This is a genomic window from Trichocoleus sp. FACHB-40 (genome assembly GCF_014695915.1).
Taxonomy (GTDB): Bacteria; Cyanobacteriota; Cyanobacteriia; order Cyanobacteriales; family FACHB-T130; genus Funiculus; species Funiculus sociatus.
Map to the genome: position 1 here is coordinate 1 of NZ_JACJPF010000056.1, position 57,671 is coordinate 57,671.

The window sequence follows — 57,671 nt, forward strand, 5'->3', positions numbered from 1 at the left end:
TGTAGAGTCGGCAGTAAAACAAATTGATAGAAGGTTGAAAATTTCAGGAGCGCAGTGGTTGATGAAAAATGTTAATCAAATGCTTAAGCTTCGGTGCGCCTACCTTAACGGATTAATATCCGTTTGATGCTCAAAAGCGCAAAACCGGGATGCTCCCCTGATATCTCACATATCCATGATTTGTCTTAATTACAATAGTTCTTATAACGCTCCAACTAATTTAACCTCTTTAAAACTATAAATTTATTTAAAATAATTGCCTGTTGCTGTCGAAAGGCGCAAATTTAGTATTAAGTTATTATTTATGCAGATACTTGAATATCAGGAAAAGTTTGTGCCAGTTTCAGCATTGACCTATGCGGGCAATATCAGGAAATTTAAAATAAAAAAAGTAGATAAGTCACGCGCCCTACCTACTTAAGTAATTTTATAAAGAAGGATAAATCAATTCATATCAAGCCCAATTGATTACCCGTGATAAAAGAACCCAGCCTTGCCATTCCCTGCCCGCTCTTTCTAGAGGGGTTCCGGGTTCCTCTTAGTTATAGGTAATTAACCGGAAATGATATCATCCCTGATTCTTCATCCTTCCGCTCCGGGTTGTAATTCCTCCAGAATTGTGAATATCACATGATTCAGAGCTAAATCCCCAATAGAAACTGCCTGCTTATTAACTCTCTCACCCCCACTCATCAAACTTTCAAACGTGATACCTTTGCCAATCTCAGCGTGATACCAAGAAAGACCCATAAAAAACCTTGATGGATAAGGGCCTTTATCGACAACATCATCAGGATTTGATTCCATCGGCAACCAACCAAAACCAGGCAAATAAAACTCCATCCAGACATGATTAAAGTCCGGTTGCAACGGCACATTCTTTAATTCAGGATGGGGAGGACATTTGTAGCGCCCAACAGTGCGACAAGCAATCCCATTGAGTCGTGACAGTGCCAGTAAAACACCTAGATATTCGCCGCAGGAACCAACACCCCTTTCTAAAGCAACATCTGGGGGATCAATGTGAGGTTTAATGCCGTAGGAGAGAGCATCGTAAGTAAAGTTGCGAATTTTGTAAATTTTCCGCAGTAGATTAGTTTCAGTGCCAATTGCCTCCTTAGCAGCACTGCGGATAATATCTGTGTCCATTGCCAAGTCGTCATCATCCACCAGATATTTATTCTGCAATGGCGACAGATCCGGGAGCTTTTCGGCATCTCTGGGTGTGAGGCGATATTTGATGCTCCAGACTTCTAGTAAAGCTTTCCAACCGAATATATGCCGATCGCCTGTTTTCAAACTGTCAAATTTGAACACAGCCACGCGCTGTCCGTCCTGAATTTCCTCAGTGAAAGGCAATCCCACCCATTCAATTGTCCTTACCTTCTGCCGATGAGTTTCCGAAGGCAAAGCAATTCGCCATTCGACATCTGTTAACTCCACATTGTCGAGGGGGGAAAGTTCCTCAACATAGGACATCTCAATCAAATAGCCATTAGAGAGGGCATAGCCTTCAGCTTCGTTGTAGTGAAAATACAGCGGGTGGATAAACGTGCGATCGCGATATGCTAATTCAAAATTGGGGTCAGCGTTCGGATTATCGCGGATATATGGTTCCTCACCCGCATAAGCAACATAAAGAATATCTTGCCCAGTTTCCGGTTCAGTGTGAAAAGCCAACCCCGTCGGACGCTCAAAAGGAGTCAGTACACTGAATTTAATTTGCCCCGTAGCCCGATCTAAGCAGTAAACCGTCTGTTCAATATCATCGGAAACCCAAAGTTCCTCATCCTTAACCGTAATGTTTTCTACCCCAACCCCAGGTGCCGGAAACCGGGCAATCTGTTTACCTGTCTCCCGGCTAAAAACTAGAATATAGCCAGACTTCCGAGAAGTAATGTAAACCGTCGATTCTGCAACAGCAATACCATTAGCAGGGTAGGACAACGTAACAAATTGTTCCGGTGTCAAATCAGTTGTTGCGATCGCATTAAGTGCATCTGTACAAAAGAAAACACTATCGTCCTGTGTACACCAAAGAGTGTCTTCCCAAAGGGCCAAGCCAGTCACACCCAGAAAATCTGGCAGATGATTAGCATTTAAGATAGTTGTGTTGTCGCTCTTGGGGTCAATTTGTAGAAGATATCCGCTAAAAGCGTCAATAGCGATCAGCGCATCTTTCCGAAAAGCCATGCCATGCAAAGCGGAGGCTCCAATCGGTCTAACTGTCCGCCGCCAAGGATTCTGTTTGACTTGTAACGCTGAATTAGGAATCATCTTAAATCTCAGTGAAGATAATGTAGGAGTGGACACCAAGCCGAGTCTGAGCGATTTTGCCTCATCGGAGTTTATTTACCTCCGATGATGGATTCAAGGCCAATCTAAAATTGGTTTGACCCTAAGAAAGCAGCCCAAGTTACCATAATTGCAACCAAGACAATTCCTCTGTGCGAACCTGAGTAATATCTTATTGGTCTGTGTCAATTGGGAACTCAGGCGACCCTCAGGGCATCATACATAAATGATGACCCAGCTAATTTTGAGATGGCTTAATTGCGCCTAAATCCCTCCTAATGGGGATTCTTGTAACAAGCGTAAAGATTACAAGTCGATGTTTGAAAAGAAAAAGATATTTTCTTTAGATGGTTTGATATAATTATGGACACGCAATCAGACCGCCTTGCTGCTCCAAAGCAACATCAATCTAGCGATAGATTGTTAAACAGACCTTTCCAACGTCAGGGAGTGCAGGTTCAGCAGCCAAAACTACCTGGAGTGCTAGACTCTTCAGGTATCAAAGTAGAGAGAGTTTTTGCATCGACACCGGACACTGCGCTAGAGAAAAAATTAGGGGATTATGACAATACGCCCCGACAGGGACATAAACCACGCAGGCAACTTGGAAACAGTTTCAATTTGTTAAACGGACTCGTTGAAGCGAACATCCCACGGCTAAAGCCTTGGAAAGTGTCAACAGAAAACAATTCTATTATGGCTCAGATTAAACGCTACTCAAGCATTACAACCTTAGTTGTTTCCTTCTCGCTGGGACTGGCTCTGAACGTTCCCGCACAGGCACAACTACAATCACAATCTTCCTCGCTCAGTCGCAGCCTTCCGGATAGTTGGGGATACACGCCGCCAGAGCGTGGCAACCCTGACGGCAGAGAACAGGGTGCAACACGCGGCAACGGAGGTTGCATGGTCAATAATAGTAATAATTTTGTCGGGAATAATAGTAAGCAACTCACCGCCTTGATCCCCAAAAGATCAGGTGATGGGTCAGTGGGCGTGGGTCTGACATCAGCCGACTATCCAAGTTTCTTTTGGTATATGCCACCAACAACCGCCAAAGAGGTGGAGTTTGTGCTGAAAGAAAAAGACGAAGACGGCAAAGAGGTTTACAAAAATAGATTTGCCATCAAAGGCACTCCTGGCATTTTGAGCTTGCAACTGCCTGCTTCCGCCGATGTTCCACCCTTACGGCAGGACGAGCAATATTACTGGGAAGTGAACGTAATTTGTAATGCTAAAGACCGCGAACAAGATATAGCGGTCTGGGGGTGGATAAAGCGCGTCGCCGTAGACCCAGAGCTTAGTAATAAACTCCAGCAGGCAAGTTTACAGGAGCGCGTTGCTCTGTATGCAAAAGCTAACTTTTGGTATGAGACGCTGGAAACATTGATGGATCTACGCCGCTTGCGTCCCAACGATCGTAATTTGGAGTATGCTTGGGAAAAATTGCTCAAATCAGCAGTCTTAGACCCGGTTGCTAAAGAGCCTCTGACTCAGGGCGCACCTAGTCCGAATTAACATAAAATCGCCTCTGTAAGAAAGTTATGAGTTATGGGTTACGAGGCCAAAGGAGCTTTTAACTCTTAACTCCTAACTTTTTCCCAACTCCCGAAAGCGATCGCTCTCAAACTGGAAAACTAAATACATAACAGCTTCAACTATTTCAGAGTGCTATACCCGCCCTTCCTAACACGCATCGGCTCTTCAATTGTCAAATAACTGCCTTTTACAGATAGTATTTTCTAGCCGCAAAAGACAGCGCCACAATGGAAAGCAATACCATATCGATTTGTTGAAGCTCCCTACAGGCTAGGGTTTCACGAGCCAAAATCTCAAATGGTATTAGGGGTTTACCCCTAAATATTCAAAACTCAAAATTATCACAGAACAATTCTGTTATGGCCTGGATGAAGTCCCCTCTTGTAAGAAAATCCATAGCCTTATCTATGGAACTGGTGCTACTGACGGGTTTCTCAACGTTGTTAGGCACACTGGAGCCAAAAAGCGCCCACGCAATCCCACAGCGCTTGTTAGTTGCTGATTACGAACCTCCAGTCAACATTAGCGCACCAGGACGACGGGAAGGAGGAGGAACGCGTGGCGGGAACTGTCCCATAGCAAAAAAGCCACTAACTGCGCTTATCCCCGCTAACAACATTGGGTTTACAGTCGCTCAAAATCCAGTTTTATTATTTTATCTGCCGGCAATGCCTCCCCAAGCCAAGCCCCTGCCAGTGGAGTTTGTGCTAAGGGATGGAAACGAGAAAGAGATTTATGCAACAACTTTTATGATGCCTAGAAAGTCAGGTATTGTCAGCGTCAGCGTCCCAGTGTCAGCTGATGTACCACCCCTAGAAGTTGGAAAGAATTATCATTGGTTCTTATCGATACTGTGCAATCCGCTAGAGCGATCGCCTAATATTTTTGTAGAAGGGTGGATTCGGCGTGTGCCACTCAACGCCACGCTGAATAATAATTTAAAGCAAGCCACACTCAAGGATCGCCCGGATATTTATGCAGAATCGGGCATTTGGTTCGACGCTTTGAATACTCTAGCAGCTTTGCGCCAGTCAAACCCGAAAGATTCAGCCGTATCATCTGAATGGGCAAAACTCTTGAAGGCAGTTGGGCTGGAACACATGGCAACTGAGCCTCTAGTTCCCATTAGCCCGATACCGAGTAACAACGCGACGCTTTCCCAGCCATCGCCGAAAAATTAGTAGCCCAAGGCATTGCCACTGATGACACCACCCAGGATATTCTAAATAGCGGGGCTGAAAAGAAAATTCAATTTTTTGATTTAGAATTAAAAATCCCCCCAAACCCCTCTAAAAGTCAAAAGGTGCTCATGTAAAAGGCAAAATAATTCTTAACTTTTGCTTTTTCCCTTTTATGGAATTAGATCCCCCCAAACCCTTCGATGGAGAAGGGCAAGGGGGGATCTCTGCGTAACACATCAAAAGGAAAATAGTATTAGCTGAGTAAAACTGGGTGAAGTTGTGGAATAGATTTGTGCGTGAAGCGTTAGCGATCGCTACTACATAGTACCGTCAGTTATATCTAAACACTTAACTGGTGGCACAGGCATCCAGCCTGACACAACTTATGCCATAAAATCTCTCTGGCAAAGGTGCTAAATAATACAATTCATTTATTTTTTGCTTAAACTACCATTGCTACTGCCATAAAGCTATCAGTACATTTGAGCAACGGAGTAAGAAGCAATGAAAAGACAATTGAAATTTAGCGAGGAAAATCCAGTTGAGATGACAAAAACATGGTATTTGTACAAGTTTTTAGCGGATTAAACGTGTGGGGAAGATAGTTGCCATGCAATCAAGGTTTAAAGTGTTGTGGTGTGGAGTGTTAATTGAGGACGCGATCGCCCTTGGTGTATGCGTATCAACGCTGTTGGGGTGTGTTGCTACCAGCAGTGCGAATGCTGCGACCATAGAAGCACCAGTGCTAGATGGATTAAATTTACAAAGCGAATGGGAGACGATGCAGACGATCCCAAGCGCCGAGATGGACAAAGACCAAGATCCCGATTCATTGTTGATCCCTGATTCTTCTTTAGAGGGTTCTCAACAGAGGCTGGTGCAAGCGCCGCAGATACCACCATCTATTCAGCTTCCGCCCCAGCCCGATCCTAATCGCGATCGCTTCCCGCAACCTGTACCTACCCCAGAACCCCTGCCCCAAGAGTCACCGCCACCTGTACTGACGCCAACACCAACCCCGACACCCACTACAGCGCCCTCCTCAGACAGTCTTCAAGTTAACAAAATTCAAGTCATCGGCAGCACCATCTTTGATCAAGATGAACTGAACGCCATCACCCAAAAATTTGAGGGGCGCGTTGTCACCCTAGAAGAACTCAGAAACGTTGCCGATGCCATCACTCAGCTGTACCTAAACCAAGGCTACATTACCTCAAGAGCAATTCTTGTAGACCAAGCCGTTACCGATGGTGTCGTCCAAATTCGCGTCATCGAAGGCACCCTAGAAGAAATTAGGGTAGAAGGAACGCGCCGCTTGAATCCAAATTACATCCGTTCCAGGGTGCGCCTGGGGGCTGGTAGACCTCTCAATACAGGCAAGCTGGAAGACCAATTAAGGCTTTTGCGTATCGATCCCCTATTTAAAAACATAGAAGCCAGCCTCCGGGCTGGAAGTGGGGTTGGTCAAAGTATTCTCGTGGTGCGCGTCACCGAAGCCAACCCCTTAGAAGCCAGCTTAGGCGTTGACAACTACTCGCCTCCCAGTGTCGGTTCAGAAAGATTGGGAGTCAACCTGCGTTATCGCAACGTAACTGGGCTTGGGGATGAAATCGCTGGCTCTTATTACCATACGACGACTAGTGGCGCTGATATTTTCGACTTCAGCTATCGAATACCACTCAACGCTATGAACGGTACCCTGCAACTGAGAGCAGCACCTAATCGCAACAAAGTTACCCAACGTCCCTTTGATGTGTTTGACATTCGGGGGGAGACGGAAGTTTACGAAATTAGTTATCGACAGCCGTTAATCCGCTCACCGCGAGAAGAATTTGCCCTTTCTTTAGGCTTTACTTATCAGGATGGTCAGACGTTCACCTTTGCGGGGCCGACTCCTTTCGGATTTGGGCCAGACGAAAATGGTGTCAGCCGCACCAGCGTGGTTAAGTTTGGACAAGATTATCTACGTCGGGATGTCAGGGGTGCATGGGCGTTGCGATCGCTCTTTAGTCTGGGCACCGGATTATTCGATGCTACTGTGAATGAAGATCCGGTTCCCGATGGTCGTTTCTTGAGCTGGCTGGGCCAAATCCAGCGAGTACAAGTCCTGAATAACGATAACTTTTTAATTCTTCAGGCAGATGTCCAGCTATCGACCAGTGGTTTGTTACCCTCCCAACAATTTGTAATTGGCGGCGGTCAATCGCTGCGCGGCTACAGGCAAAATGTCCGTGCTGCTGACAATGGCGTGAGATTTTCTATTGAAGACCGGATTACCGTCCAGCGAGACGAAGCCGGAGCCGCTATCATGCAGGTTGCCCCTTTTATAGATTTGGGGTGGGTGTGGAATGTGGATGATAACCCCAACCCATTACCTGATGAAAGATTTTTAGCAGGTGTCGGCTTAGGGTTAATCTGGCAACCGATACCCAAGCTGAATATTAGGCTAGACTACGGCATTCCCTTAGTTAATATTGATGACCGAGGCGAAAATGCTCAAGATCAGGGTTTTTATTTCAGCGTTAACTATCAACTTTGATACACTTTCTCGTTCCCAGCGTCTAACTGGGAACGAGAAAGTCAATGTTTAACTCCTCGGTTGGCGTATCATAGCCATTGAGCGAATTCTTCGGTAAAGCGATCGCTTAAAATTGCTTCTCTTATTTTCTCGGTAAAGCGAATTAGTTCGGTGATGTTGTGAATTGAGAGTAAGGTGTAACCCAAGATTTCACGCGATCGCACTAAATGACACAAGTAAGCGCGGGTGAAGTTATGACAAGTGTAGCAGGGACAACTGGCATCAAGGGGTGTAAAATCTTCTCGGTACTGAGCGTTTTTCAAATTCCAACGTTCACCCCCTACCACAACAGTCCCGTGACGCGCCCAACGGGTGGGAATCACGCAGTCAAACAAATCTATACCGGATGCGATCGCTCTTGCCATTTCCCGATAAGTCCCCACACCCATCAGGTAACGCGGCTTTTCTGGTGGTAGCACTGGCGCAGTCACCTCTACAATCTGGTGGATCAGTTCCGCTGGTTCCCCCACACTCACGCCGCCAATCGCGTATCCCCGCAAATCTAACGCTGCTAACGACTCAGCCGCACGGACGCGCAAATCTAAATAGACACCACCCTGAACAATTCCAAACAAAGCTTGCTCATCTGGACGTTGGTGAGCCTTTATACAGCGCTCCAGCCAGCGGTAAGTCCGTTCTGTTGCTGCCTCCACATCTGAGCGTTCAGCTGGGTAAGGAGGACACTCATCAAATGCCATGATGACATCCGCTCCTAGAGTGTTCTGAATCTGGATTGAACGCTCCGGCGTTAGGTTAATCATCCGCCCATCGCGGGGCGACCGAAATATTACACCCTCTTCAGTAATTTTACGTAGCTGGCTTAAACTAAACACTTGGAAGCCGCCAGAATCTGTCAGCATTGGCTTCTTCCAGCCCATAAACCGATGCAGCCCCCCAGCACCCGCCACAATCCCTTCCCCTGGTTGCAGGTGGAGGTGATAGGTATTCGATAGCACCATCTGAGCGCCTGTTGCTTCTAACTGGGCGGCTGTTATACCTTTGACAGTCGCTAGAGTTCCCACAGGCATAAATTTAGGAGTTTCCACCAAACCATGAGGTGTGGAAAAAATTCCCGCCCGTGCTTTGGAATGGCTACAACGCGCCTGACATTTAAAAGAAAATCCCACTTACTTATACCAAATCGCGTTCTAACTTGTCACAATAATTTATCATTTGTCAGGCATTGGACAAATGACAAAAATGGTATCTCCGGAAAGCAAAATGGTATTAGCCAGTACCACTAGCAAAAGTTTTTAATCCTTAGTTTTTAGTTCATTGTTACGAACTAATGACTAACGACTGACAATCAAACTTATTAGTTATTAGATTGTTGCTAATAACTAATGACTAATCACTAATGGCTAACAACTACTTAGAATGAGCAATCATCGTCATCAAATTGGACATCCCACTTAGCAGACAGCACTTGCGTTACCATCGCTTCTAAGGCGGCGGCATTTATGCTAGGAGTGGCTTGCTCTAAGAGTGGGTTAGAAAGCGGTATCAAACGTAATTGACGATGGTCTTGAATCAAGTCAAAATAAGATTCCTGATCTGGGGACTGGTGCAGTTGCAGATAATCAAAACTGTAGACATTGAGATAAATTGCCTGGTTGGCAATCATCGTAGACCGTTGATCGTCAGCAAATACATCCAGCACATACCCTTCTCCCTGGCTCTGAACGTTGCCATCAAGACTATGAATGTAGCGGACGCGGCCTAAATCAGCCAGCAGTCGCCGCATATCTTGCTTATTAACGACAATGCCGAAGTCAATTATACAGGGAGCTGGTAGCTTGGGCGGAGATTGGTCGTGACTCATCATGGGAAACAGCCTTTAGTTCAAACCAGCCCGATCTTGTCTGGTCGTAGTAGATGCTTTCCTACTTGGGGAAGCAGGTAGCTAAATAATCTAACGCCATAGGCGCTATGCGCGAGATCGAACTGCTACGAGACAATCTTAGCCCAACATTTATCGTCTGCTCCTACGCTAATCTACTGAATTTGTATTCGGAAAGTAAGAAGTGTCTTTTGTATCTTTTGTGATTCAAGTTTCTTCGTTTTGGCGATCGCTACTGGGGGCGATCGCGTTCTATACTTGTATACCCCTTCCTGCGGGCTGGACATTGGAATTTCAGCGCATTGCCCGCCATGCTCCGCTAGTAGGCTTATTAATTGGGGCGCTTCTGTCGCTTTGCGATGTCTGTTGGCAACAGCTGGGCGTACCCGTACTGACTCGTTCAGCCTTAGTGGTAGTGATGGGGATTGCCATCACCGGAGGTTTACACTTAGATGGGGCAATGGATACCGCTGATGGGCTGGCAGTGCAAGATCCGTCACGGCGTTTAGAGGTGATGACGGATAGTGCGACTGGTGCCTTTGGCGCGATCGCAGCCATCGCACTGATACTTTTAAAAACAGCAGCCCTGACAGATATTGAATCTAACCGCTGGCTAGCGCTGATGGCAGTAGCGGGATGGGGTCGGTGGGGGCAAGTGGTAGCGATCGCTCGTTATCCCTATCTCAAACCTAGTGGCAAAGGTGCTTTTCATAAAGAGTTTATTCGCGCCCCCCAGGATATCTTGCTGGGATTGGTGTTACTAGTGCTTTTAAGCGGATTACAGCTAATTGTGTCACCCACTCGCCCTCTATTGGCGGTAATCATGGCAGTCGCAGGATGCCTTATCGCGCTTTTAACTGGTGCTTGGTTTCACCAGCAGCTGGGCGGACACACAGGAGATACCTACGGCGCAGTCGTAGAATGGACAGAAGCTTTGTTACTGTGCCTAATCACCACAATCTAACGATTTTAGATTTTAACCTGAAGGAGTTTGTAACTCATAAGCAACCCAAGCAATACAAAATCCTGGCATCCAAAATCGTTAGATAGGCTTCAGGCGCGTTATCTTCAGCTTAAAAGACCCGCCGCCCGTTTCTCCAAAAGCCCGAACCCGAATAATGTAGGAACCAGTCTCGCTAATTCGGGAAAACAGCACAGAATTTGTGCTGCCGTCTGGACCGTCATCGTTTTCCGCTACAGTGGAACCATCAGCAGCCATCAGCGTAACAATCGAGTCAAAGTTATCTGAGGTCAAGTCAATAGCCACCTGATCTCCAGCATTCAACTTCACCAAGTAGTCACGGGCAAAGCCTCCCTCACCAGTAGGAATATCCTTTTCTGTAAGCGTGTCGGCAACTTCGTTGTTTGTTAGTACAGGAATCGGATTATATACTTTATTTTGCGCTCTGGCTGATACAGCGCCAAGACACAGAACAAGCATTGCAGGAACAATTGGGGTGTGGTGCCATCTAATTGCTTTCATCGTTGGTCATAATGCTTCCCGCTAGACATCCATCCCTTTTCGGGGTTGGCAGGAAAGCGGGGCGGGGTGTACCGCTTCCCAAACAAAGAATGTTTTTACGTTTTAATTTATGCAGGACATCTGGACAAAAGCTCTGTCGCTTACTTTATAAGTAGTTTGGTTCGAGGGTCAGCAACCAGAAACACTTGCATAAGCTATTACTTTGTGGGTTTTACCACAAGGCTAGGGTTTTTTCCAGAGTGGTGAGGTTTGCCCAACGAGAGCTAGTTAACCAGCTTATACCTTAAAGGGGATGGGTTATTGACCAAACTCCTGTTGACTAGGGTTAAGCCCGTCCATTATAAGAGGCGGCGGTGAAACTTAGTCGTTTCCTATCCCCATTAATTTGCCTTTACGGGCAAAACGATACAGTAAACCGTTGCAGATTAAAAGTATCAATTTAGACTGGTAAACATTTTAAACGGCAGCTAGATAATATCTAAAACACTACTTATAGTGTAGTCATGGCACAATTGCATCAGGTGTGCAGATACTTCTTTGGAAGCTAGCGTAGAAAAATTAATAACTAGAGCAAGGGCGTGTTTCCTGTCAGAATCGGCACCATGAAATTAGCTAAAAAAAGAATTAAGTTGTGGCTGGTAGCACTAAAAGGAACTGGGGGCTGGGGGCTGAAAGAAAAGTCTCGCCCTACGCCTATACTCCAATCCCCAATTGGTGGTAAAAAAAGCTGGGAATTTCGGTTTTCCCTGTCTTCGCTAAATATTCAGGGAAGCAAAGCTAAAAGTTTGGCAGCTTTGTTTTTTGCCCTGATTCCCGCATCAGCAGCAGCACAGTCAATAGTTCCGGCAGTTGATGGTACCGGAACTATTGTGACACCTGAGGGGAACCGCTTCGATATCGATGGCGGCACTAGATCGAGCGATCGCGCCAATCTTTTCCACAGTTTTACCCAGTTTGGGCTTAGTCAAGACCAGATTGCCAACTTTCTCTCTAGCCCATCTATTGAGAATATTCTGGTGAGAGTAGTAGGAGGCGATCGCTCGGCAATCAACGGCTTAATTCAGGTTAGCGGCAATTCCAACCTCTTTTTAATGAACCCTGCTGGTATCATCTTTGGCGCAGGAGCCAGCTTGAATATACCAGGAAGCTTCACCGCTACCACTGCGAATGCGATTGGTTTTCCAGACGCGATGAATCCCGCCTCTATAAGATGGTTTAATGCCACCGGATCTAATAACTATGCCGCTTTGGTGGGGACTCCCCGCACCTTTGCCTTCACGACTCCTCAGACACCCGGAGCCATTGTCAATTTGGCGCAGCTAGCTGTTCAACAAAATCTTAGCCTGATTGGTGGCACCGTTGTCTCACTGGGTAGTCTGACGGCACCAGGCGATGATATCGCGATCGCATCTGTAGGAGGCGAGAGTATGGTTCGTATCTCTCAGCCGGGAAGTCCGCTAAGCTTGGAAGTTACTCCCCTCCCCGCCTCTGTTCCTCGCTCCCCCTCTGCTTCCCTCCCCCTTTTCCTACCCCAGTTGCTAACTGGTGGGGGCATCGGTAATGCTACCGAATTAACTGTTAACAGCGCTGGAGAGGTGAAACTTGTTGGTTCTGGCATCCGGGTGAATGCTGGTGATGTTGTGGTGCGGGATGTTGTGGGACAAGCAGTACAACCTGATTTTGTGCCGCCTTTAGTGAGTGGTTTTGTCAATTTGTCTGCAACTGGCAGCATTACAGTATTAGGAAAAATTGATACTTCTACCACTTTCGCTGATAATGCTGCTGGTTCGGTAACTATGTCCGCTTTTAGCGATATTAATATTCTGAATTCGCCTGGAGGCGGAATTTTTACTAATTCTGATTCGGGTGATGGTGGCGATGTTAATATTGTAAGTCAAACAGGTTCAATTAATATTGCAGGAACGATAAACTCGTCGTCAAATATTGCTGATGGCGGAGCAATTAGTCTGACGGCTCTTGACCAAAATAGTAACAATCTGCCTAATAGTATGGCAGGAAGAATTAATATTACCGGAGCGATAAACTCATCTGCAAATTTGGGCGATGGAGGCGCGATCGCGATAAAAGCTCGCAACCAAATCAATGCTGATGTTATCAACTCTAGTTCGGCTTTTGGTAATGGTGGATCGGTGTTCCTCGATCCGGTTGGGGATATCCAAGTTACCTCTATCAATGCCCAAGGCGGAACTAACGGCACGGGGGGAAATGTTGATATTACGACAGAGCAATTTTTCCGGGCTGGGGGTAGTTTTTTAGACCAAAATGGTGTGTTAGCAAGTATTTCTAATGCCGGAGGTGTTGGGGGAGGTGCGATCGCTATCCGGCACGGCGGCGGTTCCAGGTTAGTTCCCTTTTTAGTGGGAAATCCCGCCGCTAACGGCACATTGGGGGCAGTTACTAATGGGCAATCCCCAATTACTACCTTTCAATCTTTTCCAGGTAGGGGTGGGCAAGGAAATATTCAATTTGTTACCCCTACTCCAAATCAAACACTAAACCAAACAGAATTGGTTGGTGACAACGATGAAGAGGAAAAATTACAACTACCGCAGAATGTTCCAAACATTGAAATTGATGCCCTAGTCACTGAAAGAGAAGACAACTATACTCGCGAATTTGCCGAATATTTGGGAATAAAAGATGTTCCTACTCGTGTCAATTCTCTACTAGATACCCGTCAAACTCTAGAGAGAGTTGAAAGAGAAACAGGCGTAAGGGCAGCGATTATTTATATTTCTTTTGCTACCCCAGATATTCCACCCGAAGGGGAGATAGAGAAAGGGGAAGAAAAGGGGGATTTGCTTGTCATCAATTCCCAATCATCAACACAAAATTCGAGTGATGAGCTTGAAGTGGTGCTGGTAACAGCACAGGGAACACCAATTCGCAAGCAGCTTTCTGGAATTACGCGATCGCAAGTTATCAAAGCCGCCGATCAATTTCGCAGCGAAGTTATCAAAATCAAACGAACTCCCACCTACCTTTCCTCAGCCCAACAACTCTATAAATGGATCATCGCCCCCCTGCAAGCCGACTTGCAAGCTAGAGGCATTCAGAATATTGTCTTCGTGCCAGACACCGGGTTGCGATCTATTCCCTTGGCTGCCCTGCATGATGGTGAACAGTTTCTGGTGGAGCAATACAGCGTCAGCTTGATGCCCAGTCTCAGCCTCAGCAACACCGAACACCGCGACATAGCAAACGCGCAAGTCTTGGCAATGGGGGCATCAAAATTTACTGACCAAAAGCCACTTCCCGCTGTACCAGTAGAATTATTGGCCATTACGCCTCAGCTGTGGCCTGGTAAATCCTTCCTCAACACCGGCTTCACTCTGAAAAATCTCAACACCCAGCGCCGCCTACAACCTTATAGAATCGTTCACTTAGCAACCCATGCGGAATTTCAGCCAGGTAATCCTAGCAACTCATACATCCAATTGTGGGACAGTAAGCTGTCGTTGAACCAGCTGCCGCAGGTGGGCTGGAATGACCCTCCGGTAGATTTGCTGGTACTAAGTGCCTGCCGCACAGCGTTAGGTGATGAACAGGCAGAGATGGGCTTTGCTGGGTTGGCGGTGCAAGCTGGGGTGAAGTCGGCACTAGCAAGCTTGTGGTATGTGTCAGATCAGGGAAGCTTGGGACTAATGGCCCAGTTTTACGAAGAATTGAGAAAAGCTCCCGTGAAGGCGGAGGCGCTAAGACAGGCGCAAATAGCAATGATCAAGGGGCAAATACGCATCCAAAATGGTAAATTGCTTACTCCTGATGGTGAGATACCGTTAACGCCGGAACTAGCCAAGTTGGGAAATCAAAGTTTGTCTGATCCTTATTATTGGGCAGCTTTCACGATGATTGGAAATCCTTGGTAAACAAAAAGGCAAAAAAATAAAAAATCGAATAATTTTTTATTTTTTAACACAAGAAATTGTTCTCAACTTGTATTCCTCCAATCAATAAAAAGTTAGGCAGTATGCCACAGGTAATGGCAGCCAATTTTTTGGGAGAAGTTTATCAATTAAACCTTTAATAAAAGGTGAAATTACTTATTGTCAAAATTTTTAACAAATTATCTGCCACAGTTGCGGCATAAAAATATTAGCTTATATTGTGTATCCGACCATTTTTAACAGAATGTTAAACGCCATAATCGGGACAAGTTGGCATATAAATCCCAGAGATTTCAAAAGCTTAACCATATCTGGCTATCATTATATGTTTACCACTACCAGGATAAAGGCTTTCATCTCCGCAGATGGCAGGGTTGGGCAAGGCCTGTCCGGGTGAAGAACTAAAAGCAAAGGCAAGAGGCGATCGCTTCCGATAAAATTTGCTTCTAACCATCCAAAACCAGGAAGATGTAAGCTAGATCGTGTTAAGATCCATGTCAATTCTGAAAACTGTGTTGGAAAGGTAAATTTAAATATGGAAGCAGCACTGCTATTGGCAAAACTGCCTGAAGCTTACTCCTTCTTTGATCCGTTGGTAGACGTTCTCCCGATCATCCCCGTGTTCTTCTTATTGCTTGCTTTCGTTTGGCAAGCTGCTGTAGGGTTCCGTTAAACCCCAAATTCCCCTTTATAAAAATAAAGGATGTAGGGCGCAGCTCTACATCCTTTATTTTTGTTTAACCGCCCATCCCCATTGCCTTGCCAAAAGCGGGACGCTCTGAAAGACGCTTGATATAGTCCACAACGGCTGGATATTCGCTCAAGTCCAGCTTTAGCATTATTGGGATGTAAGCCAAAATTGACCCAACTGCTACATCGGCTACACTGAATTCGTCTCCCATTAAGAACGGTTGCCGCTCTAAGATGTCATTGAGCGGTTGCATCAACTTGGGCATCTCCTGTTCCCGGCTGGCTTCCACAAAAATTCCTGGCCCTAGTGTGGCATTGCTAAACATCGCCCACTGAGTAATTTTTGCTTTTTCTTCTAGGGAAGATGGCATCTTGCCGTACTTTTCGGCTAAATACAGCAGAATTGCCCCCGACTCCCAAAGCTGAAAATCCCCATCCACAATCGCCGGGACTTTCCCCATAGGATTAATCGCGAGATAATCTGGTTGTCGATGAGCGCCTGCTTGCATATCCAGCATGACAAATTCATAAGGAATGCCAAGTTCTTCCAGATACCACTTGACAATTGACGCGCGACTAAACGCTCCTCCGTAGAGCTTCAACATGATAGTTAAACCTTAAAGAACTTTGTGAGTATGGGAGTGTTGTTTTACGTTGTCTTCCTTGCGGACAACGCGCTGAGCATTCAGTACCCGCTTGCGTTCTATGGAATAGTTAAAGTCGGTGCGGGTTGTTCCTACAGGGATATGAGACTGGGCTTCTGGGTGGGTTTTATAAGTGCGGGCAGATGCGATCGCGCGAAAAGCAAACTCATCACTAAACTGCGCCTCTTCTGGAAAATCAGCGGGCTGGGTGAGTGTATTATCCTCTGTGAGGACAGCGCCCATCGTGGTAGCGATCGCCATCTGGTATGAGGTGGGAATTCCTTTGAGAATCGCTTCTAGGGCGGCTGAGGGGATGGGTTCAATTACTTTGACTTCACGAACTTCGCCATCTTCCTTGTAGAAGCAAGTGGCTAAGCCAAGCAGCAGGTAGTCATCTTCGCATAGATCCGGGGCGTTGGGATAGAAAGTTGCAGTTGTCATAAAGTTGTTTTCCTTAAAGATTCAAAACACCAACACAGCTTGATCATCGCTTGCATTCTACCAGATGGGGTTAGAGGGGAAGAGGATAGGCAAGGGATATATGTACCACAGAACCAATTCCCAGTCACCTCCTCCCCAATCCCTCTATATGCCAATCGCTTAAGCTTCACATAATAAACGGTTTCTCTGGACAGATAAAAAGCGATCGCTTTGTTTGTCTGTAGAGGTTTCAGTAATGCTGTGGATTGGGGCTGTAGGTATTTAAAGGACATCCAAGCCTAATTGGATTGTCTGGGTGTCAATCGACCGCTTGCCAGACGCTTTACTTAAGTGACACAGAAGCAAGGCAGCGACTTAAAGCAAGGCGATAAAGTGATTCCAGATAAGTCCAAGATACCTTTGAAAATGATATGAACGTTCGCGCAATCCACTGTCAAGACCAAGCAAGACACCAACACAGTTATCCGATCTCATCGACTGGCGCAACTCCAAGACGTTTACTTCGAGTCAAATCTGTATCAGTCGGACACGCGATAGAGTCGGATGGTTCGCTGCGCTCTCAGGCAAAGGAAAAAGCACAACAAGGCGATTACGAGAGTGCGCTCGCTATCCTGACAACTTTAATTGAGCGCAACCCCATGAGTGCAGCCCAATACAATAACCGAGGGCTAATTTATTTTCAGAGCGGTCAAAAGGAAAAAGCGATCGCTGATTACAACAGAGCTTTGGAACTAGATCCCTACCTGGACAGCGCCTACAACAATCGCGCCAACTACTACGCTTCGGTGGGACAGATGGCAGAAGCGATCGCTGACTATGAGATGACCCTGGATCTCAACCCCGGCAATGTTCGCGCTTGGATTAACCAAGGTATCACCTTTCGGGATTTGGGATTGTACGACTTGGCGCTAGAGAATTTTGACCTAGTAATGGGACTAGGACAGCTGGAAGGTAACATTTATGCAGAACGCGGTCGCACCTACGAACTGAGGGGTGACTGGAACTGCGCGATCGCGGACTACCAGAAGGCTCTGGCGTTGCTTTCCCGATCCGGTGCAGCTGGACGCTTGCGCCTGGTCGTCGAAACTTGGATGATACAGTTGCTGAAACCTGCGATCGCCTGAAGAACAATTAAAAATTAAAAAATAAAAATTAAAAATTAGGCATTGCCCTTTTTTAATTTGCCATTTTCAATTCTTCTTCTTCAGTCGTGCTGCTATCCATCAAGACCACTTGACGCTGAGAGGGGTCTACACGATGGCTTTGCTCCTGCATAACGCTCTTGGCTTGCTGCGGGTCAAAATAACGCCTGAAGTTATCACTCAAGCGGTTGACACGTTTTTCTGTGCGTTTCACTTCCTCTTGAATGTCCGAGAGCTTTGCTTGCTGGGACATATGATAAGGCAACAGTTGCGCCAGCGCGGAGATCGCCGCCGATGAAAGCACTATATTTACAGTTAACTTAGCCGTGGTTTCCACGAGCGTCCCCCGATTGGGATGGCGTCGCTGTTGTCGCTGCGTCCGGGGAACCGCCCGTTGTGGTACCGATTGCAGAGGAGGTCTTGTGGGTTCAATTGCATTCATAAGCGACAGGGAATAGGGGCTGGGGAATAGGGGACTGGGGAATAGGGACTGGGGATTGGGGACTGGGGATTGGGGACTGGGGACAAAGAGGACAACGTTTTTCCCCACTGCTCCCAAGTCTTTCCCTGCTCCCCTATTCCCATCTGTTCCCAGTCCCTAGTACAACCAGTCCCTAATCGCTACTTGTACAGTTCCGTTGATAAGCGGATTGCCAGGATGCCGGGAATCAAGGCGGCAACTAAAGCAATAAAGACTTGGGTATCTGATATAGACATTGTTTACAAACTCCTTTTTCAGGTTTATAGTTCAACAATTTCGGCTAAATCATGCCTACTATAACTATCTTGTAACAAGATGCAACACACAAGCCTAAAAATTTTAACCCATATGTTTGCACAGCATCGTTGATTTCGTCTAAACTTTCCCGACAAAGGTTAAGCTTAATTAAGATAGCAATCATTTTGGCACGTTTTAGCCTTGAAATTATTGCTTTTAATTTGATATTTCCAGTTTAAACAGGCGTTAATGCTAGACCACATCCTGAACTCTCCGCTCAATGTAGGAATTGAAGCTCCCCTGGTACTGCTAGTTCTGGTGGCGTTAGAGGCGGTGCTGTCAGCAGACAATGCGATCGCTTTAGCAGCTATTGCACAAGGCTTAGAAGATAGCACTCTCCAACGTCGCGCTCTCAACTTCGGATTAGCAGTTGCCTACATCCTCAGAATCACCTTGATTCTGACAGCAACCTGGGTCGTTCAGTTCTGGCAGTTTGAGCTACTAGGTGCAATGTATCTGCTTTGGCTGGTGTTCCAATACTTTAGTTCCGATGAGGGGGAAGAAGGGGAAAATCATGGGCCTCGTTTTACTTCCCTTTGGCAGGCAATTCCGATAATAGCCTTTACGGATCTAGCTTTTTCCCTCGATAGCGTAACGACAGCGATCGCTGTTTCCAAAGATACCGTGCTTGTTATCGCCGGAGGTACGATTGGGGTGATTACGCTTCGGTTCATGGCGGGATTATTCATCCGCTGGCTAGATGAATTTGTGCATCTTGAGGATGCTGGCTACATTACAGTAGCGTTGGTGGGATTGCGACTGCTATTGAGAGCCTTTAACCTGGAGTCTTATGCACCAGACTGGTTAATGATCTCCTGTATTGCGATCATATTTACCTGGGGATTTTCCCAGCGAACTCCCACGGAAACTCAAAAATAAAAAGGAAAAAAATTATGGCTAATGGTTAATTACCATTAGCCATTAGTTATTTACTCGTACAGCCAAGATGTCAAACTTGGTTTCCAGCTGACGAGTTCTTCATCTTTAAACCAGAGGCTTATCTCCCGCTGTGCTGTCTCGATAGCATCAGAACCGTGGATGAGGTTGCGACCAATGCTAACTCCATAATCACCGCGAATCGTACCCAGTTCTGCTGTCAGCGGGTTGGTAGCACCGATAATTTTTCTTGCTGATGCTACAACTCCCTCACCTTCCCATACCGTCGCTACCACTGGACTAGAGGTGATAAACTCGACCAGACCAGCAAAAAAGGGTCTTTCCCGGTGAACGTCATAGTGCTGTTCTGCCAGTTCGCGGCTAACACTCATTAGCTTTAACCCAACGAGAGTGAAACCTTTGCTTTCAAAACGGCGGATGACCTCACCTACAAGGTTGCGCTGTACGCCATCCGGCTTAACCATGACAAATGTCCGTTCCAAGTTTATCTCCTTTGAATTTCACAAACTGATACAAAACTTAGATTAGACTAGAAGGCTTTTAAACGCAAAGGACAACCGAGGATAGCTTTTTCTTGGCGTACCTTGGCGAAAACCTTTTTCATTCCCAGTTAGAGACTGGGAATGAAGATTTTGTTAGCCAAGCACTGCTTCGCCTCACACAATTGTGAACTTTTTTTAATTTTTAGTAAGAGGCAGAGCTTCTTGTGTATCGTTCCCAGGCTCTAGCTTGCAAGGAGATTGGTTTAGGTATGTCGTTCTAGCGCCAGTTGAACTAACTGATCGACCAATTCCGGGAAAGAAATACCACTTGCTGCCCATAGTTGGGGATACATACTCGTCGCTGTGAAGCCTGGGAAGGTGTTGATTTCGTTAATTAGAATTTCGCCTGTGGCTTCGACATAGAAAAAGTCTACCCGTGCTAAACCAGCAGCATCAATGGCGGCAAAAGCTTTCAGAGCCAGGTCTTGAATTTGAGTAGCGATCGCATCTGGTAAGGGTGCGGGGATCAGCAAATCTGCTTCTCCCTGAGTATACTTAGTTTCGTAGTCGTAAAAATCACTTTGAAAGGTAATTTCTCCCACGACAGAAGCTTTGGGATTGTCGTTGCCTAAAACAGCACATTCTACTTCTCGCGCCACAACACCAGCTTCTACAATCAGGCGACGGTCGTAGCTGGCGGCGTTATCCAAGGCAGTTTCTAACTCAGTACGCGATCGCACTTTGCTAATTCCCACCGATGAGCCTAAATTTGCCGGCTTCACAAAACACGGATAGCCCAGAGTTCCTTCAATTTCTTCGCAGAGTTTCGGGAAAACACAAGGATTAGACCACACCTGCGACCGATTGACAGCAATATAATTCACCTGGGGTATTCCCGCATGGGCAAAAGCCATTTTCATAGCAATTTTGTCCATCCCGATCGCGGAACCTAAAACCCCACTTCCCACAAAGGGAACCTGCATTAATTTCAGCATTCCCTGAACCGTGCCATCTTCCCCATTAGGGCCGTGTAGGATGGGGAACCAGACATCTATCTCAGCAGCTTGGGAGGGAGATTGCCAACGGTTGAGTTGTTGCGTGTTGGCGGTTGATATTTCGCTACTGGCGATTGCAGATGGGGAATCAGGAGTTGAAGTTTCTAATTGTAGGGGTGTTCCTGATTCTAAAACTTGTTGCGCCAATTCCCCGGCTTGCCACTGTCCATCTTTGCGGATGTAGAAAGGCAAGATTTCGTACTTTCCGGTATTTTGGTCTGCACTTAGAGCTTGCGCGATCGCTCGTGCTGATGAGAGCGAAACCTCATGTTCTCCGGAACAACCGCCAAACAGCAACCCAACCCGCAATTTTTTCATTTTTTTCTCCTTGGCACTCCTCAGAGCCGATAGCCTATCATAGCTGGACGGCTACAACGACCTCCAGCTGTTTAAAACCTAATTAGCAAGATTCATAGCACCAATCGGGAAGAATGCGATCGCTAGTTGCCTTCAAGAACGCACTACCACTTTCCAAGGATGTTGGATACTTGCAGCTTCTTCTGGCTCCAGAACAGCAATCCGCCATCCTTTACCCCAAGGCCGCGCCAAGACAACTTTATCAGGATTTGCTGCTTTGACCTTTTGCGCCGCCGTCGTCGTCAGTTCGCCGACTGCGATCTGTTCAACTGCGGAAGGTACAGTTGTGACTGGAGCCTTAACTGGTTCTGCTGCGGGGACTGGTGGAGTGACAGCAGCTTGAAGGGTGGGTTTTGCAGCCGTGATTGGTGTCGTAGGGGTTAGAGTCTGAAGAGTGGTTTTTTTACTCTTTAGCTGAAGCGGTTCCTGTTTAGGAAGCAGGAATTGACGAGTGCTAACACCGAGTAAGTAAGTAAAGCGACAAGCTAACCAACCGACGCTACCAGCCGCAATTGCCGACCAATACACCAATATCAGGGTGTTGTATAAGGCGTAAGCTAAGCGAGGGGGAAGATAAACCGCTTCTTGTAAGTCCCGTCGCAGGAGTGGGAGGCGGGAGTTTACTTCGAGTTTCCACAATGTAACAAATGTTTTCATCTGATTAACTTTTTTCTTTGACCATATTGCCCTTTAGCTGGAAACCGTAATCCTGGCAAATTAGCCCTAAGTCTTCAAAACAGATGCAAAACTGCTTCCTGCTCTGACCCCGGACGTGGAAAATAGGCAAATGTCTTCCTCTGGTCAAGAGTAATATTTTCCGCCAGGTGAAGTGTATTTATACATTTATTGTAAGAATGCCCAACGACTAAAGTTGCGGCTCTACAAACTTAGCCCGACGCAACGCGAGTCTAATATTTATCCTCCCGTTGCGTGGGCTTGGCTCATAGAGCATTGAGGTTAAGGCGCTGTGGGAGTAAATTTTACTCTCTGGCTAGGATAGGCGGCTAACAGCAAGCGACTGATAGCGCCTCACCTGTCAAACTAAAAGGGCGAACTTGGGTAATTTTCACCGGCACTATTTTACCCTTGAGTTCGTTAATATCACCTGTGAAAAAGGTAAGGCGATTGCCGCGCGTGCGTCCCATTACCTGAGTTGGGTCTTTGGGATTTTGGTCTTCTACCAGCACTTCTTCGATGCGTCCAAAGTAGCGCTGCGACGCTTGAGCCGCTTTTACATTAACCAAGTGATTGAGACGTTGCAAGCGATCGCTCTTGACTTCCTCACTCAGCTGATTTTCCCACAACGCGGCGGGCGTACCCGGACGCGGGGAATAAGCAGCAGTATTCAGAAGGTCAAAGCGAATATCCTCAACTAGCCGCAACGTATTCTCAAACTGTTCCTCTGTTTCCCCAGGAAAACCGACAATCGCATCAGCGCTTATCGCCGCATCCGGCATATATCGCCGAATGGTATCAATAATACGGCGATATTTCTCCTGGGTGTAACCCCGCGACATTGCCTTGAGAATGTCGTTATCCCCAGACTGGAAGGGAATATGGAAAAGTTCGCACACCTTGGGCAATTCCGCACAAGCGCGAATCAAGCGTTCTGTGAAATAACGCGGATGGCTGGTAGCAAAACGGAGGCGTTCAATCCCCGGCACATCATGCACATAGTAAAGCAAATCTGTCAAGGTGTGCTGATGACGACCTTCGGCTGTCGCCCCAGGCAAATCCCGCCCATAAGCATCAATATTTTGACCCAGCAGGGTCACTTCCTTGTACCCCTGACGGCCTAATTCCTCCATTTCGGCGCGAATCGCCTCTGGAGTCCGAGATTGCTCAACCCCCCGGACATTAGGAACGACGCAGTAAGTACAGCGCTCATTGCAGCCATAAATAACATTCACCCAAGCCGTCACCTTGCTGTCGCGGCGCGGTTTGGTAATGTCTTCCATAATGTGGACTTCTTCTGTCGCCACCACCTGATTCCCGTCAAAGACTTGTTGAAGCAAATCTTCAAGGCGGTTGGCGTGTTGTGGCCCCATAACTAAGTCTAGTTCTGGCACCCGCCGCAGCAATTGCTCTCCCTCCTGCTGAGCAACACAACCAGCAACTATCAGGGTCAAATCAGGTTGCTCTTGCTTGCGCTTTGCCTGTCTACCCAGGTAGGAATAAACCTTTTGTTCGGCATTATCCCGAATCGTGCAGGTGTTGTAGAGGATCAGACTGGCATCGTTGGGGTCTTCTGACCACTCAAAGCCCATATTTTCCAATATGCCAGCCATGCGCTCTGAGTCGGCTTTGTTCATCTGGCAGCCGAAGGTGGTGATGTGATAGCGGCGGGGAGAAGTGGTCATGGATGGCTCAAACAAATCCGTGGAAATGGGAACTTTATATCTCTTTGTATATCTTACCTATCCAGAGAATCCAGGTTGGTCGCCCGCAGCCTATTTAAACACAAAACTTTAGCGAAGCCAATTTGTATATAGCAATCCAGGGGTTCAGATACCCGACTTATGTAAGTCGGGTATCTCGGCTTCACGAATCATTTAGGAATGCTATAGCTGGCAATGTCTACCCTACTTTAGCTGCCTGTGCTACTAGCGAAGATATTTAATGCTCTAGCTAAAGCATCGCGGCCTCAAAGCAAAAATATAGGATTTTTTATTCTGATAAAAAAATACGGTAAGCCGAACTGTCAAGTGTTTATTCTACGCATTAAAAAATAATTTTTGACATTTCGGAACCCCATCAGGCAAACGATTTCAGGATTTTATCCTGATAGTGCATCAAAGAGTCCGAATCAGGCAATAGAAGCTCTGACGAGACATCTACTATGCGCCTTTACAGTTCCATCTTATTCTCAAGTTTGTTAGTTACTGGCTTAGCGGTAAACTTACATGCAGTTGAAAAACACTCTGAAAATCTGCAACAAACGTCTTCGGTTCAACAACAGTTGTCCGCTCACGAGCCTAGCCAGGACAGCGCCCATCGAGGTAGCGGACGAAAAGGACTAGGTAGTGTCGCGATGGCTGAAAAGAGTTTTTAAACTCTTGGCTAGACATAGAAATAAGTCTCGAATAATTAGGCTCCAAGGGGTATTTATTTCTATTTTTAGAGAGCCGAAGTAGGGCGGTCGGATTTTTGATTTTGGATTTTAGATTTTGAAACTCTTGCCATCGGTTGTTTTAGGGAGCCATGCGTAGCCAATCTTTTTTGTAATGGTATCTGAAATATAAGTTGGTTTTGTTAACAAGAAGCTTATTTAATTAAATTAAATGAGCTTCTTATTTTATTCTTTTTGCTTTTGTATTAGCGTTTCTCAGTTGGGCGGAGTATATCGTAATTCTGACCTTCGCGCGACCTTGGTAGGGACATGGCAATGCCATGTCCCCTACAGATGATGTATTGCACTCAACCCTAGAATTGCTAAATAGCAGTTATGAATGATTCGTGAAGGCGAGATACCCGACTTCTGTAAGAAGTCGGGTATCTTAACCCCTGGCTCACAACTCAAATAGGATTGCTATAGGCGCTTTTTTTGTTCAGAACATAGGTAATGGGATTAGGAGTTATGAGTTTTAAATTAATAACTCGTTGGCTCCTAATTTAAGCGGGTTTCCAGGTACCGTGAAACCCCATAGGAACAACGCTGGGCAATGCTAAACGACAAACGGGTTGATCGTCTAAGCGATCGCTATCCATAACCCAGACTTCGCTAGTATCAGAATTGCCATCGTATACCACAGTTAACACCCAACCCTGTGCAGGATTCAAGGCATCAGTCACATAGATGGGTTCGGTGGGATAGCGATTTTCGCCCAAATCAGTTTCTGTGAGATTACCAGTTTGGTTGTCGAAACGTGCGATCGCGCCCAGAATTTCTTTACCAATATCCGCCCCTTCCCGAAATACTGATAGATAGGTATGAGGCGAAGCTTTCCCCACGTATTGCTGAGGAACTAGCGGAAATTCGCCGGGTCGGTTTAACAATTCTTGCACAGAAATTGCTTTGCCCGTTTGCGGATTTAATCGTACTTGGTGCAGCGTTGGTTTAGCAGGTGTGTAAGTTTCGCCACTCGCTATTTCCTTGAGATACTGATTCGTCTGAAAATCTTTATAGCGTGCAAAATCTACAACAACCATCCCATCAGCATCAACATAACCATTACTAAAATGCCACTGATACCAAGGATCGGTTTCGCTGCGACTCACCACAGATAAGGTGTCGCGATCAACGACTAAAATCTGAGTACCTACTTTAGGTTGCCACTCTAGCGAATCGCTATAGCTACTTATTCCCGCCAACACTGGGAGGGCTTTTAATCGCACTGGGGGAATAAAAAACACCAGATATTGCCCTGCCAAGACAAAATCATGCACTAAGGGGATACCATCAAGTTGAACTTCCCCTTTTTGCAGAATCTTGCCAGTAGAGTCGCTTTTATAGATATTCAGCTTGCCGTTCATTCCAGCGGCGATACCAAAGTTAAAAATTTCGCCTGTTTGAGGATCACGCTTGGGGTGAGCAGAATAAGGCGTGCCCGCATCCAATGCAGCTAAATCATCCAATCCCGAAGTTTCCAAAGTTTGTAGGTCGAGGGCATGAGGATGCCCACCTTCCCAAAGTGCTAACAGTTTATCAGGCAGTGCCAGGACTGAGGTATTGGCGGCGTTTTTGATGGGTTTGAGCCATTGATTCCAGACTGGTCCTGGTGCGGTCATGCCATAGTTGCCATAGAGGAATTTACCCGCCGCCGTTTCCTCTTTGTATCCTTTTGTTTGCACGTAGCGATAGAGTCCGGTAGCGCCGTCATCTGTGAAATGCACTCGCAAAATTGCCCCATCGCCATCAAACCAGTGTCCCACCCGACCCGAAGGTTGGCGTTCTAAGCGTCCGGGGCCATTGCGATATAGCGTACCCCGCAAACCTGCCGGTATTTTGCCCGAAAGCAGTGGTAAAGGGGTGAGGGGAAATTCAGCAGCGGGTTTGGCGATCGCTTTCGCCCAAGCTTTCTGTGTTGATGGTTTAGTGGCGGTTGTCATTGTTGAGCGATATTAAGCACGTTCTCTCTTTATTTTGAACAATTTTGTGGGAGTGCTGCTATCTGTAGAAAGTGCGATCGCTAATAAACTTTCTTGTAGGGTAGGCGGGACACCTACCAAAACAAAACTTTTTTATTGACAATTTGCCATCTGTGTGGATCTCAAAATTAAAGGCGTTGGCACTCTCGCTAAGTAGCAAAGCTCTAAAATTAGTTGGATTATTGTTGCAATTTCGTTACAATGCGTCTTCTGGAGATGCGATCGCGGTTTCCTATTATTAGAGGGAAATTGCGATCGCGATCGCAAAAAAAAATAGGTTTTATGAAAAAACTGATTAAAGGTCTGCGCCAGTTCCAAAGCGGCTACTTCAGCACGCACCATGAGTTGTTTGAGCAACTCGCTCACGGTCAGAAACCGAGAGCGCTATTTATCACCTGCTCAGATTCGCGTATCGACCCGAATTTGATTACTCAAGCTGGTGTCGGCGAACTATTTATTATTCGCAATGCTGGTAACATGATTCCGCCCTTTGGCGCAACCAATGGCGGCGAAGGCGCAGCGGTTGAATACGCCGTTCATGCTTTAGGTATCGAGCAAATTGTTGTCTGCGGTCATTCCCACTGCGGCGCAATGAAGGGACTGTTAAAATTGGACAAATTAGCTGAAGAAATGCCGCTAGTTTACGAATGGTTAAAGCACGCAGAAGCAACTCGGCGGCTGGTTAAAGATAACTACACAAACCTCGCTGGAGAAGAACTTCTGGACGCCACCATTGCTGAGAACGTGCTAACCCAAATCGAAAATCTGCGGACTTATCCAGTAATTCGCTCCAAACTTCACCGAAAACAGCTATCTCTCCACGCTTGGGTCTATCAGATTGAAACAGGGGAGGTTTTGGAGTACGATCCTGTTCTTCACGAGTTCGCGGCACCCTACAGTGAACTTCCCTCCTATGATGATCAGCCTGTAGCATCTAATACTGAACGAATTCCATCCATGCGGTTATCTTCTGAGCAAGCAGAAAGAATTTACAGAGGTTCTGCCGCGCGATGAAGGTGCGGGTTATAAACCTTTTATCTGCTGGTATCTGCAATTTCAATTATTAGGAACCAGCAGCATTCTTTCCTCTATCTCTTCCCACGTTTTGGGCGACACCCGCACCGCTGCTTGTTTGCACTGGATTATGAGGTAATTGGCATAGAAATAATTGTCGAATGCCTTTACTTCTTCCTCAGTTAAATTGACCATTTCTAAGTTGAGATTAAAAGCATTGATTAAGGTTTGCAAGAGACGCTGGGCAAATTCCTTACGCACTTCCAAGGGTTGTTTATCGTCAGGAATTTTAGCTTTTAGCGCTTCCAGTCGGGCAATCAGCACACTAAAGTTTACATCCTTAAAGATTTTTAGTTGCTCAAGTTTACGGGCATTGTCGATAGCTTGGACGATGGCCTTGGCGAAGGCGTTGGCGATGGCGAAGGCGATGGCGATGGCGTCGGCGTTGGCGATGGCGTAGGCGTTGGGATTGGCGTCGGCGAAGGCGATGGCGATGGCGATGGCGTTGGGATTGACGATGGCGAAGACTTTGACATTGGCGAAGGCGATGGCATTGGCATTGGCGTAGGCGAAGGCGATGGCGATGGCGTTGGCGATCGCCCTTTTACCCACTGGCTTAATATCACTTGCCGATCCCGCCGTTACCTGTTCTGCCCATTCTAATAAAGCTTTTAATTTAGGAGTGTTGATGTACTTTTGTGCCTCTTTTTCCATCAGTAACAGCAATTCATCTGCACCACCACGCATCAACCCAGCTACTAGTAAAAACACTTCTTTCCAGCGTTGATCTGTGAGGTGTTTGGTAACTAACTTCTCAATTTGCCGATGGTCGTCAATGTACTGTGCAGTTAGATATTCTTGTAGTGTCAGATGGGAGAAAGAAAATACATCCTCTGCGCGCTCTACCAAGATACCTTGTTGAATAGCAATCGCCTTCAGAACTGCTTCGCCGTCTAAATGTTGAGGTGCATTTAGATTACTTGCCAAAAATGTTTTGATTTGCTCAACAACCTCTCGCTGAGAGAAAAATAATCGATCTGCCTCAAAACCTTTGTAGGCAATCTCAGATAGAAGTATCTCTTCTAATTCTGTATGCAGTCCTTGATAGATTTCATCTCGCAGAATTCGCTTTTCTGAGGCCCATTCTTCTAATAATATCCGCAGTGCCTTCCGGTACAAAATACTGCGATTATCTGGAAAGCTTTGGGAACGATCATAGACCAGACAGAGAAATGTCAGCAATAACGGCGTATGGGCTAACTCTTTAGCCGCTTTATGTTCTGGTTTTTGCAGAATTTCCCAGCATTTATTAGCGGTTCCCGCCTGTTTATCTGCCTCTGATTGAAACCAGTTACAAATAAACTGCTCAATCTGGGTATCATCAAAATCTGCCATTGTTACATCGCTAAAGCGACGAAATCCACTGCGATAGGCAGCAGTGCGACAGGAGGCAATGAAGCGGTTTTTATCGTATTTGTCAACAAAGTTCTGGATTTGACCGATAGCCTGATTTAAGTTCTTTGTTGGCACTTCATCCAGCCCATCCAGCAAAATTAGTAATTTACCTTGTTCTAATAATTTCTCTGTGGATTTTTCAGGTGAAGGGAAACCACAAGTGTGAAACTCATCAGTGATGACTTTCTCAATATTGATGTCACCAGCGTTAAAGCTTTTGAGTTCGATGAAAACAGGGATACAGGAGTGCTTAAATTTTCCCTTGTTACTCTTGAGTGCTTCCAGCCCCATCCGCCGCAAAAATGTAGATTTTCCCGCTCCTGGCCCACCTAATACCATGAGATATTGCTTTTCGTTAGCAACTTTTAGTCCTTCTTGCTTTGGGCAATCTTTAGACTGATAACTGCGTCTTTGAGCTTGGCGGTAAGCTTCTTCTAAGTTGGCGATTGATTCAAATCGGCAAATATCTTGCTTATCCAAAAACTGAACGCCAGTATAGATTGACTCTAAGGCTACAGGCTCCCGCATTCCTAAAACTTTCAGGATGCCGTGACGCTCATTATAGTTCTTGACATATTGCCGTAATGCGTTAAAAACTAGCTGCTTTGTTCCCTCGCTCAGATTTCCGCCTATCAAGCCGAGAAATTTACCTCCATTTTCCCAAACTGTTTTAATCACAACGCCAGTTAGACCTTTAATTGCTGCATCTGCAACTGCGGGTTCAAATCCTGTCATAAGGGTAGGGATGAGTTGGTTTTATTTATTTCTACAACTTAGTCGCTGCTTTTTCCAGACGGCTAATCCTAATGCAATACGTTTTGATGCCACACATTTGCTCCCCTCTAACGCTCCTTCAAAAGGGCGGAACCGGAAACGCTTGTGATGAAAGGTGAAATCAATAAAGCAGAACTGAATAGCCTTCTTTTCCAAGCTACCGTGTACGCACAAGTCGGCAGACCTCTCCCCAAACCCCTCTCCGATGCGGAAAGGGACTTTGAAGGCTCCCCTTCCCTGCCAGGGAAGGTGCTGGGGGTTAGTCCTAGAACGCTTTGAGCAAAAGCCTTTCCTAAGAGGGGTTGGGACGAGCAAAAACCTACCGACAAAACTATAGCGTTTCTCAGTTGGGTGAAATATTTGGCGGTTATCAGGTTCCCTCCATACCTGCTTGGGTTCGGGCATGGCGTTGCCATACCCCTACAGATGGATCGCAATTTTCGATATTTTCTTCGATTGTATGAAAGTACCCTGCTCTAAATCTCCCTTGAAAAGGGGGACTTTGAGGCTGTTTCAACCCTTTTAAAGGGGGATTTAGGGGAGGGCTGAGTGAGAAGTATTACAAATAATACCTTTTCAAACACCCTCTAAGTAGCTCCTGAAAATCGGTTTTTCTGACCATCTAAAAGATTAATGTGTACTTTTGTAACGGGTTGCGTAATTTCCCGGAGCTGACCCTGATAAGTCATCAGAAGTCGGCAAATTTTATCTCGGCAATATAACCCAAATTTTATAGGGACACGCCAAGAGTATTCTTGTGGACTTCAAGATGAAACACTCCAATTTATGCCAAGAAAAGCTGCTGAAAGATGTGAAAACTAATTCCACACTTTCTGCAAGCACAAACATGATTTCTTTTAAAAATGAGGTGAACATAGATGGCTGTTATTTCTGGCGAACCTGGTAACAACGATCTTCTTATTGGTACTAATGAGAGCGATCAAATATTTGGGCTGGATGGCAATGATGGCATATTTGGCCTTAATGGAGATGACTTTGTATTTGGTGGTACTGGGGTTGACATTATTATTGGTGGGGGTGCTAACGACTTCCTGTTTGGAGAGGACGGCAACGACGTAATCTTTGGTGACTCTCAAGTTTTTGGTGAAGGTGGAAATGACTTCATCAATGGTGGTAATGGGTTCGATGTTCTATTTGGTGAAGGTGGAAATGACTCCCTTTTTGGGGAGAACGGGAATGACACTCTCAATGGTGGAGATGGCGATGACAACCTGAATGGTGGCAGGGGAGTTGACAATCTGAATGGGGGTGCTGGTAACGACCGACTATTTGGTGGCGATGGATTTGATGTTCTATTTGCTGGTGACGGGGATGACCAACTATCGGGGGATCTGGGGGATGACCGACTATTTGGTGAGGCTGGCAATGACATTCTGTTTGGTAACGATGGGGACGATATCATCAATGGCGGGGACGGCGATGACAGAGCCTTTGGAGGCATCGGGAACGATCGCTTCTTTGCTGATGCCGGAAATGACCAAATCTTCGGTAACGACGGTAATGACCTAGCTGATGGGGGAGCTGGGAACGATCTCCTCAATGGTGGGAATGGTGACGATATACTCTTCGGTAGCTTAGACAATGACACACTCATTGGTGAAGCGGGAGTAGACCTACTTGTTGGTGGAGTTGGTAGCGACTCTCTCTCTGGTGGCGCTGGGAATGATACCCTGATTGGCGTTGACCCGTTTGTTTCACAATTTGGATTTGGCGGAAACGGAAGCGCGATCGCTCCCTTCGAGATTGATACTTTAACTAGCGGTGAAGGTAGCGATACTTTCGTTCTCGGCGACAACGGAACGGTACTAGGGAACTCACGGGGAGGCTCTGAAGTTTATTATGTTGGTGGCGGTAATAGTGACTACGCCCTGATTACTGACTTCAATCTCACTGAAGATGTTATACAACTCCCTGAAAATCCCGACACTCCTCTTACTATTGCTGAAGCCGGGGACGCAGGACAGCTTCTTACTGAGGCTCAGGTTATTGCACCCGGATCGGGAACGTTAGACTCTATTACTGGGACAATATCCAGTGGTAACGATGTTGACTTGTTCCAAATCACTCTGAGTGGCGAGGAAGATTTTTTTGCCACCACAGTCGGCGGCGCTAATTTTGACACGCAGTTGTTCCTCTTCGACGAGGATGGCATCTTAGTTGCTCAAAATGACGACTCTAGCGGCACCTTTCAATCCACGCTTCCTGCTTCAACACTAGAATCCGGTACATACTTTCTAGCAATCTCCAGCTTCAATAACGATCCAGTTGGAACACCACCTGTTTTCCCTGGTAATGGTGGTGATACTGGCAACTACACGATAGATTTAGCTGGGGTTCAAGCTGCTACTTTTAGCTTAGGTGCATCTCCTGAAGGTCTTCCGTCGGGGACATCCATATCTTTTGGCAACGACCTAGTTGCTATTGTTCAAGGGGTTTCGCCTTTAGACCTGAATCTGAATAGTAGTAGCTTCAATTTCGTTTAGAAGTTCCAGGGCGTTGCACATTTAATAGCCTTCTTGCAAAAGGTGAAAACAACGAAACTCAGTTTCTTCGTAAACAGCGGGAAGTAATAATAATTTGTTCTTCTGCTGTTAACTAGGAAAGTTAGATAGGAGTTATTCAGGTACTTTTGCAAGAAGTCTAATAGTTTGATTTTATAGGTTGGGCAAAAGTCCAATCTATAAAATTTGAATAAATATTAAACAAATATTTTCTACTTAGGTTAGTCCAAAGGGCTGTTTAAATTTAAGGTATTTTATGTGTATGGGAGTCCTATTTCATTTGTAAATTGTAGGGCAGGCAGGATGGCTGTGGCAGGCGGTACAAACGAAAAAATAATTTATAAATCGTTTGGGAATTATATAGCTACTTACGCCGAAGCGGTAGCGCATCAGCACATCCCACTCTACAACTTCAGCACGAAATGCCGCAGATGGCTTCGCGGTGACAGGCGAAACCAGATAGCGATCGCAGGTTGCATCAATACCACCGGAGTTTCATCTTGTTGTACTGTTCGCGCTAACTTGTCGATGGCATAACGAAACCAGCATACAGTTAATCGGCTACTAGGTTCTGCGGCTTGTAACCAGGCTTTTTCGTAGCGCAACAAATCCACAACCCAAGGCGGATCGATGCTTTCTAGTTGAGTAACATTTTCGATGAAAGTGGAGAATGCGATCGCATCCTCCAGATGTTTTTTGATTCCCGTGGGTATATAAGTCTCAGCGTATCGCCAAAATAACTCAGCAAAGCCTTTACCCAAAACGGAGTGCGTCAAAGGTAGCAGTTCGCGCACTTCTCCCAGCCGCTTGCGTTTCAGCGAATTAGCGAAAAGGTTAACCTGTTGTGCAGATAATTTAGCCAGCTGCTGTGCTTCATCAGAATTAAGTCCCAACTCTTCACCGACTGCTTGCGGATTGGCAAAAAAACGCGATCGCAACACACTATTAGTGTAAAGCTGGGCTAAAATTTGCTGTGTTTGAGCTAATCCCATCGTCTATAACGCTTTCCAATTTTACGCGCCTCCTCCAATTCAGCGGAAAGTTCAGCAAAAGGTGGTAAGTTTTCATCCCGTTCTAGCACAATCCCTTTAACTGGAACTTTGGCGACAACTTCATCCATAAGTTGCCAAACTTCCTTCGGTGTCGAGTGCGAATGGCTATCAACTAACACGCCATTATGCCAATGTCCGCCCACAAAATGCAGCTGGACAATTCTTTCTAAAGGCAATTGTGATAAGAAATCGCGAACATCATAATTATGATTTACAGCATTGATATGCAAATTCGTAATATCCAGCAACAACCCACAATCAGAACGTTCTACTACTTCGGTTAAAAACTGGGCTTCCGTCATCTCTGCGCCGGGAAGTGTCACCATATAGGTGATATTCTCTAAAATTAATGGCACGTCAACATAGCGCCGCACTTGCTCAATGTTGCGGCAAAGAACTTCTACCGCTTCGTGTGTATAGGGTAGCGGTGATAAATGTCCTATATCTACTCCACCCGCTTTTGTAAAACAGATGTGTTCGCTCCACCAAGGCGGATTGAGTTGTTTAATTAGTGTTGCCAGTTTCCGTAAGTAATCGGTATCTAAACCTTCTGCACTACCTAGCGACAGATTAATCGCGTGGGGGATAAGCGGGAAGTGATCCGCCAACAGTTCTAATTCTTGCTGTTTTTGGGGTGGGGCATCCAGATAGTGTTCGGCAACAATTTCTAGAAAGTCAACTTGTTGTTGATGCAAAAACAAGTCGCTACGGAAGGGTTCTCGGAAGCCTAAGCCGATGCCTAGAGTGGGTAGATGGGACATAGAAAATTAACCGCAGAGACACAGAGAACGCAGAGAAAAGGCTGTAGAGACTCTACTGGTTTCCAGGCTCAACTTGGAAACGAGATAAAACTGGGTAGATGGGAGAGGATAAGAAATGGAACCGCAAAGATACAAAGGACGCGAAGACAAGTCAAAGAGAAGCTTCTGATGGCTTCTTATCCTCCTCCGCATCCACCACAACCACCACCACAACCACCACCGCAGCCAGCACCACAGCCGCCGCTATCTCCACCACAACCACCGCCACCACTAGCTGCTGACAGATGGAACATTTTCTCAAATTCAGCATAGGGGGTTGCTGATAGCATCCCTACACCGAAGATGGCTACAGGCAGTAACAGGCCGAAGTCTGTTCCGCTAGGGTGGAGGATGGAAGTTTGCCACTTCAGGCGCTCAAATGTTTGTTGTAGTCGCTTGAGGTAAGCTTGTCCTCGCTGACTCAAGCGGAGTGGTTTGCAGACAACGGCCAGGGTAATGAGCGAAACAATGCCCAGAACGATGAGAAACACAACATTGGTATATCCTTTTGCTAGAGCTACTACGAGCTTGTAGCTGCCTAAACCCAGGATAATTAGCACTCCTTTCCAACTAACGCGCTGTGCTATCTGTTTTGTTTCATCCGGACACAGCAGTTTCTCATTTTGCAGCCGCTGTTCGTAAACTGTACAGTGCTGCTTCACTGTGGCAGGTAGCGATGACTGGAAGATTTCCTGGGCTTTGTGAGAAGACACGAACCAGCGAAACACATCGCGTTCTATTACAGGCAGAATTAAAGGATCTGGATGATTGGGTGCTTTTTCTAAGCGATCGCCTGCAACCTGCAAGTAACCGCGCCCTGTTAAATTAAAAAGAGCCAATCTTGTAACTTCATTTTCTCCACCCCTCATATAGGCAATTTCGTAGGGGTTCGGGTCGGCAGGAACTAAGGGCAAAGGTAAGTTTGCGGTCTGGTCGGAACGATGAATGCTCAACCCGCAAATTACTATCGTCACTCCGCTAACAAAGGCATAAAGTAGCAGAAAGTACGGGCCATACATATTTGCAATTGGGTTGGCTAATGGGTTCGTGATTACCACAACCACTAATAAAGCCAAGATACTAATTAGTAGCTTATCCATTACTAACGATCCTTCTTGCATTTGGATAGTTATTCCCGCGCATTCCTACAGTGTTAGGTTGCGCTTTTACGGAAAAGCTAAGTTAATTAAATTTGTAAATTTTAGTGAAGCGGTAAAGTAGATAATTTGGTAAATTTTATTATAAATAACTAGAGTGTTTCTCAGTTAGGTGGAATATATCGCGGTTCTGACGTTCAGCCCACGTTGGTAGGGACATGGCAATGCCACGTCCCCACAGATGTATCGTACCCAACCATTGAATTGCTATATATGTATCTAATTATTCCAGGCTTTTGCCGCAATTTTTGCAGAATTTAGCATCTGCATCATGGGTTGATAAACCGCAATTAGTACACAGTGTTTCTACCTGACTTGTAGTTTTAACTAATCGCTTAATTAAATCTCCCAACTGCCAAGGGATTAGAGCAATACCGGTAAAAATCATTAATACTGTTAACAGGCGACCTGCTTCGGAAATTGGGGTAACGTCGCCAAATCCAACAGTGGTCATCGTCACCACAGAGAAATAATAAGCATCTAAAAACGTATTAAATACTTTGGGATTTACTGGATGCTCGACTTGATAAATTAAGCCAGAGTAAACAAAGACGATGGCAAATAAAGTAAATAGTATTTGGGCGAAAATTACGCTATCTTCAGAAGTGATGCTGCCAAATAAGGTTTTTCCTTTAATAAATCGGATCAGCCGTAAAATTCGGAACCAGCGAAAGATACGGATAAAACTGATATCTACTATCCCCAAGAAAAATGGTAATATGGCTAGTAAATCAATAATTGAATAAAAACTAATAAGAAACTTTTTCTTATCATTGGCATACCCCAAACGCAGCAAATACTCCCAGGCAAAAAGGAGTAAAATACAAAAATCTATAGTTTCAAGATTGAATCGGACATAATCTGGGATGGGATAAGTTTCTATAACAAAAATGGCTGAAGACAGTAGTACCAGTCCGGTAATGATGAGATTGAAAACTTTTCCGGCTGGGGTTTCAATGTCTTCTAGGTAAAATGCAATCCTTTTGGGCAGTAACATGTAATTAAGAAAGCTGATTTTTAAAGAGCAACGCAACACCTCTACAATAACGAGTGTGGTTTCAAGAGTAGAAAAGTCAAAATGAAACGCGATCGCATTCCCCCCGGCCCCGGTCAAGAATCAGTATGGGATTATCCGCGTCCGCCGCGTCTGGAAGAAACCCCCAAACACATCCAGATTGTCTTCAATGGCGTAGCGATCGCAGATACCCACAAGGCACAGCGGGTACTGGAAACCAGCCACCCGCCCGTTTACTACCTTCCTCCCGAAGATATCAAGATGGAATACCTGGTGGGGGCAACTAAGGGTTCATTTTGTGAGTGGAAAGGAAGTGCTATTTACTACACCGTCTCAGTTGGCGATAAACAAGCACCGAACGCAGCCTGGGGTTATCCCAATCCCACACCAACCTTTGCAGCTATTAAAGACTACATAGCCTTTTATGCCCAGATGATGGATGCTTGCTATGTCGATGGTGAAAAAGTGCAGCCGCAGCCTGGGGGTTTCTACGGCGGTTGGATTACCAGCGATATTGTAGGGCCATTCAAAGGCGAACCGGGAACCTGGGGTTGGTAGCGGCAAAATATAGTAGGGCGCTATCTGAAGTGAAAAGTGCCTAATTTCAATTACCTTGATACACTAATTCAAAACTAGCCCACAGCATTGCCCTTCTTGTTCTAAAATGCCCTTGTCAAGAAGGATATGCTTAAAGTATGACGAATCAACAATCTCCCATCCCCGTTGTTGTCAACGGTGCGGCTGGCAAAATGGGACGCGAAGTGGTCAAAGCCGTTGCACAAGCCAAAGATATGACCCTCTTGGGGGCAATAGACCGCACTCCGGAACATCAAGGGAAAGACGTTGGAGAAGTGGCAGGCTGCGGCCCTTTGGAAGTGCCGATTGTCAGCGACTTACAAGGGATGCTGGTGCTGGCGACACAGGAAAGAGAACAGGGAGTGATGGTAGATTTTACCCATCCAGACTCAGTTTATGAGAACGTGCGGAGTGCGATCGCTTACGGCATTCGTCCCGTAGTTGGCACCACAGGTCTGAGTCTAGAGCAAATTCAAGACCTTGCCGACTTTGCCGACAAAGCCAGCACAGGTGCCTTGATTATCCCTAACTTCTCTATCGGCATGGTGTTGCTACAGCAAGCCGCTATCCAGGCATCCAATTACTTTGACCATGTTGAAATTATCGAGTTACACCACAACCAAAAAGCCGATGCCCCTAGCGGTACGGCTCTTCAGACTGCCCAATTGTTAGCTGAACTCGGCAAAACCTTTAACCCACCATCGGTAGAAGAAACTGAAAAACTACCAGGTGCCAGAGGTTCTCAAGCAGAGGAAGGAATTCGCATCCACAGCGTTCGTCTACCTGGTTTGATTGCCCACCAAGAAGTTATCTTTGGAGCATCTGGTCAAATTTATACTCTGCGCCACGATACTACAGACAGGTCGTGCTATATGCCTGGTGTTCTACTAGCCATCCGCAAAGTCACTCAAATCAAATCTTTAGTTTATGGTTTAGAAAAGATATTGTAAGTAGCTAATCGCAATTAGCAATCCTTCAACTAGCAATTCTCCAATTAGCAATTAGCTTTCCTCATGTTAGTCCCATTAACACGCCAGAAATTTGAAGAGTTGATTCCCGTTATCGCCACAGGGCCGCAGTATGCCTACTACTGGGGTAAGTTTCAAGAATTTTTAAAGCGACTACTGATTTCAGTCCTCGTCGTTGTGGTGGTTTTACTCTTAGGTAATTTTGTTTTGGGCGAACAGTTGGGTGGGATAACCTTTTTCTTGGGAGTAATAGGTGGTCTTTACTGGCTGTGGGGGCCCATCTACTCGGCTAGTATGCGGAATGTTTCCTATCGTCGCTACCCTTACAGTGGATTCTGGCGGGGTGAGGTATTGGATGTTTTTGTTACAGAAGAATTGATTGGCGAGGAGCAAACTGTCAATAATCGCGGACAGCTGGTAATCATTGAAAATCGGGAACGACGGCTGAATATAGAAGTCGGAGACGAAACCGGATTTACTACTCAGATCCAAGCGCCCCTAAAGAAGACTCATAAAGCAATTAGACCGGGGCAAATTGCGGAAATGGTAGTGCTATCGAATCAAAAAGATTTGGGACGCATTGCCAAATTCACAGACGTTTATCTTCCGGATGAGAATCTGTGGGTAAGCGACTATCCTTACTTGCAACGAGGTTTCTTTGTCGATGTCAGCCGTCAGTTGCAGTACGCCGATGATGTTCCCTATCCTGAAGAGCCTAAAGAGCGTACTCAACGGCGTAAGCGATCGCGTCGTCCTTAGTTTCCCAAATAAATAATCAGGATAACGCTCGTCATCCCTTTTGACCTTATCCCGAATTATTCAAGGGAAGGTTTAAAAAAAAAATAGAGTTTCCCTTCGGAAATCGGAAAGTTGATACACAATTAAAGGAACCCCTAACGGAGAAAAGCAATGGCAAAGGAAAAGGGCGGTAGAGAAGCCAAAAAGCCTAAAAAGGAATCTGACGGGACTAAGAAGGAGAAGAAAGACCCGAACAGACATAACGGATTACCAGGTAAGTAATAAGGGCGAAGTTCCGCCTTCACGTTAGTCTACAGGCTTAGTCTTGGAAATACCTGTCCAGAGTGCGATCGCACTCTGGTTAGGTTTTGTTTGGGAGGCACTGCCTCCTAGCTCTTGTTACCCAGCTTGCACCCGGTAACAAGAATAACGAGTTTAGCCTACGCCATTAGGATCTTGCCCGTATGCCTGCCAAGCTAAGTCAACCAATCCATTGACAATCGCCGCAGCTACTACTGCACTGCCCTTACGACCTTCAATCCGAATGTGAGGAACCAGAGAATCTTTCAACCGATCTTTGGCGACATCCACATCTACAAATCCCGAAGGTGTACCAATTACTAACGCTGGTCTAATTTCCTCTGCCTCAATTAACTCTACAAGGGCAGTGAGAGCCGTCTGCGCCTGACCGACGACAAAAATTCCCTCAGGATAGCGTTTAGCTAGGGTTTCGATTCCCCAGGCAGCACGACTTTTTTCTTTTTGGGGGCGCGTCAGAGCTTCCATACTGCAATACACCGGATTAGCAAAAGTATTTTGGATAGTTGGTGTAATGCCGACTTGCACCATTGGCACATCTACGACAATGGTACTACGAGCCGCTAAAGCTGCTGCACCAGCTTGGAGCGCACGTTCAGAAAAACGTATTAAAGACATATATTCAAAGTCGGCGGTTGCGTAAATCACCCGGCGGACAATCTCATATTCTGCCGGAGAAAAGATGTGGTCGCCCATTTCCCGGTCGATAATTGCCAAACTTTGGGCATCTGTTACGTGCCATTCCATAGCCATCAGCAAGAAGGGGATGAAAAAGTTATGAGTTATAAGTTATGAGTTATGAGTTATGAGTTATGGGTTATAAATTAATAACTCAAAGACGCGATAAATCGCCGTCTCTACAACTCCTGACTCCTAACTCTTCACTTTTAACTCCTAAATATCACCTTCCACCTTACACCCTTTAGGTTTCGGAAGCCGTAGAGTTACTGATCATTGGCGACAGGTAAGCTACTAAGGCACCGATCATGAAACCTGCGAAGTTGCGAAACAGAGGCAACCACTCAGAGGTACGAGAGATAACTGGGCCGATGCCAAAGGCAATGAACAAAATTCCCCACAGTGGGGAGAAGATTAAAGCCCACTGCCATGCAAAAATCTGCCCTTCTTTGCGAGGGATAGCGGCAAAGCCACAGATAACTCCACCAACTATGGAGGTAATCAGGGTGAGAATCCACTGTTCTCTGGGCAGTCCGGGGACAACGCGGCAACCACCTTGAACCAGACAGCCTTTGATGGATTCTAAGGATTGAATGATTGACTGGTCTTCGCCGTTTTCGCGGACAAAGTACAGATTACCAAAGCGTGTCTGTAACTCGATCCAGAAGGTACGAGGCATGAGCTTATAAACTTCATCGCCTACATTAAAGTTGAGGATATTGCCGCCCCTTTGGTCAGCAACTAGCAGGATACTTTTATCATCCAGACCCCAAAAATCTTTTACGGCACGACCGGGGGTGCGGTCATACTGAGTTAAAACTCGCAGTTTCCAGCCAGTTTCAGCTTCAAATTCTTCTATATTTTTGACAAGTGCCTCTTCCTGAATGTTGGTGAGGGCTTTAGCTAAGTCTATTACTGGAGTGGGGGTTTCGGGCAGTAAGTCGGGGTTGTTATAGGCGTGGGCCACGGGAGCGATCGCCCATATGGACATTGCCAAAATAAAGGCGACCAGAGATGCCAGAAGTCGTTTTGGGGAAATATGCGGCATTGGCAATTTGATTTTTTTTATATACGGACTGGTTAGGTAAACTGATATTTCTTAACACTTGTTTACCTTCCTTTAATACTATGCCATCTAATTGAGTCTCCTCAAATAGCGATCGCCCTGAGATTACCCGCCTTTACCCAGGTGCTTTTTCTCCAGTCGCATCAACCCCATAATCAGCGCCACCCCCACAGCAGCACCACCGAGGTGAGCGAAATGGTCTACGCCGTCTCGCGCCCCCGTCTGTCCGAACTCGAAAAATACTCGTTCAACAACAAACTGCCCCAGAATCAGCACTTCCAGAATTTTTCGCCAATTCCAGCTCAACTTAATCAACACGCTGACGGCGAACAACCCAAAGACTGCTCCCGACGCTCCCAAAGAATAAATTCCCCCCGGTTGAAAAAGCCAGCTCATTAGGCTAGCTCCCAGTCCGCAGATTAAATAAGAGCCAATGACCCCTAAAAGGCCTTCCTCTTCCTCAACTAAGCGACCAAAGATGTAAAGAAAAAACAGATTTCCCGACAAGTGCGCCCAGCTTGCGTGAGAAAACATTGCCGTAAAAAATTGATACCACGCTGGGTTGGAATGGTTCAGAGCCAGGGTTCTAGTCAGAGCAATGCCGGGTATATTGCCAACAATAAATATCAGCAGGTTGATTGATAGCAGGGCAAAAACACCGTTGTATTGATAATTCCGCCGGGGGGAATGCCGATTATCATCTAACAGCCTGTCAGTGGCGGAATTGGCAGACTGTGAGTTTCTATCGTTTCTCATGATTAAAGAGTGTTGAGTTAGTTGCTAATTCACTTACAGAGCTGCTGATTCCATAGGCCTCTAATCTTCTGAGTCTGGCTGCTCCCGCTCCCATTCCTCATAATGTCCATTGGAAGGAGAGGCGTTGTTAGTAGGGTCTTGATAAGAAGCATCGCGGTAGCCACGCATCTCAACGGAATTTCTGTGGCTTGGTGGCAGACGATCCATCGACCGACGGGTCGAGGTGGGACGCTTGAAGGTTCTCCAAGCCGCTTTGACACCCGCAAAAACGCTCTTGGTGCCAACTTCAATATTTTGAGCCTGCTTTTTGGCACCGCTGATGCTTTGATCGACTTGTTTAACGACTTGACCAGCGCTTTTGACACCTTCGCCGACATCATCTGTCAAGTCAGTAATTTCCATACCTGTCAGACGAATTGCCTCCAGGGTTGGCGGTAATTCTCGGCGCAGAGTGTCAGCCAACTTTTCTAGACTTCTGGCTGCCCGCGCTAACTCCTGCACTGCTGGCAGTAGCGTGATTAGGACTGCGGTTAAGCTGACGGCAACCAGTAGAATTGAGAGTCCAAGCCAAAATAAGGGTTCAGTCACTTAACGTTCGCCTATCGTCTGTGGTTACAAGAGGACGGACATCAGGTTCTAATTCTGCCCCCGGTGTTTGCTTGAGCGCTTGTTGTTCGCGTTGAGTAGCTTCAATCCCCGCGGCGATCGCTTGCCGCAATCTGATCAGCGTCTCATCCCAGTTTTTCAGTGCTGATTCTGAGAGGCGATCGGCTTGCAATTGCACGCTGGTTGATAAATCTTCTGCTAACTCCGGTAAGGCATCGGCAGATTTTTTTAACAGCTGCCGCGTCTCTCGACCATTGCGGGGCGCAATCAGTAACCCAGTTATTGTTCCAATAGCGGTGCCTAGTAACACACCACCAATAAATGATCCAGATCCAGCACGGTTGTTTGACATCTTCTAGTCTCTATGTCTTACTCCAATTCTATTCAGTTTTCCCGTTAATACTGATATGTTGCCCACAGAACAAGGCAATCGTCCAATCTTTGTTTTGAAGAATTGCCCCAATCTTATACAGTAGTGGTTTCAACTTCTGCGCCAGAAGCGTACCCCTGTTGCTACCGATTTCGGCTTACCCCGCAGCCAGAACTTTCTGCCTAGGCTGAATAATCCTAAAACTTGTTGCACTCGTTGTAGTTGAGGATCGAGTTGCTGATATTGCTGTCCTAGCCGCAATGCCCCCGTTTGACCTTTAAAAATGGTTTTGGGGGCATTATGTAGCACTTTGTAGGTACTGCGTTCGGCGGCAATTATTTTATCTGCTATTTTTGCTAGACGCGATCGCAATTTAGTTATTACCCAGGCACTATACAACAGCACCAGCGAGATCAGCACGTTAAAACCCACAGCGATCGCGATCATCTTTCAATTTCCAGGTGACACACCCTTCTATTCTGGCGAATCTAGACCCAGTTTTGCCTCAATTTTTCCGACGAGCAAACCCTTGTCAGTGGAAATTACTTGGGCGTTGACAGAGAACGCTTCACTTGTGAAATTGCACTTAATGCACCAAATGTTAACAGTGCTAATGTCGAAGAACTTTCGGGAATCAAAGCTGTGTTATTCCTAGTTGCAATTGTAAACTTAGTTACTAACCCAGTTGTATCGGCACTACCAGTAGAAGCACTAGAATCGAAACTAAACACGCGAGATATAGAATCTCCAAAGGTATTTTCCGAATCAAATGCAGTTGTCCTCGTGAAAGAGAAGGTTGTCACATCAAGCAACAAGTTGCCTTGATTTGGGTCATAAAAAAATGGATTTTGTAAATCAATAACGATATCAAAATCTTTTGGTTGTTTTGGAGTGCCAATATTCGCACTAGAGAGTAAAAGCTCCCCGTTATAAACTATTGTTTCATCATCTCCAACATTTTCGGCAAAGGTTGTGCTTAAAGCATCTGGCAATAAACTGGTTGTGGAAAGATTAATTTGGATATTTGGGATAGTGGATGAAAAAGCATTACCCGCTCGTCCTGCATCGGGACGAAAAGCAATTTTAGTAATCAATCCTGGTTCTATACTTAAAAATTCAGGAGCTGCAAAAACTTGTTGATATCGTACTCCTACAGGAGAAACAAGGAAGTTATTAAAAGGGACATTATTATTTCCATTCCCCTCTATGTTAGTTTGCCTAGTTGGAGAGACAATTGTTGCCTCTGCTATATTTCTACTTTCTAAAAGCCCTACGCCAACCACTAAGCTGGCAATAATTGCTACTCTACCCGCGACCCCAGATAATTTGTGGTGACTAACCATTATAACTTCCTTTCCTTTGAGATAGTGTTACTAATCTTGAACTTGATACAGAAATAAGACACACCTCTGAAGAAAGACTTTCTGAATTGACAAATAACAGTTGTCAACCTTTTCTCAAGCTAATACAACCAATACGCTATCAAGTGCAGGGCCCCAAGAACCACCGGATGTATTCAGGCTAAAAAACTCAAGAGTTGTCTTGTTAGATTGCGCCATAAACATCCATCTTTTAGTTTGCCAGCCCATATTCGTTGGAGTGCGTCCAGAAATGTTAAATGCAAAATTAGTTGATTGCCCTGCTGCTGTTACACCCAACAGTTTAATTGGAGGCGCACCCAACGGGTTTCCAGCCAGACTAAAGGTAACAACGTAACTTTCACCAGGTACTGTGTCAAATGTTTGTGCAATTCCGCCAGCACCTGCACCGTCAAGATCCAGACTGCGATCGCCATTAGCAGCTTGCCATAGTGTGCCTACATAATCAATGGGCGCTCGTGTCACAACCCATCCTTGAATTACTGTTGACCCTGGATTGAGTTTTAAGGATTGTCCTGGGTTAGGGCCGTTTTGGAAGCTGCCGTTGATAATTAGGTTTCTACTCCGAGTGGCTCTATTTCGTCTTGTAGATTCTGTCGAAACAGTCATATCTAAAGCCCTCATTAAAAAAAAATAAAAACGGTTAAGTCAAAATGCTTATCACTACTAATATTCAATCTCACCTTAATATTCAGCTATCTATAGAAAGAACACTCGATTTTTATTAATCCACCTAAGGGCTGATATTTTAAGGGAACCTATAGCATAGCAATCCTATTTGAGTTCTGATGTCCCAGCACTTCAGATCCCCGACTTCCTAGAGAAGTCGGGGATCTGGTATTCCCGAATCATTTGGGACTGCTATATTAGTTTTTAGTTTAGTTTAATAAACCAAAGCCACCTAGACAGGGATAGATGGGCATTGCCTACACAATCCAGTAGAGGTATAGCTTTGGATTGGTTGGGTGCAATTGTATATTATTCCTCGCGGTACAAGACGAGCATCTATTTATGGTGCCAAAATCAAAAATATGAATACTGCTGAACGCATTGCTACCCTTAATCGCATCCGTAAGCTTAGCCGCCTGATGGATACAGCCATCGGTATTCCAGGCACACGTTTTCGGATTGGGTTAGATCCAATAATTGGTTTAGTCCCAGGCGCAGGAGATATTGTAAGTACAACATTTTCCGCTTATATTATCTTTTTAGCTGCGAAATTCCGGATACCGGGTGAAGATTTAAGACGAATGGTTTTCAATATTTCTTTGGAAGCTGTCGTTGGCACGGTGCCTTTGGTGGGTGACTTGTTCGATGCTTATTACAAGTCAAATATCCGTAATTTAGCAATTTTAGAAAAACATCTTGAGGCAGTTGAACCAGAAGTTGTTGAAATTGCATCTGAAATGAATCCATTAGACACTAACCCTCTGGGTAAAGTGCTATAGAAATCAGAGATGCTTATTAATAGTAGAGTTTAGATATTGTATTTTTTCCTTTGCCGTAGTTGCTATTGGCATTTTTAGGTTGATGCCGCGCTTAGGAAAAATATTAACTATAAAAGTGCAGTGCCCACGTTGATACTAAGGATTGGCTGGTTTTACTAGCATCTTTAAAGAATTATAAAATTAATTTTTGCTAATTTTAAACAAATTTATTTTCTAATCTCTCGTTTCCAGGTTCTAATCAGGAATGGTTTGAGAGAGGCGGTTGCGTTGGCTGACTTGGCTTGTAAACCATTGAAGTGACAAGTCCTGCGGGCTTATCGGAGAATTATTGGGATTGACAGGATAAATACCACCGCTTGGCAACATTTTCTGTTGCCAACGGAAGTGAGGAAACGAGAAAATAATCTGAAGACAGGCGCTGCGGTAGGTTAACTTGAGATGGAAATCGGGTTTTTTTGGCAATTTAGGCATTGCTACCCGGTAAACTTTTTAAGTAAGTGTGCTTGTTGAGGAGTATAAATTATGCGGCAAATTAATTTTTTGATAATCTTTGCGCTAATCCTTGCCTTGGTTTTATTCAGTTTAGAAAATACTGCACCCGCTGCTATTCAAATTGTCGAAGGTGTGCAGGTGCAAGCGCCCATCTGTATTGAACTGATTCTGGCGATGGGCGTGGGCGCGATTCTCGCTTGGCTGTTTAGCATCTGGACGCGGCTGTTACGCGGGATAGAATCTGGAAAACAAATGCGCCAGATGCGCTCTAAGGACGAGCGTATTCAGGAATTAGAGCAAAATATTGCCCAACGTCAAGCAGAACTGGAAGAAAAACAAAGTATGTCCCTTAGTGCTACTCTCCAAGAGCAAGACGCAGAGACAACAAAAGCCTTTGCACAGTCCATTTAACTTGTTTGGAAAAGGGTCTAGGGGCAAAAGGAGGGATTAGGATATTTCCCAATTCCCCATTCAAAATCCAAAATCCAAAATTCATATGACAGCCCAACCAGCCCAAGAAGCGATCGCTCTCCTCATCGATCTCGCCCAGCGAGGAGAAATTGACCCTTGGGATGTTCAGGTGATTGAGGTAATTGACAAATGCCTATTGGAACTAGAGAAATTAGGCGATAAGTATTCTGGCACCTGTGAAGTAGAACTGTCTCACTCCGGACAGGCTTTTTTGTATGCTTCCATGCTGGTGTTACTCAAGGCGGACACCCTGTTTTCCCAAGCATCAACAGCAGACGATCCCGAACTGGACGACACTGATGCACAAGAGGTTGCTGATGCTGCCAGAAGCTTACCAGTAAAGCTGGAGCGACATTTGCGCCGACGCGGGACTGCTATGCCTCCCTCTAGCCGTCGCGTGACGCTGCAAGAATTAATTGACCAAATACAGCAGATGGCAGATGCACTAGAAGAAAAACCTTCTCGCCGTGCTACGAAAGACCCAGTTTATCGGATTTCCCAGTCTCGCGCCCAAGCTGCCAAAGCGATCGCTGCTTTGGCTCACCAAGAAAATCTTACCGAGACGGCAGCCCAGTTAGACGTGTTTTTGAGCCGCCATCGTCCCCAAATGCCACTTGGTCAGGATTGGCTAGAGCTAGAGGAGCTGGTAGAGTTATGGGCAGGGGTGAAGCAACACTCAGAAAAGTTAAACGGTCAGGCATCGCCACCAGAGGCGTATGCTGTGCCAAAACTACATGATCGAGTGGGCGTTTTTTGGGCGCTGCTGTTACTATCAGCTCAGTCTAAAGTAGAGCTAGCCCAAGAAGAGTTCTACCAAGACCTGAAAATCCGTACTCTAGTGACTGGGGACTAGCGACTGGTTGTATTGGTTGTACTGGGAACTAAAAATTCTCTTTTAGCCAATGCCTATCGCCTACCAGGAAACTTGTAGAACATCTACAGAGTCGGTAGATTACAATGTTTGTCCGTCCGTCCCTTATTCTTTAAGGGATGGAGATTCGGCTAAATGCAATAAAACTAAAGTGGCATAGGATTGAGGAAAAATATTCATGAAAGCCATGATTCTGGCGGCTGGTAAGGGTACTCGCGTTCGTCCTATTACCTACACCATTCCCAAACCTTTGATTCCGATCCTGCAAAAACCAGTGATGGAGTTTTTAGTGGAACTGCTAAGGCAGCATGGGTTTGACGAGATCATGGTCAATGTCAGCCACCTTGCTAACGAGATTGAAAGTTATTTCCGCGATGGTCAGCGTTTTGGTGTACAGATTGGCTACTCTTTTGAAGGGAAGATTGAAGAAAACGGCGATCTGGTAGGAGAGGCTATAGGATCTGCTGGAGGAATGCGGCGTATTCAGGACTTTTCTCCTTTTTTTGACGATACTTTTGTAGTTTTGTGCGGAGATGCCCTAATTGATCTCGATCTGACAGCAGCAGTAAAGTGGCATCGAGAAAAGGGCGCGATCGCTACTATCGTCATGAAAACCGTCCCGCGAGAAGAAGTTTCTAGCTACGGTGTCGTTGTCACGGACGAGGACGGACGAGTTAAAGCTTTCCAAGAAAAGCCCTCGGTGGAAGAAGCTCTCAGCACCAACATCAACACTGGTATTTACATTTTTGAGCCAGAAGTGTTGAAGTACATCCCCTCTGGCGTTCAATATGACATTGGTAGCGACCTGTTTCCCCAGTTAGTAGCGATGAATGCCCCCTTCTACGCGATTCCAATGGATTTCGAGTGGGTGGATATTGGGAAAGTGCCGGACTACTGGCGGGCAATTCGCAGCGTACTACTGGGAGAAGTAAAAAATGTTGCCATTCCCGGACACGAAGTGGCTCCCGGTATCTACACTGGCTTGAATGTGGCCGTGAACTGGGACAAAGTTGATATTACAGGCCCCGTCTATATCGGCGCTATGACCCACATTGAAGATGGAGCCAAAATAGTAGGTCCCACCATGATTGGGCCAAATTGCTGGGTGTGTAGCGGCGCGAAAGTGGAAAACAGCGTAATTTTTGAATACTCCCGCTTGGGAGAAGATGTGCGCCTGGTAGATAAATTAGTGTTTGGACGCTACTGCGTGGATAAAACTGGTGCCACGATTGATGTCCAAGCAGCAGCGTTAGATTGGCTAATTACTGACGCTCGTCAGGTGCGGCCATCTGAACCCCCAGCAGAACGGCAAGCGATCGCTGAATTGCTAAAAAAAGAGGCCATTTAGTCATTAGTCATTAGTCATTAGTTCATAGCTTTTGACTAATGACTACCTGCTTGGCTAAAAACTTTGCTTCGTAGCAATTGAGACTTTCGGGCGGCCTTGATAGGGACATGGCATTGCCCTGTCCCTATAGATGTATCCCACCCAACCCTGGAATTGCTGTAGTGAATTACTTTAATGCGGGGAGTGTCAACCGTGATGATGGTGATAGCGACTGAAGGCAGGGCCATAGGTAGCTAAAAGGTTTTGTGGAGAAAGGGCAATATCGGGCGTGCCAGTGCAAACGACGGTTTGGTTGAGACAGAGAACGCGATCGCAATGTCGGCTCACCATATCAATATCGTGGGAAACCTGCAACACTGTCCAGTTTCGCTCCCGTTTAAGTTCATTTAGCAAATTATAAAAATCTGCTGCCCCCTGTACGTCTACACCAGCAAACGCTTCATCCAGCACCAGCAGTTGACGAGGCATCACCAAGCAATAAGCCAACAATACTCGCTTTAGTTGTCCGCCGCTGAGAGTGCCGATGGCTTGATGGCGAAGGTGGTAGGCATCCACACGTTTAAGCGCGGACGCGATCGCATCTATCTTTTCTCCATCTTCCCACCACAGCCTTCGCCAAAAGGGTGTATTCCCTTTGTTACTGGGGAGATTCCCATGAAGGCTTTTGCTTTCCTTAACCCATCCCAACCCCACCAATTCCTCAACAGATATGGGAAAACTGCGGTCAAAAATAAAATTTTGCGGCATATAGCCCAGCAAATGACACAGATGCCCCAATCTTTCCGCGGGACGATCAAAAATCTCAATCTTTCCAGCACTTCTGTCAATCAATCCTAGAATCGCCTGCACCAGCGTACTTTTACCCGCACCATTCGGCCCCACTACCGCTGTGTCAGTTCCAGGCTGCAATTCAAAAGAGACATCCCGCAACGCCAAATAGTTACCTTGATAAACAGTCAAGCCATCCACCTTCAAAATCGGGTGTTGGCAATTTAGATTTTTTAAATTCACAACTCAACACTCAATACTCAAAACTTCCAACTTCCAACTTCCAACTCCTAACTTTCCTTACACGCAGCTTCAATAGTTTGCAGATTGTTTCTCATCGCTCTAAAGTAATGATCCGAATCTTGCGGGCCATTTTCCAGAGGATCGATGGGACGCAGGGTTAAGTTTAAGTCTTGGGAAAGACTTTGCAGCAATTTGTTGTCAGTTCCCGGTTCCCCAAGCAAAGCTTTCACCTTATACTGTTTCACTGCTCCCACTGCCTTTTGTACATCAGCAGGCGAGAGACTATCTTCTGGAATCTGGACAACCGCAACCTGTTTAAGTTGGTAGCGTTTAGCTAAGTAAGGGTAGGCATCGTGGAAGGTGACATAAGTGCAACCGCGATAAGGTTGCAACCGTTGCTGAAATTCTTTGTCTAACGCTTCTAGCTGCTGAATGTAAGCAGTTGCGTTGGCTTGGTAAGTAGTTTGGTTTCCCGGATCGGCTGCGACTAAACCATCCCGAATATTCTCAACTTGCTGCTTTGCTAAGGATGGATCTAGCCAAACGTGGGGATTACCTCCGGCGTGTTCGCGATCGCCTTTTTCTTCGGCGTGGTCGTGGTCGGTTTCTTCTAGGGTTTTAATACCTTTACTTGCCTCGATCTCTTTTAGATTGGTATTTCCGGCGTTTTTGACTGTTTCTTTGAGAAATTCTTCCAAACCCAAACCGTTTTTCACCACCACATCCGCTTGCGCGATTGCTTGCACGGTTGCTGGTGTCGCTTGATACTCATGCACTTCTGAACCAGGTGGTACTAAAATATCTACCTGTGCCTTGTCACCAGCAACTGCCTTGGTAAACCAGTACATCGGCAAAAAGGTTGTTACTATTTTTACCGTCTCGCCACCTTTTGCTGCTGCTGGCGGCGAAGCTGTCTGATTTTGAGACTGTGCCGTAGATTCGGCTTGAGTGCATCCATTAGCAGCTAATATTGGCAGCAAAGCTCCCAATATTAGCCCAATTATGCCCGGATGATGTCGCATATGAGGGCGTGTCACAATTTTTCCCCTTAACTTGTAAATATCTTTTTTTTGAGAATGAGTCTTGTTCTACTATATGAGAATCAGTCTCATTTTAGTACGATGTTACTGTCGGTGATGAGATTTTGTGAAAGTAATGCCCTAGTGGAGGATTGCAAAATTCTCAAAAAATCAGAACAATTACATTGGTGTGAAAATAGGCATAATTTCTCAGTAGCAACTGATACTTTGCAGTTGAACAGGACAAGCTACGGGCAAAATCAAGAATTAATTTTGTCCATAAGCTGCCTCTAGGCACTAATGGGGTCAAAATCTGAGAATCTTAAACGGGTGTGAGGAGTTACAAAAGAATGTTAAAGAGCTTGTGGAATGCTCTGCTGGTAAGCCCAGCTGTTTTGGGTGCGATCTTGTTGATTGGTGCTGGTGCGATCGCCTCTGAAACCTCAGATGTTATCGAAGGTACAAGCTTAGAGGTTTCAGATGCTAACGCAGATTATAAGGTAGCTAATGTTACTAAAGATGATGTAATAGAGGCAGTAGAAACACCGAATTTAGTTGCTGACAATCAACCATCAACAATCAAAAAAGTGGTTCCAAGTTCAGAAATTGTGGCTGATAGCAATCAACCATCAACCACAAATGCTGATGTGTTAGAACAAATCGATGTTTATAGTGATCGCGCTAGTGAAGATTCCCTGGAACAGGTGACGAATGTTTCTCAGTTGCGGGACGTGCAACCGACAGACTGGGCGTATGAAGCACTACGAAGTCTTGTCGAACGCTACGGCTGTATAGCAGGATATCCTGATGGCACATTTCGCGGCAACCGGGCGCTATCGCGTTATGAATTTGCTGCTGGGTTGAATGCCTGTCTGTTGCAAATTGAGAAATTGATTGCCGCCAGCACAGCTGATTTTGTCACCAAAGAAGATTTAGCAACCTTGCAACGGCTGATTGATGAATTTGGCACAGAATTGGCGACTTTACGGACGCGAGTAGATAATCTAGAAGGTCGCACGAAGTTCTTAGAAGAAAATAACTTCTCCACCACCACCAAACTAGCGGGCGAAGTTATCTTTGGGCTGGCAAGTATCTTAACCGGAGAAGATGCCACAGGCGATGATATTGACAGCCTGACAATTTTTGGTCATAGATCGCGTCTCAACTTTGAAACCAGCTTCACCGGAAGAGACGTTCTGAGAACGCGACTGCAAGCAGAAGGATTGGGTTCTCTTGCCGAACGTACCCTCACGCCAGAAGGTCAGCTAGCTTTCTCTGGAGAAGCAGACAATGATATTTTTGTCGATGCTTTGCTTTACGCTTTTCCTCTCGGCGAAAACACAGAGGTTGTAATTGCTGCTAATGCTGGTGCTTCGGATGACTTTGCCAGTACCGTCAATTTCCTAGACGGCGACGGCGCAACGGGCGCACTGTCTGCCTTTGGAACGCGCAACCCGATTTATTACCTAGCTGAAGGTGCCGGGATTGGGGTAAGACATCAGTTAGGTAATAGACTGGAAATCAGCTTAGGCTATTTAGCTGGTGATGCCGCGAACCCAGAAGACGATGGGGGTTTGTTCAATGGCCCTTACGCTGGTTTTGCACAGCTGCTGATCAAGCCAAGCGATCGCTTGAATATTGGTTTGACTTACATTCATTCATACAACAACAATGACACTGGGACTGGCAGTAATCTAGCTAACTTCCAAGGTGGACTTTCTCGCTTCTTCGACCGAGATGCTGGCGGTTCCTCGGTAGGCGATACTTTGGGTAGCTTAGGTTTCAGTACCGGACTCCCCCTAGTCAGCAATTCTTATGGTTTAGAGTTGTCTTGGCAATTAAGCGATCGCTTTGTTATCGGTGGTTGGGCTGGTTACACTAACACTCGCAACCTCTCCACCTTAGGCGGGTTAATTGACCGTGGCGATGTTGACATCTGGAACTGGGCTATTACTTTAGCATTCCCCGACCTTGGTAAAAAAGGCAACTTGGGCGGTCTGATTGTAGGTATGGAACCGAAAGTAACTAACTCCACCATAGATGTAAATCTAGGCGCAGTAGCTCTATTACCTCCAAATATACCCCTACCCCCAGTTGGAGAAAATGACGATACTTCACTGCACGTTGAAGCGTTTTACCAATATCAAGTGACAGAAAATATTTCCATCACCCCTGGAGTTATTTGGCTCACTGCTCCCGATCACAACTCGCGCAATAATGATATTGTGATCGGTACGATCCGCACTACATTTACTTTCTAGTCAGTTGTCTGTGGCGCAGGTATTTTGCCTGCGTCCATCGATTCTTTTTTGCTACTAACTAAGAGGATATTTTAAAAGTCCCACTGGCTGTAGCAAGCCGTACAATATCCACCTTGAAAAGCAGGGGGGTTCATACAACCCTTAGAAAATATCGAAAATTGCAACATTTTGTAGGGGCATGGCAATCAAAAAGCCCCTACCGCTAACCAAAATCAACCTAGTAGCTATGACTAATAACTAATGAATATTATCAGCCTCAAATAATGCCAAAATTTTATCGAAAATGGCATCGCCAGCACGAGTTTCTAGAATAGAATGTGCTAATTTTACAAAAGATAAGTCGAGTCTGTTATCAGTATTAATAAGCTTGCTGGCAGCATAAAAAGTGATGTCATTCACACTTCCTTCATTCGTTATTCCTGTTTGCCATCCAGCCTTATTCCAAGAAAGAGATTTGCCGCGTAAAGTAAACTGAAACCACTCGATATTATCCTCGCGCAGATCCAAAAAGACATCAAAATAAGGCTCTTTAATACCCTGATACCATATTCTTTTGGAACCATTTACTTTGACTGGGGTCAGTATCTTCTGATCGATCCGTTGCAAAGAAGCACCCAGTGCGACAATCTCATCCGCGTCAATAGTAATATTAGTTCGGTGCATAACAGCAAAGTTTAGTAAATTCACCATCATTCGGGGTGTCTGTTACCAGACCGCTAGGCAATTGATAACCAAATTATCCCCTAAACAGGGCATACTTTTAGGATACGAGACTTTTTGCTTTGACTCCGGATGGAGGATTAATTATTAGTCATTAGTCCCCACCTAATGACTATCGCTTTATCTGTCCTGCTTCAACACAGAGAATTTGGGAAGAATCTAGCCACTGAGCATCAAAGGAACCTAAGTGAGTTGTAGTAATCAGAGTCTGAAAGCGGTCTTGAATGGCATCTAGGAGTTGATTTTGACGATTCAGGTCTAGTTCAGCCAAAACGTCATCAAGTAGCAACAGGGGCGGTTCACCAACGACTTCTTCAATTAACTTTAGCTCTGCTAGTTTTAGGGCTAATACTAGCGTTCGCTGCTGACCTTGGGAGCCATAAACTCTTGCTGGTGTCTGGTTGATGGTAAATTCAATTTCGTCTCGGTGAGGGCCGACGAGAGTTGTACCTTGGTGCTGTTCGGCGATGCGACGCTGCTGGATTTTTTCTAAAAATGCCTGCTGCACGGCTTCGGGGTCGTCCTTCTCTAAACTGATATTGGGAGCATATTTCAATTCCAGCACCTCTGACCTACCGCTAATGCTAGAGTGCCAAGTTTGAGCTAGAGGAGCTAATCGGGTCAGGACTCTGGCACGTCGGCGCGTGACGCGGGAACCAGTTGTTACCAATTGGGCATCCCATAACGCTAGTTCTGAAGAGTTTTGAGTGTTGGCTGTTGAGTTGTGAGTTGAAGATTCGGACTCTTTTCTGAAAGCCTTGAGTAGGGCGTTGCGTTGCCGTAAAACTTGGTTATATTGCTGCAAAATGTGAGCGTAGACAGGTTCAAGCTGAGTCAGAATGGAATCTACCCAGTTGCGACGCATCTCTGGCGAACCTCGTACCAGATCCAAGTCTAGACTGGAGAACTGGACAGCGTTGAGTACGCCGAGAAAGTCGAGTTGGCGGCGTAAGGTTTCGGAGTTGAGGGATACGGTGCGCCGCGCTTGAGTGCGTAGGGTTAAAGCTAGATCGACTGTCCCGTTGGCGCGTTCTAGGGTAGCGGCGATTTTACCTTCCGCTGTTCCTTCGCAAACGAGATCGCGATCGCGCACGGCTCGATGGCTCTTTAATGTTGCTAATAACTCCACCGCCTCCAGAAGATTAGATTTCCCTTGAGCGTTATTCCCCACCAAAATTGTCTTGGGTGCGTCGAAATCGACTAAGCACTCTCGGTAGTTGCGAAAGGAACGGAGGTGAAGGCTTTTGAGGTACATAAATAATGGAAGGATTGCTAATGGCTAATTGCTAGTTGTTTATCAGCAATTAGCCATCAGCTATCATTGTCTGCTTTTGTACCAACGAATAAACAGCTTTTCCAGTTCCACCCAAACAAACATTAAAGAACTGAACCCAATGCAAATACCCAGTTCTTGCAGAGATAGTGGTGTCGTACCAAAGAAATCTTGCAGGAATGGGACGTAGAGCAGCATCAGCTGTAACGCCGTGGTGATACTCACAGCCCATAGCAAATAAGGGTTAGAGAAGGGGTTTAACTCTATTGTCAGCCTAGTGTTGGAACGAACTGCGAGTGCGTGTCCCATCTGAGCAAGACATAAAGTCGTAAACACCATCGTCTTCCAATCATCGCGAAAGTAGCGGTATGCCACTACCATCAAAGCAATGGAGATAATTGCAAAGATAATCCCTATCCGGATCATGTAAGACCCCAGCCCCCGCGCAAAAATACTCTCGCGAGGATTCATGGGAGGACGGCGCATCACGTCTGGTTCTGCGGGTTCTACGGCTAAGGCGAGAGCTGGTAAACCATCGGTGACGAGGTTCATCCAGAGAATCTGCAATGGCGAGAGGGGAACGCCTCCCAAGCCCAGTAGGGGTGCAGCTGCAATGGTTAACACTTCACCAATGTTGCTACCCAGAATGTATTTGATAAAGCGGCGAATATTGCTATAAACTGTCCGCCCTTCTTCTGTGGCGGCGACGATGGTGGCGAAGTTGTCGTCCAGTAGTACCATGTCGCTTGCTTCTTTACTGACATCGGTGCCTGTGATGCCCATTGCGATGCCAATATCAGCTTGTTTGAGGGCTGGGGCATCGTTAACGCCGTCACCAGTCATGGCGACGAATCTGCCGCGACGCTGGAGGGATTGGACAATGCGTAGTTTGTGTTCTGGGGCAACGCGGGCGTAGATGTTAACGTCGTCAACTTGTTGATCTAGTTCTTCTGGGCTAAACTTTTGCAACTGTTGACCTGTGAGGACGCGATCTCCTACTTGTGCTATTCCCAAATCTTGAGCGATCGCTTGCGCTGTCAGCTGGTGGTCGCCAGTAATCATCATTGCGCGGATGCCTGCTTGTTTACATTTGGCTACCGCATCCCGCACTTCTGGACGGGGAGCATCCAGCATTCCCACCAAACCCAGCCACACTAATTTTTGTTCCTCTGTTTCTTCTGACCCTTCCGGAGGAACGTTGTCCATAGGTTTGTAGGAAAAGCCCAGCACCCGCAAGCCAACGGATGCCATTTGGTTATTTTGCTCCAGAATCTGAGTGCGTTGCTCATCCCTCAGAGGCTCCTTCTTGTCGCCGATCTGAATATGAGTACAACGCTCCAGTATTAACTCTGGCGAACCCTTGGTAAACATTAAGTAAGGTGACTCGGAGTTCCCCTGTCCTTTGTCCCCTGCTCGACAAATTACGCTCATCCGCTTGCGTTCGGAGGAGAAGGGAAACTCTCTGAGGCGGGGCATCTGCCGCAAGACAGGTTCTTTATCGACGCCTCCCTTGCCGGCAAGGACAATCAGCGCTCCTTCGGTGGGGTCGCCCAGAATCGTCCATTGGTCTTTCTCGTGCTGCAACATGGCATCATTACAAAGCACGCAACCAAGCATCAAGGTTTGCAGATCCGGATACTGTTCTACCGCTACCTGTTGATCGCCTAGATAAAATTCCCCGGTGGGGATATAACCTTGGCCAGCGACGCGGAAACTTTGGGAACCAGTTTCTACCCGTTGCACGACCATTTTATTTTGGGTGAGGGTGCCAGTTTTATCTGAGCAAATAGTCGTGACTGAACCTAGAGTTTCTACGGCTGGGAGTTTGCGAATTAGGGCGTGACGGCGCACCATCCGCTGCGTTCCCAGTGCCAAAGTTACGGTGATTACAGCTGGCAAGCCTTCTGGCACCACAGCCACAGCCATCGACAGGGAAACTTCTACGAGTTCTTGCAAGACACCCCAATCCCAACGTCCCAAGCTGAAGCGGCTTTGAATCATGCCACCTATGATCACTATGGCAACTAAGATCAGAGAACCACTCACCAGCACGTTACCCAACTGGGTCATCCGTTGTTGTAAGGGGGTGTCTTCGCTTTCGACGGATTGCAACATATCGGCAATTTTGCCGAGTTCCGTCTTCATTCCGGTTCCAGTGACGATTACTTTGCCTCGTCCCTGGACAACTTCGGTTCCCTGAAAGACTAAGTTAATGCGATCGCCTAAAGATGTTTCATCGCTCAAATGCACTGATGCTTGTTTGTTCACCGCGTGAGCTTCGCCAGTGAGCGCTGATTCCCGTATTTGCAGATTTGCCTCTTCAATCAGCCGCCCGTCTGCGGAAATCTGCACCCCAGCTTCTACTAGCATAATGTCCCCCGGCACCAGCGCCTTGCCTTCCACTTCTGCTTGTCTGCCGTCGCGAATTATTCGCACTTTTGGGGAAGACAGCTTCTTCAAGGCTGCTAGAGCTTTCTCGGCACGGCTTTCCTGAAGATAGCCCAATATGCCGTTGAGAACTACAATCAACAAAATGGCAATTGTATCTTTGAAGGGGATTTCGCCTGCGGCTAACTTTCCGCTTCGTAAATCTACCAGGTCTAAAATCCCAGAAATCAGCGCCACTAGGATCAGCATCAACAACATGATGTTTTTGAACTGATCGAGCAAGATTTCCCAGGAACTCCTCCCGGCAGTTTCCTGTAGCTCATTAGGGCCGTACTGCTGCAACCGTTCTTGAGCTTCTACGGTGGTTAGACCAGATTCTGCGTCGCTAGAGAGCAGTTCCAGCGTTTTTTCAACTTCTAAGGTGTGCCAGGGTCTTGCCTGGTCGGGATTTGAATTTGAAGGGATAGATGGAGTCACGGGAAATGTGCTTTAAGACCTACTAGCTCTCAATCATAGGGCGTAAACCTGGTGATTGGATGCTACTTTAACTATGCACTATGAGTTAGCCAGGTACAAAAATCGATAAAGCTTGAGGAATCAGACGGAATTTTGCTGGTGTATAAGTGGTGATTTCTCCATCAGTATTGATTGGGCGACGCTTATGGGTGTATACCTCTATTTCCTGACTTTGAAGAGTCCGCACGCCAGGTAAGTCTGCCTGTTGCCC

52 protein-coding genes and 1 pseudogene (1 of these 53 running past the window's edge) are annotated in these 57,671 nt (G+C 46.1%); 20 read left to right on the forward strand and 33 right to left on the reverse strand.

Going from position 1 to position 57,671, the window contains the following annotated elements:
* Positions 1–127 (forward strand): annotated as a pseudogene (locus H6F63_RS12655) (ISKra4 family transposase); the annotation flags it as partial.
* A 455-nt stretch (positions 128–582) separates the two neighbouring features.
* Here H6F63_RS12655 and H6F63_RS12660 read toward each other — a convergent pair.
* Entirely contained in the window at positions 583–2,277 is a 1,695-nt protein-coding gene (locus tag H6F63_RS12660) for a transglutaminase domain-containing protein (protein ID WP_190637841.1), read from the reverse strand.
* A gap of 381 nt (positions 2,278–2,658) precedes the next feature.
* Here H6F63_RS12660 and H6F63_RS12665 point away from each other — a divergent pair, with 381 nt between their 5' ends.
* The 3 genes from H6F63_RS12665 to H6F63_RS12675 all read left to right on the forward strand — a co-directional run bounded on the left by H6F63_RS12665 (position 2,659) and on the right by H6F63_RS12675 (position 7,554).
* Positions 2,659–3,813, forward strand: coding sequence for a DUF928 domain-containing protein (locus H6F63_RS12665; RefSeq protein WP_190637843.1), 1,155 nt, complete (start codon positions 2,659–2,661; stop codon positions 3,811–3,813).
* A gap of 428 nt (positions 3,814–4,241) precedes the next feature.
* Positions 4,242–5,015, forward strand: coding sequence for a DUF928 domain-containing protein (locus H6F63_RS12670; protein WP_190637845.1), 774 nt, complete (start codon positions 4,242–4,244; stop codon positions 5,013–5,015).
* Positions 5,016–5,625: 610 nt separating this feature from the next.
* A complete protein-coding gene (locus tag H6F63_RS12675) occupies positions 5,626–7,554 on the forward strand; it encodes a ShlB/FhaC/HecB family hemolysin secretion/activation protein (protein ID WP_242019720.1) in 1,929 nt (642 codons plus the stop codon).
* Between the two features lie 68 nt (positions 7,555–7,622).
* On the opposite strand, the gene tgt is transcribed toward H6F63_RS12675, so the two are convergent.
* The gene (gene tgt, locus H6F63_RS12680) at positions 7,623–8,720 is read right to left on the reverse strand and encodes a tRNA guanosine(34) transglycosylase Tgt (protein ID WP_190637846.1); all 1,098 of its coding nucleotides are present in this window, start codon (positions 8,718–8,720) and stop codon (positions 7,623–7,625) included.
* Positions 8,721–8,965: 245 nt separating this feature from the next.
* Complete coding sequence (locus H6F63_RS12685) at positions 8,966–9,415, reverse strand: hypothetical protein (RefSeq protein WP_190637921.1); 450 nt, start codon at positions 9,413–9,415, stop codon at positions 8,966–8,968.
* Positions 9,416–9,617: 202 nt separating this feature from the next.
* On the opposite strand from H6F63_RS12685, the gene cobS reads away from it, so the two are divergent.
* On the forward strand, positions 9,618–10,397 hold the full coding sequence (gene cobS, locus H6F63_RS12690; protein WP_347276790.1) for an adenosylcobinamide-GDP ribazoletransferase: 780 nt from the start codon (positions 9,618–9,620) through the stop codon (positions 10,395–10,397).
* Between the two features lie 78 nt (positions 10,398–10,475).
* On the opposite strand, the gene H6F63_RS12695 is transcribed toward cobS, so the two are convergent.
* On the reverse strand, positions 10,476–10,874 hold the full coding sequence (locus tag H6F63_RS12695; protein WP_347276793.1) for a PPC domain-containing protein: 399 nt from the start codon (positions 10,872–10,874) through the stop codon (positions 10,476–10,478).
* A 620-nt stretch (positions 10,875–11,494) separates the two neighbouring features.
* Here H6F63_RS12695 and H6F63_RS12700 point away from each other — a divergent pair.
* Entirely contained in the window at positions 11,495–14,806 is a 3,312-nt protein-coding gene (locus H6F63_RS12700; protein WP_199297985.1) for a CHAT domain-containing protein, read from the forward strand.
* A gap of 553 nt (positions 14,807–15,359) precedes the next feature.
* Positions 15,360–15,497 carry a photosystem II reaction center protein K gene (locus H6F63_RS12705; protein ID WP_190421686.1) on the forward strand — a complete coding sequence of 46 codons (138 nt, stop codon included), beginning with the start codon at positions 15,360–15,362 and terminating at the stop codon, positions 15,495–15,497.
* 64 nt (positions 15,498–15,561) lie between these two features.
* On the opposite strand, the gene H6F63_RS12710 is transcribed toward H6F63_RS12705, so the two are convergent.
* Positions 15,562–16,119 carry a glutathione S-transferase family protein gene (locus tag H6F63_RS12710; protein WP_190637850.1) on the reverse strand — a complete coding sequence of 186 codons (558 nt, stop codon included), beginning with the start codon at positions 16,117–16,119 and terminating at the stop codon, positions 15,562–15,564.
* Positions 16,120–16,131: 12 nt separating this feature from the next.
* Positions 16,132–16,599, reverse strand: a complete 468-nt coding sequence (locus H6F63_RS12715) for a hypothetical protein (RefSeq protein WP_190421690.1) — start codon at positions 16,597–16,599, stop codon at positions 16,132–16,134.
* Between the two features lie 410 nt (positions 16,600–17,009).
* Here H6F63_RS12715 and H6F63_RS12720 point away from each other — a divergent pair, with 410 nt between their 5' ends.
* Entirely contained in the window at positions 17,010–17,723 is a 714-nt protein-coding gene (locus tag H6F63_RS12720) for a tetratricopeptide repeat protein (protein ID WP_190637852.1), read from the forward strand.
* A 52-nt stretch (positions 17,724–17,775) separates the two neighbouring features.
* Here H6F63_RS12720 and H6F63_RS12725 read toward each other — a convergent pair whose 3' ends face one another.
* Both H6F63_RS12725 and psaM read right to left on the reverse strand, forming a co-directional pair.
* Positions 17,776–18,291 carry a hypothetical protein gene (locus tag H6F63_RS12725; protein ID WP_242019724.1) on the reverse strand — a complete coding sequence of 172 codons (516 nt, stop codon included), beginning with the start codon at positions 18,289–18,291 and terminating at the stop codon, positions 17,776–17,778.
* Between the two features lie 71 nt (positions 18,292–18,362).
* The gene (gene psaM / locus H6F63_RS12730; protein WP_190421696.1) at positions 18,363–18,458 is read right to left on the reverse strand and encodes a photosystem I reaction center subunit XII; all 96 of its coding nucleotides are present in this window, start codon (positions 18,456–18,458) and stop codon (positions 18,363–18,365) included.
* 250 nt (positions 18,459–18,708) lie between these two features.
* Here psaM and H6F63_RS12735 point away from each other — a divergent pair, with 250 nt between their 5' ends.
* Positions 18,709–19,398, forward strand: a complete 690-nt coding sequence (locus H6F63_RS12735; protein ID WP_190637854.1) for a DUF475 domain-containing protein — start codon at positions 18,709–18,711, stop codon at positions 19,396–19,398.
* Between the two features lie 50 nt (positions 19,399–19,448).
* On the opposite strand, the gene ndk is transcribed toward H6F63_RS12735, so the two are convergent.
* The 5 genes from ndk to H6F63_RS12760 all read right to left on the reverse strand — a co-directional run bounded on the left by ndk (position 19,449) and on the right by H6F63_RS12760 (position 26,359).
* Complete coding sequence (ndk, locus tag H6F63_RS12740) at positions 19,449–19,898, reverse strand: nucleoside-diphosphate kinase (protein WP_190421700.1); 450 nt, start codon at positions 19,896–19,898, stop codon at positions 19,449–19,451.
* A gap of 263 nt (positions 19,899–20,161) precedes the next feature.
* Positions 20,162–21,271 carry a D-alanine--D-alanine ligase family protein gene (locus tag H6F63_RS12745; RefSeq protein WP_190637855.1) on the reverse strand — a complete coding sequence of 370 codons (1,110 nt, stop codon included), beginning with the start codon at positions 21,269–21,271 and terminating at the stop codon, positions 20,162–20,164.
* Between the two features lie 132 nt (positions 21,272–21,403).
* Positions 21,404–21,967: a hypothetical protein gene (locus tag H6F63_RS12750; protein ID WP_190637857.1), complete on the reverse strand. Its 564-nt coding sequence runs from the start codon at positions 21,965–21,967 to the stop codon at positions 21,404–21,406.
* 347 nt (positions 21,968–22,314) lie between these two features.
* Positions 22,315–23,670 (reverse strand): tRNA (N6-isopentenyl adenosine(37)-C2)-methylthiotransferase MiaB, encoded by a 1,356-nt coding sequence (gene miaB / locus H6F63_RS12755; protein ID WP_190637859.1) that lies wholly within the window; start codon positions 23,668–23,670, stop codon positions 22,315–22,317.
* Positions 23,671–24,922: 1,252 nt separating this feature from the next.
* Positions 24,923–26,359, reverse strand: a complete 1,437-nt coding sequence (locus H6F63_RS12760; RefSeq protein ID WP_190637861.1) for a carotenoid oxygenase family protein — start codon at positions 26,357–26,359, stop codon at positions 24,923–24,925.
* 321 nt (positions 26,360–26,680) lie between these two features.
* Here H6F63_RS12760 and H6F63_RS12765 point away from each other — a divergent pair, with 321 nt between their 5' ends.
* On the forward strand, positions 26,681–27,412 hold the full coding sequence (locus tag H6F63_RS12765) for a carbonic anhydrase (RefSeq protein ID WP_190637926.1): 732 nt from the start codon (positions 26,681–26,683) through the stop codon (positions 27,410–27,412).
* A 42-nt stretch (positions 27,413–27,454) separates the two neighbouring features.
* Here the strand turns inward: H6F63_RS12765 and H6F63_RS12770 are convergent, their stop codons facing one another.
* Positions 27,455–29,602, reverse strand: a complete 2,148-nt coding sequence (locus H6F63_RS12770; RefSeq protein ID WP_190637863.1) for an NACHT domain-containing protein — start codon at positions 29,600–29,602, stop codon at positions 27,455–27,457.
* Between the two features lie 147 nt (positions 29,603–29,749).
* On the opposite strand from H6F63_RS12770, the gene H6F63_RS12775 reads away from it, so the two are divergent.
* Both H6F63_RS12775 and H6F63_RS30505 read left to right on the forward strand, forming a co-directional pair.
* On the forward strand, positions 29,750–29,920 hold the full coding sequence (locus tag H6F63_RS12775) for a hypothetical protein (protein ID WP_190637865.1): 171 nt from the start codon (positions 29,750–29,752) through the stop codon (positions 29,918–29,920).
* Between the two features lie 599 nt (positions 29,921–30,519).
* On the forward strand, positions 30,520–32,145 hold the full coding sequence (locus tag H6F63_RS30505) for a DVUA0089 family protein (RefSeq protein WP_190637867.1): 1,626 nt from the start codon (positions 30,520–30,522) through the stop codon (positions 32,143–32,145).
* A 422-nt stretch (positions 32,146–32,567) separates the two neighbouring features.
* On the opposite strand, the gene H6F63_RS12785 is transcribed toward H6F63_RS30505, so the two are convergent.
* The 4 genes from H6F63_RS12785 to H6F63_RS12800 form a co-directional block, all read right to left on the reverse strand.
* On the reverse strand, positions 32,568–33,155 hold the full coding sequence (locus H6F63_RS12785; protein ID WP_190637868.1) for a hypothetical protein: 588 nt from the start codon (positions 33,153–33,155) through the stop codon (positions 32,568–32,570).
* Complete coding sequence (locus tag H6F63_RS12790) at positions 33,146–33,976, reverse strand: DUF692 domain-containing protein (RefSeq protein WP_190637870.1); 831 nt, start codon at positions 33,974–33,976, stop codon at positions 33,146–33,148. Before H6F63_RS12790 ends, H6F63_RS12785 begins: the two co-directional genes overlap by 10 nt.
* A 176-nt stretch (positions 33,977–34,152) precedes the next feature.
* Positions 34,153–35,115, reverse strand: a complete 963-nt coding sequence (locus H6F63_RS12795) for a TIGR04222 domain-containing membrane protein (protein WP_190637872.1) — start codon at positions 35,113–35,115, stop codon at positions 34,153–34,155.
* A 280-nt stretch (positions 35,116–35,395) separates the two neighbouring features.
* Positions 35,396–36,169, reverse strand: a complete 774-nt coding sequence (locus tag H6F63_RS12800) for an ion transporter (RefSeq protein WP_190637928.1) — start codon at positions 36,167–36,169, stop codon at positions 35,396–35,398.
* Positions 36,170–36,250: 81 nt separating this feature from the next.
* Between H6F63_RS12800 and H6F63_RS12805 the strand changes: the two genes are divergently transcribed.
* From H6F63_RS12805 to H6F63_RS12815, 3 genes are all read left to right on the forward strand, one after another.
* A complete protein-coding gene (locus H6F63_RS12805; protein ID WP_190425385.1) occupies positions 36,251–36,745 on the forward strand; it encodes a DUF427 domain-containing protein in 495 nt (164 codons plus the stop codon).
* Between the two features lie 137 nt (positions 36,746–36,882).
* A complete protein-coding gene (gene dapB / locus H6F63_RS12810) occupies positions 36,883–37,713 on the forward strand; it encodes a 4-hydroxy-tetrahydrodipicolinate reductase (RefSeq protein ID WP_190637874.1) in 831 nt (276 codons plus the stop codon).
* A gap of 63 nt (positions 37,714–37,776) precedes the next feature.
* The gene (locus H6F63_RS12815) at positions 37,777–38,490 is read left to right on the forward strand and encodes a phosphate ABC transporter permease (RefSeq protein WP_190637875.1); all 714 of its coding nucleotides are present in this window, start codon (positions 37,777–37,779) and stop codon (positions 38,488–38,490) included.
* Positions 38,491–38,904: 414 nt separating this feature from the next.
* Here H6F63_RS12815 and H6F63_RS12820 read toward each other — a convergent pair whose 3' ends face one another.
* From H6F63_RS12820 to H6F63_RS12855, 8 genes are all read right to left on the reverse strand, one after another.
* A complete protein-coding gene (locus tag H6F63_RS12820) occupies positions 38,905–39,534 on the reverse strand; it encodes a precorrin-8X methylmutase (RefSeq protein WP_190425375.1) in 630 nt (209 codons plus the stop codon).
* A 175-nt stretch (positions 39,535–39,709) separates the two neighbouring features.
* Positions 39,710–40,513, reverse strand: coding sequence for a TPM domain-containing protein (locus H6F63_RS12825; RefSeq protein WP_190440173.1), 804 nt, complete (start codon positions 40,511–40,513; stop codon positions 39,710–39,712).
* A gap of 123 nt (positions 40,514–40,636) precedes the next feature.
* Complete coding sequence (locus H6F63_RS12830; protein WP_190637877.1) at positions 40,637–41,287, reverse strand: rhomboid family intramembrane serine protease; 651 nt, start codon at positions 41,285–41,287, stop codon at positions 40,637–40,639.
* Between the two features lie 60 nt (positions 41,288–41,347).
* Complete coding sequence (locus H6F63_RS12835; protein WP_347276791.1) at positions 41,348–41,875, reverse strand: DUF948 domain-containing protein; 528 nt, start codon at positions 41,873–41,875, stop codon at positions 41,348–41,350.
* Entirely contained in the window at positions 41,868–42,245 is a 378-nt protein-coding gene (locus H6F63_RS12840) for a YtxH domain-containing protein (protein ID WP_190425363.1), read from the reverse strand. The genes H6F63_RS12835 and H6F63_RS12840 overlap by 8 nt, the downstream gene beginning before the upstream one ends.
* Positions 42,246–42,374: 129 nt before the next feature.
* Positions 42,375–42,710 carry a hypothetical protein gene (locus H6F63_RS12845; RefSeq protein WP_190440184.1) on the reverse strand — a complete coding sequence of 112 codons (336 nt, stop codon included), beginning with the start codon at positions 42,708–42,710 and terminating at the stop codon, positions 42,375–42,377.
* Positions 42,711–42,805: 95 nt separating this feature from the next.
* A complete protein-coding gene (locus H6F63_RS12850) occupies positions 42,806–43,606 on the reverse strand; it encodes a hypothetical protein (protein ID WP_190637879.1) in 801 nt (266 codons plus the stop codon).
* Positions 43,607–43,720: 114 nt separating this feature from the next.
* Positions 43,721–44,251 carry a choice-of-anchor C family protein gene (locus H6F63_RS12855; RefSeq protein WP_190637881.1) on the reverse strand — a complete coding sequence of 177 codons (531 nt, stop codon included), beginning with the start codon at positions 44,249–44,251 and terminating at the stop codon, positions 43,721–43,723.
* Between the two features lie 422 nt (positions 44,252–44,673).
* On the opposite strand from H6F63_RS12855, the gene H6F63_RS12860 reads away from it, so the two are divergent.
* Complete coding sequence (locus H6F63_RS12860; protein WP_190637883.1) at positions 44,674–45,090, forward strand: DUF4112 domain-containing protein; 417 nt, start codon at positions 44,674–44,676, stop codon at positions 45,088–45,090.
* Positions 45,091–45,324: 234 nt separating this feature from the next.
* Here the strand turns inward: H6F63_RS12860 and H6F63_RS12865 are convergent, their stop codons facing one another.
* Positions 45,325–45,561, reverse strand: a complete 237-nt coding sequence (locus tag H6F63_RS12865; protein WP_190637885.1) for a hypothetical protein — start codon at positions 45,559–45,561, stop codon at positions 45,325–45,327.
* A 51-nt stretch (positions 45,562–45,612) separates the two neighbouring features.
* Between H6F63_RS12865 and H6F63_RS12870 the strand changes: the two genes are divergently transcribed.
* The 3 genes from H6F63_RS12870 to H6F63_RS12880 all read left to right on the forward strand — a co-directional run bounded on the left by H6F63_RS12870 (position 45,613) and on the right by H6F63_RS12880 (position 48,272).
* Complete coding sequence (locus H6F63_RS12870) at positions 45,613–45,993, forward strand: LapA family protein (protein WP_190460007.1); 381 nt, start codon at positions 45,613–45,615, stop codon at positions 45,991–45,993.
* Between the two features lie 85 nt (positions 45,994–46,078).
* Positions 46,079–46,906 (forward strand): segregation/condensation protein A, encoded by an 828-nt coding sequence (locus H6F63_RS12875; RefSeq protein ID WP_190637887.1) that lies wholly within the window; start codon positions 46,079–46,081, stop codon positions 46,904–46,906.
* A 196-nt stretch (positions 46,907–47,102) separates the two neighbouring features.
* Entirely contained in the window at positions 47,103–48,272 is a 1,170-nt protein-coding gene (locus H6F63_RS12880) for an NDP-sugar synthase (protein ID WP_190637890.1), read from the forward strand.
* A 186-nt stretch (positions 48,273–48,458) separates the two neighbouring features.
* Here H6F63_RS12880 and H6F63_RS12885 read toward each other — a convergent pair whose 3' ends face one another.
* Positions 48,459–49,283, reverse strand: coding sequence for an ATP-binding cassette domain-containing protein (locus tag H6F63_RS12885; protein WP_190637892.1), 825 nt, complete (start codon positions 49,281–49,283; stop codon positions 48,459–48,461).
* 47 nt (positions 49,284–49,330) lie between these two features.
* Complete coding sequence (locus H6F63_RS12890) at positions 49,331–50,305, reverse strand: zinc ABC transporter substrate-binding protein (RefSeq protein WP_190637930.1); 975 nt, start codon at positions 50,303–50,305, stop codon at positions 49,331–49,333.
* Positions 50,306–50,652: 347 nt separating this feature from the next.
* On the opposite strand from H6F63_RS12890, the gene H6F63_RS12895 reads away from it, so the two are divergent.
* Complete coding sequence (locus tag H6F63_RS12895) at positions 50,653–52,563, forward strand: iron uptake porin (protein WP_190637894.1); 1,911 nt, start codon at positions 50,653–50,655, stop codon at positions 52,561–52,563.
* 237 nt (positions 52,564–52,800) lie between these two features.
* Here the strand turns inward: H6F63_RS12895 and H6F63_RS12900 are convergent, their stop codons facing one another.
* From H6F63_RS12900 to H6F63_RS12915, 4 genes are all read right to left on the reverse strand, one after another.
* Positions 52,801–53,256, reverse strand: coding sequence for a hypothetical protein (locus H6F63_RS12900; protein WP_199297986.1), 456 nt, complete (start codon positions 53,254–53,256; stop codon positions 52,801–52,803).
* Positions 53,257–53,395: 139 nt separating this feature from the next.
* Positions 53,396–54,538, reverse strand: a complete 1,143-nt coding sequence (gene recF, locus H6F63_RS12905; protein WP_190447955.1) for a DNA replication/repair protein RecF — start codon at positions 54,536–54,538, stop codon at positions 53,396–53,398.
* A 63-nt stretch (positions 54,539–54,601) separates the two neighbouring features.
* On the reverse strand, positions 54,602–57,409 hold the full coding sequence (locus tag H6F63_RS12910; RefSeq protein ID WP_190637934.1) for an HAD-IC family P-type ATPase: 2,808 nt from the start codon (positions 57,407–57,409) through the stop codon (positions 54,602–54,604).
* A gap of 97 nt (positions 57,410–57,506) precedes the next feature.
* Positions 57,507–57,671, reverse strand: partial view of a lipid kinase gene (locus H6F63_RS12915; protein WP_190637896.1) — the end only. It continues 708 nt past the right edge of the window; 165 of the gene's 873 nt are visible here — the last part of the coding sequence; the start codon falls outside the window, past its right edge; its stop codon occupies positions 57,507–57,509.

Excerpts from the sequence above, each read along its gene's own strand:
- H6F63_RS12745 (WP_190637855.1), bottom strand. The coding sequence starts at position 21,271 with ATGAAAAAATTGCGGGTTGGGTTGCTGTTTGGCGGTTGTTCCGGAGAA.
- H6F63_RS12805 (WP_190425385.1), top strand. The coding sequence starts at position 36,251 with ATGAAACGCGATCGCATTCCCCCCGGCCCCGGTCAAGAATCAGTATGG.
- H6F63_RS12865 (WP_190637885.1), bottom strand. The coding sequence starts at position 45,561 with ATGCCTAAATTGCCAAAAAAACCCGATTTCCATCTCAAGTTAACCTAC.
- H6F63_RS12815 (WP_190637875.1), top strand. The coding sequence starts at position 37,777 with ATGTTAGTCCCATTAACACGCCAGAAATTTGAAGAGTTGATTCCCGTT.
- H6F63_RS12705 (WP_190421686.1), top strand. The coding sequence starts at position 15,360 with ATGGAAGCAGCACTGCTATTGGCAAAACTGCCTGAAGCTTACTCCTTC.
- H6F63_RS12760 (WP_190637861.1), bottom strand. The coding sequence starts at position 26,359 with ATGACAACCGCCACTAAACCATCAACACAGAAAGCTTGGGCGAAAGCG.
- H6F63_RS12665 (WP_190637843.1), top strand. The coding sequence starts at position 2,659 with ATGGACACGCAATCAGACCGCCTTGCTGCTCCAAAGCAACATCAATCT.
- H6F63_RS12670 (WP_190637845.1), top strand. The coding sequence starts at position 4,242 with ATGGAACTGGTGCTACTGACGGGTTTCTCAACGTTGTTAGGCACACTG.
- H6F63_RS12830 (WP_190637877.1), bottom strand. The coding sequence starts at position 41,287 with ATGAGAAACGATAGAAACTCACAGTCTGCCAATTCCGCCACTGACAGG.
- H6F63_RS12790 (WP_190637870.1), bottom strand. The coding sequence starts at position 33,976 with ATGTCCCATCTACCCACTCTAGGCATCGGCTTAGGCTTCCGAGAACCC.
- H6F63_RS12845 (WP_190440184.1), bottom strand. The coding sequence starts at position 42,710 with ATGATCGCGATCGCTGTGGGTTTTAACGTGCTGATCTCGCTGGTGCTG.
- H6F63_RS12890 (WP_190637930.1), bottom strand. The coding sequence starts at position 50,305 with ATGCGACATCATCCGGGCATAATTGGGCTAATATTGGGAGCTTTGCTG.
- H6F63_RS12850 (WP_190637879.1), bottom strand. The coding sequence starts at position 43,606 with ATGGTTAGTCACCACAAATTATCTGGGGTCGCGGGTAGAGTAGCAATT.
- H6F63_RS12710 (WP_190637850.1), bottom strand. The coding sequence starts at position 16,119 with ATGTTGAAGCTCTACGGAGGAGCGTTTAGTCGCGCGTCAATTGTCAAG.
- H6F63_RS12785 (WP_190637868.1), bottom strand. The coding sequence starts at position 33,155 with ATGGGATTAGCTCAAACACAGCAAATTTTAGCCCAGCTTTACACTAAT.
- psaM (WP_190421696.1), bottom strand. The coding sequence starts at position 18,458 with ATGTCTATATCAGATACCCAAGTCTTTATTGCTTTAGTTGCCGCCTTG.
- H6F63_RS12675 (WP_242019720.1), top strand. The coding sequence starts at position 5,626 with ATGCAATCAAGGTTTAAAGTGTTGTGGTGTGGAGTGTTAATTGAGGAC.
- H6F63_RS12840 (WP_190425363.1), bottom strand. The coding sequence starts at position 42,245 with ATGTCAAACAACCGTGCTGGATCTGGATCATTTATTGGTGGTGTGTTA.
- H6F63_RS12880 (WP_190637890.1), top strand. The coding sequence starts at position 47,103 with ATGAAAGCCATGATTCTGGCGGCTGGTAAGGGTACTCGCGTTCGTCCT.
- H6F63_RS12720 (WP_190637852.1), top strand. The coding sequence starts at position 17,010 with ATGAACGTTCGCGCAATCCACTGTCAAGACCAAGCAAGACACCAACAC.
- H6F63_RS12770 (WP_190637863.1), bottom strand. The coding sequence starts at position 29,602 with ATGACAGGATTTGAACCCGCAGTTGCAGATGCAGCAATTAAAGGTCTA.
- H6F63_RS30505 (WP_190637867.1), top strand. The coding sequence starts at position 30,520 with ATGGCTGTTATTTCTGGCGAACCTGGTAACAACGATCTTCTTATTGGT.
- H6F63_RS12895 (WP_190637894.1), top strand. The coding sequence starts at position 50,653 with ATGTTAAAGAGCTTGTGGAATGCTCTGCTGGTAAGCCCAGCTGTTTTG.
- H6F63_RS12870 (WP_190460007.1), top strand. The coding sequence starts at position 45,613 with ATGCGGCAAATTAATTTTTTGATAATCTTTGCGCTAATCCTTGCCTTG.
- recF (WP_190447955.1), bottom strand. The coding sequence starts at position 54,538 with ATGTACCTCAAAAGCCTTCACCTCCGTTCCTTTCGCAACTACCGAGAG.
- H6F63_RS12875 (WP_190637887.1), top strand. The coding sequence starts at position 46,079 with ATGACAGCCCAACCAGCCCAAGAAGCGATCGCTCTCCTCATCGATCTC.
- H6F63_RS12860 (WP_190637883.1), top strand. The coding sequence starts at position 44,674 with ATGAATACTGCTGAACGCATTGCTACCCTTAATCGCATCCGTAAGCTT.
- miaB (WP_190637859.1), bottom strand. The coding sequence starts at position 23,670 with ATGACCACTTCTCCCCGCCGCTATCACATCACCACCTTCGGCTGCCAG.
- H6F63_RS12800 (WP_190637928.1), bottom strand. The coding sequence starts at position 36,169 with ATGTTACTGCCCAAAAGGATTGCATTTTACCTAGAAGACATTGAAACC.
- H6F63_RS12775 (WP_190637865.1), top strand. The coding sequence starts at position 29,750 with ATGAAAGGTGAAATCAATAAAGCAGAACTGAATAGCCTTCTTTTCCAA.
- H6F63_RS12660 (WP_190637841.1), bottom strand. The coding sequence starts at position 2,277 with ATGATTCCTAATTCAGCGTTACAAGTCAAACAGAATCCTTGGCGGCGG.
- H6F63_RS12855 (WP_190637881.1), bottom strand. The coding sequence starts at position 44,251 with ATGACTGTTTCGACAGAATCTACAAGACGAAATAGAGCCACTCGGAGT.
- H6F63_RS12695 (WP_347276793.1), bottom strand. The coding sequence starts at position 10,874 with ATGCTTGTTCTGTGTCTTGGCGCTGTATCAGCCAGAGCGCAAAATAAA.
- H6F63_RS12685 (WP_190637921.1), bottom strand. The coding sequence starts at position 9,415 with ATGAGTCACGACCAATCTCCGCCCAAGCTACCAGCTCCCTGTATAATT.
- H6F63_RS12825 (WP_190440173.1), bottom strand. The coding sequence starts at position 40,513 with ATGCCGCATATTTCCCCAAAACGACTTCTGGCATCTCTGGTCGCCTTT.
- dapB (WP_190637874.1), top strand. The coding sequence starts at position 36,883 with ATGACGAATCAACAATCTCCCATCCCCGTTGTTGTCAACGGTGCGGCT.
- H6F63_RS12820 (WP_190425375.1), bottom strand. The coding sequence starts at position 39,534 with ATGGAATGGCACGTAACAGATGCCCAAAGTTTGGCAATTATCGACCGG.
- H6F63_RS12715 (WP_190421690.1), bottom strand. The coding sequence starts at position 16,599 with ATGACAACTGCAACTTTCTATCCCAACGCCCCGGATCTATGCGAAGAT.
- H6F63_RS12795 (WP_190637872.1), bottom strand. The coding sequence starts at position 35,115 with ATGGATAAGCTACTAATTAGTATCTTGGCTTTATTAGTGGTTGTGGTA.
- H6F63_RS12765 (WP_190637926.1), top strand. The coding sequence starts at position 26,681 with ATGAAAAAACTGATTAAAGGTCTGCGCCAGTTCCAAAGCGGCTACTTC.
- H6F63_RS12735 (WP_190637854.1), top strand. The coding sequence starts at position 18,709 with ATGCTAGACCACATCCTGAACTCTCCGCTCAATGTAGGAATTGAAGCT.
- H6F63_RS12900 (WP_199297986.1), bottom strand. The coding sequence starts at position 53,256 with ATGATGGTGAATTTACTAAACTTTGCTGTTATGCACCGAACTAATATT.
- H6F63_RS12750 (WP_190637857.1), bottom strand. The coding sequence starts at position 21,967 with ATGAAAACATTTGTTACATTGTGGAAACTCGAAGTAAACTCCCGCCTC.